Origin of the sequence: Danxiaibacter flavus (assembly GCF_041060425.1) — a bacterium.
Lineage (GTDB): Bacteria > Bacteroidota > Bacteroidia > Chitinophagales > Chitinophagaceae > Danxiaibacter > Danxiaibacter flavus.
In genome coordinates, this window is sequence record NZ_JAULBC010000001.1 from 509,814 (window position 1) to 567,484 (window position 57,671).

The window sequence follows — 57,671 nt, forward strand, 5'->3', positions numbered from 1 at the left end:
ACGGTAGACAAATTAATAAGCAACCAGAAATTATAATGCCGTTCATTTTTGTGAACGGCATTGATTTTTTATGAACCTCGTTGAGCCCTGCCTGTCACCCGCGTGGTTTTAGCTGCGGCTTTAGTATTACCTTTCCCTGATTTTGGCGCCGCTAATCCTGTTTTGTTTGCCTGCTGGCTTCCTTTCTTTTTATCCTTGTTTTTACTGGCATCAAAAAGTGACATACGCTTTAATTTAGTGTAGAAAGATAAGAAGATTTACGCTTTTTGTGTGCAGATTTTGATTAACGGAATAAGCGGGATGGTTGGACAAAAATGAAGGACCGGATCATCCGGTATTTATTTGCCATGCAATTTTATCTCATCATCAATTGCCCTTAAAAGAGAATTTTCGCCATCGGCATCCTGTAATAACTGCCAAAACATTACGCCGCCGGCTTTTTTCAGCGCCAGTTTTGTTTTTTCTCTGATAGTTTTCAGCCCGTTGTAATACAATATAGAACTGTCCCGCAAAACAAGTTCGTCTTCATTGATCTTTTCCGGAAACTGGCGTGCGATGTCTTGAAATGACATATAGCCGGCGCCCTTCGGGCCAAAACTGTAACCATAAAAAGGAAGGCCGAGATAAAGTTTTTTCCTGTTGAGTTTGCGTGTTTTGTTCCAATAAAAAAGATCGTCAACCGCCATTTGGTAGGAAGAATGTTGTCCGGGCCTGGCAGGATCCCACGGGCCGGTTTTGTCGTAAGACATGATGGTGATGTAATCCAGTTGCTTTAATGCTTTATCTGGCAGAACATCTTTGTAAGCAGTTGCAATGGCTGCAGTAATTATTTTGTTGCTGGTCTTAAGCGCATTTTTCAAATCGAAAATAAATGCTTCGTAATTGCTGTCAATCCGGGCTCCCTCCAGATCAACATCAATTCCTGCAACGTTATATTGCCCGGCAATCTGTGCCAGGGCCTGTACAAAAGCTTTTCTGTAAGGTGCCGACAAGAGTTTTGAGTAATACGCTGGTGCATTGCCACCGCCGATTGATAAAAGCAGTTTCAGGTTATGCTCCCTGCAAAATGTACTCAGCGAATCAATAAAGGGTTGATAGCTAAAATTGCCATTCGAATCCGGATTCACGAATGCATAGTGAATATGTGTGATCCGCTCCACGTCAATCCGTTTAAAAGCTTCAGATGTGCGGCCGGGAAAATAAGCAATCACCGGAAATCTTAAGTTGCGGTTCGTTGTACTGCTTTGTGTCTTTCCTGTATTTATCGCCAGAAAGAAGAAAATAAAAATAAGGAAGTTGGGTTTCATCCATCCAAGATAGACAAAGTTCATCTTTAGAAAACTGCAGAAAGAAAAACATCTCTTTCCAAAAAAGAGGTTGCGTTCTTTTTAGAATGCAACCTCTTCACCTGATACCTGATACCTGACACCTGATACCTTAAAACTATCCGCTGGTTGAAGCCGAAGCCAGGCCAATTACTTTTTCAATTACAGAAGGATCATTAGGAGGAAGACTGCCTGTGGCTTCTGATCCTATTTCAAAAAAGTACTTTTCCAAACCAGCAGGGGAGAGCATTGTTAGCAATCTGCCTTTTGTTTTGCCTACATTTCTGAAAGTATGCAATGTACCTTTCGGAATATGGATAAAATGACCAGCCCCGGCTTCAATTTGTTGTTTTCCGCGGACAAAAGAAAACTGCCCGTCTAAAACATAAAATGCCTCATCCTCCAAATGGTGGATGTGCCGGGGCGGTGCACTACCAGGCTGTATGCAACCCTCTGTTATCGTAAATGCTCCGCCCGTTTGGTCACCTGTAATATGAAAAGTATACAGGTCACCAAGTACCCGTAAGGATGTTGATTTTTCTGCAAAGAGCTTAAGCTTATTCAGTAAATGCATGGCTTCGTTTTTTTAAGAGGAAGAATTTAAATAGCTTATTTATAAGCAATCAATGCGCTCGAAGGACCGGTGAGATGCATAATGTCAACCTGTTTAAAGCCTGCTTCCTTTGCCCAGCCTGTAAAGTCTGCGGCTGTATAATCAAATCCGCCAAATGTTTCAAGCAGCATATTCAGTGACATAAGCAGACCAAATGCATTTTCTTTCCTTTCGTCGTCAATCACATTTTCAATAACCACAAATGCGCCTCCGTCAGGTAAAGCATCATAGGCCTTTTTGATCAGTATTTTCTTGTCTTCCAAACTCCAGTCATGCAGAATGTTGCCCATTGTTATAATGTCGGCTTGGGGAAATGGATCTGTAAAAAAGTTACCTGATACTACTTGTACACGGTCGGCCACTTCGTTGTTGTTGATATTGCGTTGAGCGATCGGAGCAACTTCCGGAAGGTCAAAAGTTGTTGAAATTATTTGCGGTTGATGAATGGCGATCTGAATGGAAAGATCACCACCGGCACCACCTATATCACAATGTGTATAGTATCCTGAAAAGTTGAACTGGTTGGCAAAAGCGATGAAATTACCAAGCTGAATGCCACCCATTGCATGAATAAATTCTTCAAGACGTTTTTCATCTGCATATAATGCTGCAAATACTCCGTCGCCGCCATTCTTTACTTCATTTTGGGGAAGACCCGTTTTTAAACCTTCGCCAAGATCTCCCCAAAAAGAATAGACACGATTGTTGGCCATGGCAAGAATACCACCCATGTAAGATGGCCGCTTTTTGTTGAGGAAAATATCCGTTTCCAACGAGTTGGCATATTTAGCTTGTGAGCCCTGGCCACTGCGGCAAAGGAACTTCATCGCAACGAGTGCATCGAGAAAATCTTCAATGCCCCTGCCGTGTAATTGCAATGACTCTTTGATTTCGGCTGAAGTTTTACTGTCATCAGAAAGCAATGTAAAAAGGTCAAAACCCACGGCGGTCAGTAATACTTTAGATGACCAGAAGGCGAAGCCGGTTTGCATAATTCGGGAAGGATTGATTACTACCTGGTTTGAGATTGTTTCAGTTAGCATAAGATTAGTTTTATGAATGAATAATTTGAGACCGTTTTATAGTGATGTGCTAAAAACGTAAGGCTAAATTATTCATCCACAAAGCGGTAATGGGCGCAATGGCAATCAATGGTGCGGTAGATGGAATGAACGGAAATAAATAGAGAATAAAAGATTAACTATGAGAGAGGGAGCGTTACACGAACTATTGTTTTCTTATTTAGTACACTATCAACTTCTATATTCCCACCATGCATTTTTACGAACTCTTTTGCAACAAGCAGTCCAAGGCCGGTACCTTTTTCGTTTTCCGTTCCGCTGGTATTCTTTTTTTCACCAGCCTCAAATAGGAAAGAAAGTTTTTCCGGCGCAATTCCTACTCCGTTATCTTCAATTTCAATAACAGCCTGATTATCCTCCAGGTTTGTTCTCAATTTAATTACACTTCCTCTGGATGAATATTTAATTGCGTTGCTTAAAAGATTTCTGAATACTGCAGTTAAAAGATCGTAATCTGCGACGACAGGTGTAACAAGAGTATATTCAGTGTGAATTGTAAGTTCTTTTTGAAGAAGCTGATCGTTATAAATTTCAGTAACATCATTCAGCAGATCTGAAAGGCTTGTGCGTTCCGGGTGATATTGTATTTCTTTCGTTTGCGCGAGCGCCCAATTCAACAGGTTGTTAAGTAGCGTATTGAGCTTATTAACTGACTGATCAATGCGCTGGGAAAGCAGATCAATTTTCTCGCGTTCATTTTGTTTGTTGTAGTGACCTACAAGTTTGGCTATGCTTTGAAAGGAAGTGATCGGGCCTCTCAAATCGTGACTGATGACGGAAAAAAGCCGGTCTTTTGTTTGATTGCTCTTGCGCAGTTCTTCTGTTCTTTTTGCAATAATATCCTCCATCGAATCGAACAGTACAGAGTTTTGAATAGAGACTGCAATAGCTTGAGAGAGTGTAATGAGAAAAGCTTCGTCTTCTTTGCTGAATACACTTAGGTTATAGCTTTCAGCCAGCAATACAGCCACAAGTTCGTTATTGGCGATAAGTGGAATGGCTATCTGGCTTTCGGGATTATCCAGTCCCGGAAGTGTTTGTGCGACCTGTTGCGGAAGACTATTGTTAACTGCCAGGTAATCTTTTTTTCTTCGGATGCCTGTAATATTAATAGGCAATCTTTTTACAGCAGCCAATCCCGCAATGCCGGTTCCGAATGGTATGGAAAAGCCCGTATGATCTTTTTCGTAACCATAGCTGCATTGTACAACCAGATTTTTCAACGCTTTATCCGGCAACAGAATAAGACTGTAATGAATATAAAACTGATCGTTTAATATTTTCAGAATGTTTTGCAGTTTATCGGGCAGACTCAAAACTTTGTTCAACTCGAATGTAACCGTTGCCATCAGGTGATTTTTTCGCCTGGCTTCATTCAGTTGTCGTGTGAGTAATTGAAGTTGATTATCATCTGTCATAACTACAATGGATAAAGACGGGTTACTTCTATAATTTCAAAAAGATCCGCTGCCAGTAAGTGAAATACATCAGTCATGCCTTGAACACCCGCTATTACTTCAAGCTGTAATTTCATTTGGTCATAAATAGAACCTTCCGCCCGGGATTCTTTAAACCTGAGTTGCATTTTGTACAACGCATATGTCACTGGTGAGGTAAGCACAACACAAACCATCGGGTTCTCAGTAATGTTCCTTACTGTTTTATTAAAGAATTGCCTGGACAATGCCACGTGTGTATCATCAACATAAAATACCTGCGATACATATGTAACATTTGGTATGCCATCCGCTGATGCAGTAGAAACGACTGCCGGAATTACGCCCTCAAAAGCGGGCATCATTTCTTCTAATATCTGCTCATTCATTTGTTGTCCTCCAGGTCTATAACCTGCCTCCCTGTGCCTTTGTGCGGTGTCTGTTCATAAATATAGCGTACGTTGAATGTCACTGCAAAAGATGGCCGGTGGAAATATGATTGAAAAAGCGGCTCCTTTAAAAATCCAAATGATGTTGTGATGTCTGTAAATGCATCGAAATATTTTCGTTGTAATGCTTCCTCTTCCTGTGTACAGGGGCGAATAGACTGGTAGGTGCCTTTATACTGATAACTTTCAAAACTTGGAACACAGGTGGCGGCAAGTGCAATGTTGGTGTTGAGCTGCAGATTGTGTATGAATTTTTTTCCAAAAACCTCACTGATAAAAAAGGTGATATTTCTAATGTCGTTTACTTCAGCAATGCCGGCGCAACGGACGATTTCCGGTGCGTTGTTATCGTCGCAATTGGAAGCCCAAAGCGCCGATGGCTCTGTTAAAAGTTGATAATATGGTGTATCGTTCATAAGTAGTTAAATCAGTTTAAGCTTGCTAAACAAAGCGTCTTTATATGTTTTTCCGATGGGAATTTCTTTGCCCGCTATTTTAAGAACACTGTCATCAAGGTTTACCTCTTCTATTGCTTCTGTTTTTACTGCGAATGATCTGTGTGTCTGAATAAAGCTATTGGCGGGAAGTTGGTCCAACAGGTTTTTCAAACGAATGTTAACTGCATAGCGGCGTTCTTTCGTATGTACATAACAGTACTTTTCTTCTACTTCAATAAACAATAGATCTGTTATAGGAATTTTCAAAAGACGGTTGTTGTATTTAACAAAGAAGGCGTTGTATGAAACATCTATTTTATAGGCCGTATCCTCATCTTTCTTTTCATTGGCCGGATGGTTATTAAAAAGCGCCAGTTCCATTGCCAGTTGAAGGTTTCTTTCATTGTAAGGCTTAATAATATAAGCAGAAGGATTGGTTTGCCTTGCTTTTGCAAAAGTTTCCGAATCAGAAAATGCCGTTACGTAAATAACAGGTGTTTGGCGAATGGCCGATGCAATTTCCACAAATTCAATTCCGTTCAGCGGACCGTTAATTTCTATATCCATCAGCAGGAGATCCGGCGGCTGTTGTTTAAACAATTTCAGCGCGTCTATCGCATTGTCAACAATTGAAAATTTGGAATAGCCCGATTCCGGCAACAACATTTGCAGGGTTTCGGCATGTATTGGGTCGTCTTCTACCGCAAGTATGTACAAGTCAGACATGACGTTTGTTTCCATGAATTGATCGACTTATGATTTTGCAAGCCAATTGATATCTTTTATAGCAGGGTGTGTTTTTTAGGTTTAGTCATCAATGCTGTTTATTCCTTTCATCCGGTCATTTATTCTGTCCACAGTTTATTTCATTGCAGTCGGCCCCATAGCTTCTTCTTCGGTTACTAGTTTAGCATTGTCTTCAACAATGATAATAAAAATTAGCACGCATAAAAACAGGTTTATGAAAAAAGTAAAGACTTTCTTTTTGTTGCTTGGTTCAACAGCAACTATTCTTATGTTTTGTTCGTGTACAAAAGAGCAACGTCCTGGCCCGGCTGGTAACGGAGACCAAAACAATCCCGGCAGCACCAGCCTTAATGTCAACGTTACAACCGTTGCAGGAAAACGCGGCGAACGGGGCAATGCGGAGGATGGCAACGGTGTATCTGCGCGTTTTTGGAACCCCGGGAAGATGGTCTTCGACAGCCGTAACAATATGCTGTATATCGCAGATGGAAGCGTGATTAGGAGCATGGACATGCAATACAACGTGAGTACCTATGTGCCGTTGCGCATGTTGGGAAGTTCATTTAATGATATATTGGATATAGCACTCGCTCCTGGTAACGGTGGAAGCCTTTACGTAACTACAAAAGAAAATGACCTCTGGAAAATTGAACCGGATGGAGATCAGGCAAGCGCTATTAATATTATCAACAGGGTGTATAGCGGCAATGCAATTGGGTCCATGAATTCCGGCGATCATTTTGATTTGGCCAGAGGATTGGCAACAGGCGCAAATGGGGAGATTTATTTCTTCAATCAATCCTGGGCCACTCTTCACCGGATCAGGCTTTCGTCCTTAACAGAAGGTGTAGTAGAAATATTTGCTGGCAAGGCAGAAAATAAAAGTGGTGGCGATGGTAATCCTTATCCGTTCCTGGACGGAAAAGGCGAGCTGGCAACTTTTGGCGCCAGGGTTTCGGATATAGCTTCCGATGCGAATGGAAATATTTATGTGGCTGACTTTGACAATAATCTGGTCCGTAAAATTACTCCTGATGCAACGGTTACTTCTTTGTTCCCTTTCAAAACTCATGTAGGAGTTGATGTTGATGGGCCGATAGCGAAAGCAGAATCCAACAATGTGTTACAAGTGGCAACCACAGATGATGGCAATTTCATTTTCTTTACCACTTACGGTTATGCCGGTAACAACCTCAATGCCCTCCGCATGGTAAGACCGGGAAAAGACGTCATCACACTCGCAGGCTATTCCGGTCATGCTTCCTACGGTGATGGTCCCGGAACGACTGCCGGCCTCGGCGAAACCGGCGGCATTGCGGCAACTCCGGATGGTAAAACAATCTTTGTTTCTGAACCCGGACAAAAGGTGATCCGCAAGGTGACGATTGAGTAGGTCAGGGAATTTTCCCGAAGCATTGGATGGAAATTGTGTCCAATTGACATAACAGGTGTAGAAAAATAAGCAAACGTTTGCGTATTTGCCGGTTAGGCTATTTTTATACCTTTCTCTGCAGTTTGATAGTAAAAGAGTTCGTACCGCCGATTCAATGAATCTTAAGATAAGGATATAATTACTTCTACATGAGAATTATTAACTGCAACTAAGAACAAAAAATTGCCTGCTTTGACTTTAACTGATAGTTGTGCCGATGAGCCTTTGATGCTGCAAATTTCTAAAGGCGATGAAAATGCGTTCCAGCAATTGTTTTATCAATACAAGGATAAGCTGTATGCTTTTGCTTTTCGTCTTACAGAATCTAATGAGACAGCTGAAGACATAGTGCACGATACTTTTCTAAAACTGTGGCTCAACAAAGAAAAACTGACAGAAGTAAAAAATGTAAATGCCTACATATACAAGGCTGCACATAATAACATCTACAATGCCTTCCGCCGCAAGGCCAAAGAAACACTGATATTGTCTGAGCTGAAAAAAGAACTAAGTATTGAGGTCGATGATACGGACAACAGGATTTTGCTAAATGAAGCCCAATTACTTATTGACAATGCCATAGATAAGCTCACACCGCAACAGCGTGAAGTTTTTAAAATGAGCAGAAAAGAAGGTTTAAAAACAGAAGAAATAGCGCAGCGGCTTAACATCTCACTCTTTACAGTGAAAAAACATTTGACTAATGCAATAAATTATTTGCGGAAAGAAGTGGCCAACTCTTACAGGCTTGAAGTAGTGCTTTTTGCCCTCTACATGTTAAGGCGCTGATTTTTTTAAAAAAAGTTTCTTTACAACTACTACCACTTTGCTTTTCATTTGTCTTACTTATATGTGGTTATTTTTTTGCCTGCATCATTGTCTAATTAAACGCATAACGTTGGGCTGAAACCAAAATGTATTATTAAAAGATCAGGTTAATTGTTGAATAAGAAGACTCGTTCAACAAAGCTTGTAATAAATGTTGTTGAATGTCGCCAAGATTAGCCTATCTGCTGGAGAAGTATTTGAACAAAACGCACACGGAACAAGAAATGCAGGAGCTTGCAGAAATTGTTCTCAATTCAGAACACGATGAAGCGGTTGCGGAGTTGTTAGAAAAACGCTGGAATGAATCGCAGGCCCCTGAAGTTTTGTCAGAGCCTGTGTCGCAATCAATTGTTCGGTCAATTCTCAGCGCCGAAATACCCGGATCCAACTCAAAAAACAATAAGATAATCAGCATGATCTCACTGAAACGGCTTTGGGTTGCTGCTTCGGTTGTTTTGATTGTCGGAGTTGGTCTCTACCAGTTATTTTCCAACAGTGGAAGTGATGCTGATAAAAAACACGTGCCTGCTGTAGCTCAGGATGTTAAAGCTCCCGTGGGTAACAAAGCTGTGATTGTAATGAATGATGGAAGCAAGATTTCGTTGGATAGCATATCCGGGGCATCGATCTCCATTCAGGGTAATGTGAGCGTAACCAAAACAGGCGATGGTCGCGTGGCGTATAGCGGAACTTCAGATGTCATAGTTAATAATACACTCATAAATCCGCGCGGCAGCAAGGTTGTAAATATCACCCTGCAGGATGGAACAGCCGTTTGGTTAAACAGTGAGAGTTCAATTAAATATCCTATTGCATTTACAGGCAAGGAACGGACTGTAGAGATAACGGGAGAAGCATACTTGGAAGTGGCAAAAGATCCCTCCAGGAAATTTATTGTAGTTACAAACGGTGCAAGAACAGAAGTGTTAGGAACGCACTTTAATGTAAATGCCTATGGTGATGCTGGACATACCAATATAACACTGCTTGAAGGAAGTATAAAAGTATTTAATAATGGTTCAGCGGCATTGCTTACGCCAAACCAGCAGGCGCAGTTGTACAGCGACAGTAAGATCAATGTGATTGATCATGTTGAAGCAAGCGAAGTTGTTGCATGGAAAAACGGATTGTTTAGTTTCAACAGTCTTCCGTTAAAAAATATCATGCAGCAGCTGGAACGGTGGTACAATGTAACTGTGGTTTATGAAAATGTAACCAATACCAAACACTTCAGCGGCATCTTCAGCCGCAGCGATAATGTATCGGAAGTTTTAAAGGTGATGCAGTTGGCTGGCTTAAAGTTCAAAGTAGAAGGTGATAAAATTACTGTAACAGAATAAACAAAAGCTAAGATTTCAATACTTGTATTTCTGCAAAAGAATTTGCGGATAACTCCGGTTTGCGTGTATCAGCTCACTTTTTTAGTATCAATTATTATGTAACCCAAAGGACAAACTATGGATTCAAAGACGTATTGTTTTCTTCGGTTAGGAAAAAAGAAAACAATCAGCAAAACGCTACTGACTATGAGATTCATGATTTTTTTCTTATTGGCTGTAAGCTTGCAGGTTAATGCAAAAGGCTACAGTCAGAAAGTTTCAATCAATGAGAAAAATGCTTCTCTGAAACAGATTTTTAAATCAATCAACGTACAGGCTGGCTATCATTTTTTTTATGAAGATGAACTCATCAGCAAAGCAGGTAAGATTGATATCAATGTAAAAGATATGCCTGTTGCAGAAGTGTTGAAGACATGTTTTAAAAACATGCCCTTTACTTTCACTATTTCGCAAAACACTATTGTTGTAGTGCCTGTTCCTCAAAAGAAAGAGCAACAAACAAGCGCCGTTCAAATGGTGCCTCAGGCTGCTTCGGTAATTGTTAAAGGAACAGTGAGAGATGAAAATGGCAAGCCTTTGGAAGGGGCTTCCATCAAGTTGAAGAGTGATGGCAGGGGAGTTGCGGCAGATGCAAACGGGGATTTTTCTCTTACAGTGCCGGATGCTTCCGCTGTGCTTGAGGTTTCTTATGTTGGATATGAAACTGCTGAAGTAAGCGTATCAGGAAGCACAACAGTGAACATTATTTTGAAGCAGGTTATTGCAAAAACTGAGGATGTGGTTATTGTTGCTTATGGCACACAAAAGAAAACGAATTTAACAGGAGCGGTTTCCACTGTGTCGGCAAAAGATTTGACTGACCGTCCTGTTACGAATGTTACAAATGCATTGCAGGGCAAGCTTTCCGGCGTAACTATTACAACCAATAATGGCCAGCCGGGAAGAGATGGTGGTACTATTAATATCAGGGGTGTCGGCACGGGCCTTGGTGGTTCTCCTGCCGCTGCCGGTCCGATGGTAGTGGTGGATGGTGTGGTTGCATCTTTGGGTGAAGTAAATCCAAACGATATTGAAAGTATTACAGTACTTAAAGATGCCTCTTCTGCTGCTATCTACGGAGCAAGAGCTTCCAATGGTGTAATTCTTGTGACAACTAAAAAAGGTAGGAAAGGAAGTTTACAGATTAGCTATGATGGATATGCAGGTGTACAATCAATTACAAGAAAACCCGATTTTTTACCATCATGGCAGCAGGCTCAATTGTACAATGAGGCACTGGTGAATGAAGGTGGTACTGCTAAATGGAGCGACCAGGATATTCAGTTGTTTAAAGATGGTACTGACCATACAGGTGCACATCCTAATACTGATTGGTTAGATCTGTTTTATTCAGAGCCAGGTTACCAGACAAGCAATAATATAAGCCTTAACGGAGGAGACGAGAAAACCAGGTACATGTTTTCCCTGGGATATTTTGATCAGAAAGGAAATGTGCCCAAGACAGAGTATGAGAAATACAATGTAAGATTCAATATCAATTCACAGGTAACCAAAAAGTTTGCAATTAATGCTAATCTTGCTTATTTGTATGCTCCTTTTAAAGAGCCGGTGAGTACTTATGCAACCAGCTTTTCTCAAATTATCAGGCAAATCAATCGTGTCTCCAATACCGTTCCTTATAAATGGGAGAATGGAGCTTATGGATATGTTTCTGACGGATCTCCTATGGCCTGGCTTGAGTCCGCTTCTTTTAATAAATGGCAGAATTATACGTTAACCGGCAATGTTGGATTAGATTATGCGCCGGTTAAAGGCCTGCATTTAAGACCTTCATTTGCCTACAGGCTGGCAACAGGGCAGCAACAACAATTTGTAAGTGATATCCAATATTATCGCGGTGGGCCGGCAGGAACGCCTTTAACATCTACAAAATACCAGGGCCCCAATAATTTAACCAACACAACGGACAGAACAACATACACCTTGTTGCAGATGCTTGCTGAATACGAAAAGAATCTTGGTTTGCATCACTTCAGATTGTTGGCTGGCGCATCGCAGGAGTATTCTGTTTATAATAATTTCTCAGCCTATCGCCAGGGTTTTTTAAATAACTCCATCACACAGATAAATGCGGCCCCGGCAGACGGACAGGTTGCAAAAGGATATGCAAACGATTGGGCATTGCAATCTGTTTTTGGCAGGTTTAACTATGACTTTGCTGATAAGTATTTGTTTGAAGCAAATGTCAGGTCGGATGGATCTTCACGCTTTGCTCAAGGTAAAAGATGGGGAACATTTCCTTCATTTTCTGCCGGATGGGTTATTTCGAAAGAGGTATTCTTTGATAACCTGAAAGATAAAATTAACCAGTTAAAGCTAAGGGCTTCATGGGGGCGCCTGGGTAATCAGCAGATCTCCAATTATCCAACTATCTCTACCGTTGCGCCAGGACAGGTTTATTCTTTCAACCAAAGCCTTGTGTCAGGCATCGCGCCCACAACCGGTGCTAACACCGACATTCAGTGGGAAACAACCGAGACTTACGGAGCTGGCATTGACGCATCTTTCCTTAGAAACAAACTGGCCGTATCATTCGATGTCTTTAATAAGAATACCGATAACATTTTAATGGTATTGCCGATTGGCGCGCCTTATGCGCTGAGTGCTCCTTTCCAGAATGCCGGTGCAATGACGAATAAAGGATTTGAACTTAATGTGGGTTGGACCGATAATATTGGCAAAGTGAATTATTCACTCAACGGTAATGTGACCTATACAAAGAATACTGTTACCGATCTTAAAGGTGCAGGACCATTCATTGATGGAGGCACATTTTATGATGTGGGTTATCCTTTCAAATCGTTATTTGGCTTACAGGCAGAAGGAATTTATCAGTCACAGGATGACGTTTCCAAATCCGCAGTGCTTAATTCAAAAGTAGCTCCTGGTGATTTAAAGTATAAAGATCAAAATAAGGACGGTGTTATAGATGCAAAAGACAGGGTGTACCTGGGTTCCTATTTTCCAAAATATACGTTCGGTTTAACCGCTACTGCAGAATATAAAGGCTTCCAGCTTAGCTTGTTTTTCCAGGGAGCTGCAGCGGTTAAAGCCGCCGGAGGCAATATGATTGGAATGGTTGGTCCCGATGTACAAAAGCCAACTTCTGTGTTCCTCGACAGGTGGACTCCTGATCATCCTTCTAACGCTTTTCCAAGAGTCTGGTATAAATACACACAAAACGATCCCAACACAAACCCATCTTCATTTTGGGTGAAGGATGCTTCATACATCCGTCTGAAAAATTTGATGCTGTCGTACAGTCTGCCAAAAAGCTGGATTGCTAAGGCACATTTAAGCAATGTGAAAATTTTCTATAGCGGACAAAACATTCTGACGTTTACAAAATTCTACAAATGGATAGATCCTGAAGTTGGTTCTTCAGCCAGCATCTACAGCTATCCGCAGGTAATGGTTAATTCAATTGGTTTAAATGTTGCATTCTAAAATTTGAACGATGAAAAAAACAATAATATTTCTTTTGGCATCAGCTGTTTTCATAGGCTGTAAAAAAGACTTTTTAAATACAGCGCCTTTAGATGCATATAGTAACACAACTTTATGGAAGTCGCAGAATGATGCCCTCGCCGCATTAAATGGCTGTTATAGCGGTTGGGAATATGGCGATAATGTTGTGTACGATGACTGTATTACAGATAACGCTTATGATCAGTTTCCCTGGGAAGGATATGAAACATTTGCTTCCGGATTATCTACACCAAGCAACCCGGGAATAAACAAATATGATTACACAACCATTCAAAGGTGTAATTGGTTCCTCGATAATATTGAGAACGTAACCGCAAATATTGATGCAACGATCAAAGAAAGAATGAAGGCAGAGGCAAGATTTTTGAGAGCCTATCGGTACTTTATTTTGAGCCAGAATTATGGTGATGTGCCTTTTGTGGAACATGCAATAAGCCCGGCTGAAGCCAACAGCATTAAGCAAACACCAAAAGCTACGATCACTGATTTTGTACTTGCAGAATTGCAGGCAATTGCACCTGCGTTGCCGGTAAGCTATACGGGTAGCGATATTGGCAGAATTACACGCGGTGCAGCATTGGCATTAAAAGCAAGGATAGAATTGTTCAATGGGAAATATGCTGAGTGTATTGCAACAACGCGACAGTTAATGACATCGCCTTTCTCCTACAGTCTCTATCCCAATTATGGCGAAATGTTCCGTCCGCAAAATGCAGACAACCGGGAAGTGATTCTCGATGCGCAGTACCTGGTGAATACCAACAGCGCATGGGTGTTGATTGTTCTGGCTCCAAATTCATTCGGAGGCTGGAGTTCGGTTGCTCCAACGCAATCATTAATTGATTCATATGAAACGATTAATGGAAAAACAATTCAACAGGATCCATCTTACAATCCGGCGCAGCCTTACAGCAATAGGGACCCAAGATTGGAAGCAAGTATTATAAGACCTGCAAGCTTTTATATGAACACTTATTTCGATCCGCTGAGTTCAGGTTCGCCTGATGCCCGTGGTAATAATAACGCTTCTCCAACAGGCTACAACTTTAAAAAATACATTCAGAATCTGGATGATTTTAACGGAACAAGTTATGGCTCCGGTGATATTAGCAACACCGGCCAGACATTCATTGTTATCCGTTACGCCGAAGTGCTGTTGACTTATGCTGAAGCCAAGATCGAAGCCAACCAAATTGATCAGAGCGTGTACAATGCCATCAATACCGTAAGAAACAGGGTGGGAATGCCATCCGTAACATCTGCAATGTATCCGGATCAAACATCGCTTCGCACGTTGGTAAGGAGAGAAAGAAGAGTAGAGTTAGCCGGAGAAGGTTTGCGTTGGTATGACGTTCAACGCTGGAAGATTGCGACAACAGCTATGTCCGGCAATGTATATGGCTGTCCTGATGGAACAGTGAATACTTCTACCGGAGCGCTTACAATAACACCCAATACGAATATCAATATAGGTAGCAGGGAATTTAAAGACAAGAATTACCTGTGGCCAATCCCTCAAAAAGAAATTGATATTAATAAAGATCTTATTCAGAATAAAGACTACTAATTTTAAAGAAACCGGCCGAAGTAGTTCATCTCTGGCCGGTTTCTTTATTTAGTCATTGCTGTAAAAATGTTCGTTTTAGAACGAATGCTTCAAATCCCAACCCTCAATAACTTTGTCAAAAAAAAGCATATCGAAAAGTATTTGCCGGAAATAAAAGGTTAAAAAAAACATTGCAGCCCTATCCCTTATTTATTGAATTTTACACAACTCCTGTATGTATAAACAACGTATACAAGTAATTGTAATTTTTCTTCTGTGTATTTCATCTCTAAAAACTGTTGCTCAGCAAAAGAGTTTGACTCGAAAATGGACACCCGACAACGGCGATGGTACTTACAAAAATCCTATCCTGTGGGGCGATTGGCCCGATCCGGATATTATTCGTGTAGGCGAAGATTTTTACTTTGTTTCAACCAGCATGCATTATGTACCGGGTTGCCCGATTTTACATTCCAAGGACCTTGTGAACTGGGAGATTTCGGGCTATGCCGTGGACAGATACAATGAAGATCCACGCTATGACCTGCATGGAGGAAATATGTATTTGCGTGGTTCATGGGCAGCGACGATCAGGCATCATAACGGTTTGTTTTATGTTGGATTTTGTACGCCGGCATGGGACAAAGAAAAAGGTAACTTCTCCATTTGTATCTCAAAAGATATCAAAGGTCCGTGGACAAGAACAATATTCCCCGAATACCTTTATGACCCGGGATTGTTTTTTGATGACGATGGAAAAGTATATGTGGTGCACGGCCAGGGAAAATTGTATGTAACGGAGCTTGCAGCCGACGTTCGTTCAACTGTTGGGCAGGCTAAGCTTATCTGGAGTGAGCGTATTGAAAAGCCTCAGGGTTCAACTGCTCCTTATAATGCTTATGGTATGGAAGGCTCGCATGTGTATAAGGTAAATGGCTATTACTATATTACTTGCCCGGCTGGAGGAACGGAAGGCTGGCAAGTGTGTTTGCGCAGTAAGAACATCTACGGGCCTTATGAAAAGAAAGTAATTGTTCAGGATGAAAGCTCATACCCGTATAATGGTTTGCATCAGGGCGGCATGGTTCAGTTGAAAGATAGTAGTTGGTGGTTCATGATCATGCAGGATAGGGGAGCAATAGGGAGAGTTGCGCACCTGGAGCCTGTTGTCTGGAAAGACAACTGGCCAATGATTGGCGAAAATGGAAATGGTAAAGGTGTATTGAATTACAAAAAGCCAATTGAAGGAAATAAAACTTCAATAAAAATTCCTGCAACTACTGATGAGTTTAATGTGTCTCAATTGGGACTTCAATGGCAATGGAATCACAATCCCGATAATTCCAAATGGTCTCTTACCGAAAGAAAAGGCTATATGCGCCTGCATGCCGGATTTGCGGCTGAGTTAACAACCGCGCGCAACACCCTTACACAAAGAGTGCAAGGGCCATATTCAGAAGCAACGGTAGAAATGGATGTGACAGGTTTGAAAGATGGTAATGTTGCCGGCTTTGGAATTTTTCAATCGCCATACGCATACATTGCTATCAAAAAACAAGGTAATTCAAATAGTCTTGTCGTGGTGAATAATGGAACTGTTGTAGATATCATTCCCGGGTTCAATCATAAAAAAATCTGGATAAAAGCAACCGCTACAGATAAAGGGTTTAAAGGAAATTTCTTCTACAGTATTGACGGAAAGAAATTCATTCCATTTGGCAATACGCTCAATATGGGACTGGGATATGATTGGACTGCCAACCGTTTTGCTTTGTTGAATTTTAGCACGACAGAAGATGGTGTGGATGGTTATGCAGATTTTAACTGGTTCAGATTTCACGGTGTTAATGAATAATATAGTAAATAGTGAGACACTACTTTCTTTTAAGCAGAATATTACTTATAGTGCTTTGCACACTCAACTTTGTTTCTTCTTTTGGACAAGTCAATAACAGCGAAAATAGATTTAGTCAAAATGAAAATTCAGCTGCAAGAAAAGTGTTAAACTTTAATGCTAACTGGGCTTTTTACAGAGGCGATCTGCAGCACGCCGAAGCCATTGATTTTAATGATAAAGACTGGTATGCCATATCTGTACCACATGTACTGAGGCTGGAAAAAAAGCACAATGGCGGTAATGAGGTGTACCAGGGAGTTGGCTGGTATCGCAAATATTTTGTTGTGCCTGCATCGTTCAAAAACAAACGTCTGACAATCTGTTTTGATGGGGTACAGATGAATTGCGATGTGTTTTTGAATGGCGAGAAAATATACACGCATTATGGTGGTTACATGGGCTTTGTTGTCGATGTAACCAATAAGATAAAATTTGATAGAGACAATGTTTTGGCGCTTCGTGTTACCAATGAGAATGATCCGCAAACACCACCCGGAAGAAATCAGGAGAAGCTTGATTTTAATTATTATGGTGGTATTTATCGCGACGTAAAACTGGTTGCAACAAACAAGCTGTACATATCAGATCCGCTTGAGGCTGGTAAGATTGCCGGCGGTGGTTTGTTCGTTACTTATCCTAAAGTGAGCAGGCAATATGCTGAGGTAAATGTAAAAACACATATAGTGAATGAGGTGAGAGAACAGAAGGAAGTTAAGCTTGTTACTGTAATAAAGGATAACACCAACCGGGAGGTGGCTCGTGCGGTTTCTGCGAATGTTTTTCAAGACGAAAAAGAATTCGTTCAAACCCTTGCTGTAAACAATCCTTCGCTCTGGCATCCGGATCATCCTTATTTGTACCATCTTGTTTCGCAGGTATATAGTGATAACAAGTTGGTGGATGAAAAAACAACTTCAATCGGGATACGTACGATCAGTTTTAAATCTCCTTCAGGAAAAGCAGATGGCTTTTATATCAATGGAGAGAAGCTCTATCTGCGCGGCGCAAACAGGCATCAATGCTATCAAACCATTGGCGATGCTGCATCCAATTCAATGCAATACCGCGATGCCTTGCAAATAAAAAAAGGAGGATTTAATTCCGTGAGAGCTGCGCACTACCCACAATCACCTGCATTTTTAAATGCTTGTGATGAATTGGGTTTATTGGTGATAGAATGTGAACCAGGCTGGCAGTTTTTTAATAAAGATTCAATTTTTATCTGCCGCACATTCCGCGATATAAGAGAGATGATCAGAAGAGACCGGAACAGGCCCTCAGTGTTTTTGTGGGAGACATCGTTGAATGAATCACCAACTCCTGCAGCATGGGCTAAGCAGGCGGTGGCCATTGCGCATGAAGAAATGCCCAATGATCAGATGTTTACATCAGATGATTTTTTTGCGAATGGTAAAAAGTTTTATGATGTATGTTATAAGGTAGTTAATGAAGATGGTTCTGATCCGATGCCGCAAATGCCTTCGATCACACGCGAATGGGGAGATACATGGATTGCCGATCCTGCAAAAGAAAATGGTCTGAGGGCTTCGAGAATGTACACTGAAAAAGGACTGATTAATCAATGTATACTCAGACAGAACGCGCTGAACGGAACTCCGCTGGAAAGCGAAGGTGGTTACTGGGATCATGCAAAGCTGGATGCCAATGAAAGAATAGCCGGTTATTTTTTATGGAGCTTTAATGATGTTACAAGAGGCTCAGATCCCATAACAGCATTTTGTGGAGTGGTTGATATTGACAGGTATGAAAAATTCGGGTATTACCAATTAAAGGCGATGCAAGACGCCCGTAATCCTGCTTATGGACCGATGGTTTTTATTGCCAGTTTCAATAACAGACCTGATATAGATTCTTCCGTAATTGTATTTTCAAATTGTGAGAAGGTAAAATTTTACAGGAATAATCACTTCATCAAAGAAATCACCCGCTCTGAAAATGCAGTTACTGCACCGTTCATCGCAGCCAAAGGGGGAAGTCCTTATTTTAAATTTGATTTGACAACATACGAGACCGGCGAACTAAAAGCTGAAGGTTATCTTGATGGAAAACTGGTTGCGGTACATACCATAGCTACACCAGGTAAGCCAGATCACCTGGAGATTGAGGTTGATGATCAATTAATAAAACCAGTAGGAGATGGGACTGATATGATACCGCTCCACGTTAAGATTTGTGATAAGAACGGTACGCTAATTTCAAATAAGAACGCTCTTGAATCTTACACTATTCATCTTAATGTGAGTGGTGCCGGGTCACTGATTGGTGCTGATATTGCAAGGGCGAACATTGCGGTGCAACATACGGAAGGTGGTATTGGTTATGGCATTATCCGTACAGGTAGCCACGCAGGTAAGATAACGGTAAGTGCAACAGCTGATGCTTTAAGGCCTGCTCAAAAAGTTGTTACAACCGTTAAAAGTGAAGATCAATTTGTACAGGATGGAAAACATTATGCCTGGCTCATTGAAAAAGAAAATACAGTCTTGAAAGAAGGAAATATGAGTGAAGCCCTGAATGAAAAAACGCAATTGATAAAACTCCTGCCTTCCATGCTAAAGGTGAATAGTGAAAAGCTTTTACCTGGAATAGAAAAACTAATAGACGAAGACTACTCTACTGTGTGGATAGACGAGGCTAACATTGTTCCTGCTGAACTGACAATTGATCTTGGCGGGCAATATAAGTTAAAGGGTTGTAAGATAGTGTGGGGAAAAGATAGTGACTGGTACACATATTCACTGCAGGTTTCTGAAGATGGAAAGAACTGGAAAACAGAAGTTGAAAATGTAAAAAGCTCCGGGCAAGAATATAAGCCTGTATTATTTACCACTACCAATGCAAGATATGTAAGGCTGAAGATTGCAGGCGTGCAGTCTGAGCAAAGCAAGATTGCGGTTAAAGAGTTTGAGTTAGTTGGTAGTGATGACAATTGACAATACAATGTCGTTTGGTTAAGCTGAAATAGTATGACAGTACTCTTGGCAATCACGCCGACTGCCTTCGATTCATTGCCGTCTGCTTCAGCTGACGGACAGTGGATTATCTTTAAAACCGGGCTTTAGCCCAAAAAATCGATCGCGTGGCTAAAGCCATATTCAATTAGTTTCATTTTTCCGTCAGCTGAAGCAGACGGCAATGAAAAAACAGCCTTAATCTGTAATTGGCACGATAGGAGAGGTCTCCCGAATATTGATCTGATCGTGATATTTTAGGAGCGCTTGATATTGACAGCCCCTAACTGAACGAAATTGAATTTGCAATAAGTCTGATGCTGTTGTTAGTTTTATATGATGCAAAAAAGCCTTCCGGTGGGAAGGCTTTTTCTATGAGATGAGATCTTACTTCTTATTCCGCTACCACTTTCATTACCCCCTTCATCACCAAATAATGTCCCGGATAACTACACAGGAACGGATAAGTTCCCGGTTTGTCCGGTGCTGTAAAATAGATGGTGTCAGACTCTTTAGGATGTAACAGTATAGTATGAAACAATACATTCGGCGTATTTGGTACAAAACTTAATCTTTCTCCGTTCAGTCCCATGTTCACGGCCATTTGCCCAACCTTATCGGAAGTACCTGGCTTTACAAACACCATGTTGTGCAACATATCATCGCTGTTTTTGAATGTGAGTTTTATTTTGCTGCCGGCTTTAACCGTAATATTGTCTGTATCGAACTTCAAACCGGGTTTTGTTCCGATAGTAATTGTTTTGTCGGGCTTGCCCCAATCAGCCGGTTGCTTTGTAAGGTGTTTCACAGTTACTGCTTTAGCTACAACAGCCCCGCTTGTACCACCTGAACCCATATTCATATGATCGTGATGTGACATGGCTGGCGTTACCTGGTTTTGCGCAGTGATCTTCAGGTTGTCACCATCAGGAATATTGTTCAATGTGTAATAGCCAGTATTATGCAACAACGCCACTTTCTCTGCAGAACGCACACCTTCAGTTTTGATTTCATGAATATAACCAAGCTTTAAGGAATCCAGCACCAGGCGAACTTTTAACTTGTCCGGAGAAACTTCAATCGCTTTTATTTTTCTGTCGCCCTGGTTAATTACCGGACTTCCATAAATATGATGATACTTGTAAGTAAAGCTGGTGATCTGGTAAGAGTTAACATCTTTGGCTGCTTTTTCGTCCACCGGCTGTGTAAACTCAATCTCAAAGCCATCAGGCCTGGCGCTTACGGTCTTCATTTCGAAAGGCGTTTTTTCGTTCCACACCAATCTTTGCAGGCCATATTCTTTGCCTCCTGTTGCTCCCCAGCCGCGAGCCGTCATACCAACAAACATGCTGCCGTCAGATCCCCAGCACATGCGGATAATGCCGGAAGAAAACCCTTCTCTGAAAGGAAATACAACACCCTGGTATACACCTTTTACTTTTTCAAGTGAAACGCGCATGATCTTACTTTGTCCCTGGTCACCAACAAAAAGTTGCCCTTCAAACGGACCCATTTTGGCAGCGCCTTCATAGCTAAGAATATCTGATGTAGAAATCCCTAAGATGGTATGAGGAAACCAAACTGCCGGTGTTTTTAATCCGGGGACACGTTTAGCTACTTCATACTTGGGTTCGCCGGTATCCGGAATATCCTGCTTTTTTAATCTAACCGGCGAGTTAGGTTCGCCGGACCAACGAAGACCACCGGGATTTCCAACAAAGTCACCTTCTGCTACATTGGTAATGCTCCCGGAGCCCACCCAGTCACCCTGGTTCTCTGCATAAAAGATATCTCCGCTGTTATTCAGCCCAAAGCCCGCAGGTGAGCGGAAGCCCGTTGCGAAAGGTTTGAATTTACCTTCAGGACTTATCTTAATCATCCAGCCGCGCCATTTGGTTAAGCTTTCGCCATATCCGATCCAGGAAAGGTTCAGCGTAAGGATCATGTTACCATCTTTATCTAGTTTTGGGCCATAAGAATACTCATGATAGTTACCCGATAAAGGCCAGGAATAAATGGTTTCATATTCATCAGCTCTTCCATCACCGTCAAGATCTCTCAGCCTGGTCAGCTCGGACCTTTGTGCCAAATACAGATCCCCTTTGATGTAGTTGAGCCCAAGCGTTTCGTGCATGCCCTCTGCAAACAGTGAATAGCGTGGCATGCCTCCATTTTTCATGTAAGGATTGCTTATTTTCCAAACCTCTCCATGTCGTGTTGAAACAGCCAATGCATCGTTCGGCAGTAAAGTCATTCCGCCTACTTCCAGCTTTACATTTTCGGGAATGGGCAGTGTTTGAATGGTATAATAATCTTCTTCTTTCTGAGTGATCGTGGTATCGCTGTTCTGAGCTTTTGCACCAAAGCACGCTGCAAATAACAGTCCGCCCAGCAAAGCTTTTTTATGTTTAAATGTATGTTGCGTTGTCATGATGGTAGATTACCAGGTGATGGAATAAGAAACGGTGTTGTTTTGTGCGTTAACAGGAACAAGCATTTCCTGTCCTTTTGCAGTTTGCCTTATTACCGGTGCATATTTTTCATCTATCTGCAGGTAATAAGATTTGTTGCTGACAGCATATAATCCTTTGCTGAGCTGCTGAATGTTATCAGCTGTTGCAATTTTGCAATATAACTGGGCAGGAGGATTGTCTACTTTTATTTCTCTCGTCAAGCCGGCACCGTTAGCAGAGAATATTTTATCCATCACATTAATGCCATTGTAGTTGTATTTGAACGTTGGATTTCTTTCTTTATCCAGGCTATAGCCTTTATTGTTGAAGTCATCGAACGCAACTGAATCCGGCCAGGCTGCAGTATTGCTGGTTAATACCGCTACAGGAGGCTGATTAGGAAAAGTGATTGCGCTGCCCAGCGGCTTTGCCAGTTGAGGTTCACCTCTTTCATGCCACATGTCAGTAACATCCAGGAACGGTCCTCTCCAAACCTGTAACAAAGCACCTTCTTTCAAATTGTAAGCAAAGTTTGTTTGATCCGGATAACCTGCTGATATAACGTGGGTCAGCTTTGTGTCGCCATATTGCCAGAAACTCCTGAGCAATACCGGTTCATTTGAAGAAGGAGTGTAGACAATCGGGTTGTCTATGGACCTTCTTTTTTTAGCAGGTGCCATTGCAGATTGTAGTGGCCTTATCTGTACGTTCTTAAATGCAACAGGACCGTGATCACCTTGTAACATTAAAGGGCCGAGTGCCTTTTCATCATTGAATGCTGAAGCTCTTGTCGGACCGGTTACGGCAGTTTCTTCCTGTACCAATGAGCCATTCAGATATACTTCTTCAAAAACGGCATTGCTTATTTTTTTGCCATCAGCACCAAACTTCGGCGCGCGGAACCTGATTTTCACATGTTGCCATAAACCCGGTGCACGGCTAACATTAACTAGAGGTGCTGTTCCTTCATAGCCCTTTTCGTCTCCGGATCTGCTCTCATCCCAACGTTGGTAAACACCGCCGCAGTCTGAAAATGTCGGATGAATTTTCTGCCAGCTATCAAACAGTTGCACTTCATAACGGCCCTGCAGATAAATGCCGGAGTTGCTGCCTTTTGCCATCATAAAATCCAGTTCAACTTCAGCATCGCCAAATTCTTTTTGTGTAATGAGATGTGAATTGTTTTTGCTATCCGGTTTATCTACCACGCATCCTTTGCCGGCAATAGCCTGGATGTCGTTAGGTTGATTGAAATTGCAAGCCGCATCGCCGGCTATTGTCCAGTTGGCCCCTGCATTTTTAAAATCACTCAGATCGTTAAAGACAATGTTGGCGGTTGCCGTACCGTCTTGTGCTAGCGCAGTTTGCCAGCAGATAAGGCCGGCAAACAGATAGCGCATTTTGTTCATCCGTTTCATGAAGTTGGTTGTTTTCCTGGTGGTAAAAAAAGTCAATGGTGAATGGTGAATAGTGAAACGTGCAGCAGAAAACTATTATCAAACATTCCTCATTCATTCACATTTTATTAATCAAAAAAATTGCTTTCATATCCATGCATTCGCATATTCGCACATTTACCCATTCGCACATTCATTGTCAATTTTCAATTTTCAATTATTCCGCTTCGAATTCATAAGTTTTTCCCGCTTCCGTCATTACATCATATTCATACACCTGTCTTAATTGCAATCCTTTCAAAGATGCTTTCGGTGAAACAACAGGTTCCTTTGTGTCTGCCGTTTTGTAAAAGATATTATTGTTGTTGCCTGTTGCTTTTGCTAGTTTAATTGATGGTGACGTTGCTTTTATCGGGTAATAAGTTCTGATCCTGAGGTTTCCGCCCAGGGTCGATTTTACAGACAAATGCGTAAGGCTGTTATTCGTCCATTTTATGTCTGTTTCGAAGCCGCCTCTTGCGCGGAGACCCTTTATCTCGCCGTCTTTCCATTGTGATGGTAACGCAGGAAGAACATGCAGCGCACCGTCATGAGATTGCAACAACATTTCTGCAATGCCTGAAGTGCATCCAAAATTGCCATCAATCTGGAATGGCGGATGTGCATCAAATAAGTTGGGATAAGTGCCACCGCCACCTTTATTTCCTCCAACTGGTGTAAGCTGATCTGTAATCAATTTCTCCGCATGATCTCCATCGAGAAGTCTTGCCCAGAGATTTACTTTCCAGCCCATCGACCATCCGGTTGAAACATCTCCGCGATAGATCAATGAATTTCTTGCAGCTTCAAACAATGCGGCGTTGCGATAAGGTGATATTTCATTTCCCGGAAATAAACCCCACAAATGCGAAACATGCCTATGTTTATCTTCCGGGTTATCCCAATCATAAAACCATTCCTGTAGCTGGCTATACTGGCCAATCTGCATTGGAGGCAGGTTAGGAATGCGTTTGCTGATTTCTTGTGTAGTGGCGTTATTGATGCCAAGAATTTTTGCGGCCTGAACCGTATTGTGGAATAAAGCAAAAACAATCTGGTTATCCATTGTGGTGCCGGCAGAAATGTTGATGCCGTTATGCGCATTTTCCGGTGAAGCAGATGGAGACACCAGCCACCATCCTTTTTGAGGATCTTTCGCCATCACATCCAGGAAAAATTCACTGGCAGATTGCATGGATGGATAAATATCTTTTAGAAATTTCTTATCGCCACTATAAACAAATTTCTCCCACATATGCTGACAGAGCCACGCACCGCCTGTTGGCCAAACGCCCCAGGGACCGTCAATAGGCGCAGTGAACCGCCATAAATCCGTGTTATGATGCAATACCCAGCCTCTTGCACCATACATACTTTTAGCAGTGGTTTGTCCTGTAACTGTGAGATCCTTTACCATTTTAACCAACGGTTCGTGTAATTCAGAGAGATTGGTTACTTCTGCAGGCCAGTAGTTCATTTCAAGGTTGATATTATCTGTATACTTGCTGTCCCATGGTGGCCTTGTCAATGGGTTCCATATGCCCTGCAGATTTGCCGGTTGAGTGCCGGGTTGGGAACTACAAATAAGCAGGTAACGGCCGAACTGGAAATATAAAGAAACCAATGCAGGATCAAACGTTGACGCAAACCTGCGTAGTCTTTCATCTGTAGGTAATGCTGCAGCATCAGTTGTTCCGAGATTGAATACTACCCTGTTGAAGTATTTACTATAGAAATTGGATTGGTCTTGTTTGGCCGACTCATATTTCTTTGATTCTGCGTTAGCCAGGTATTTTTTTGCCCTGCTTATTTCGTCGGCAGTAAGATCATTGTATTTGTTGAAGTTGGTGGCGGCAGATACATAAATGGTTGCCACATTAGCACCCTGTACAGTAATGGATGTATCATTGTTGTTGATTGACCCGCCTTCCGTTTTAATGGAAGTTATTGCACAGACTTTCACAGCGCCCTTTATTCCCTGGTGGTCAGGTGAAATTGCAGATAGCGTCAATTCATGTCCGTTGGCTTTAACCCCACCTTGTTGAGGTGTTTTCATGGATGCAGTAAAACTGATACTGTTTGCTTTATCCGCAGTTAATCTTATGACGATTGCCTGATCAATAAATGACGAGAATATTTCGCGGGTAAAGTGCACGCCATTTACTTCGTAGGCTGTGGTTGTAGTTGCTTTAGATACGTCCAAAGAACGACGGAATTTTGCCGGCTCATATTGTTCATGACCCGGAAAATGTAACAATACATCTCCTACAGGCTGATAAGGCATGCCGTGTATTTTTTCTGCTACAAACGTTTTTGAGGCAAGTGTTTCCGCTTCCTTGTATTTGCCTTCAAAAATGAGCTGCTGAACTGTTTGCAGCGCATCCTTTGCCTTGGGATTATCATTGTTAAACGGACCACCTGCCCAAAAGCTGTCTTCATTTAATTGAATCAGCTCGTCTGGGGGTCTGCCAAATACCATTGCACCCAATCTGCCGTTACCAATCGGTAAGGCTTCTTCCCATTTTGTTGCCGGTTTGTTGTACCACAATTCATACACAGAATTTTGCTGTGCGCGCGAAACGATTGTTGTCGAAAGTAACAGCAGCGCTAAGTAGCCGCGGACAAGTATTTTCATATGCTAATATTCGTTTTGGATCAGTTGCAATCTGTTAGTGTCGGTTGTTTTAACCGGGATGGGTAAATATAGTAAGTTTTTCCGTGATATTGCAATCGGTTGCATTTTTGAAAGGAATTTTTTGGCATTCGAAATTTTAAAACTGATAGCAGGTCATATTTGATGGCAAATAAACTCGTTCAAATGAGCTGAATATCTCCGTAATTCGAAATAATGTCATCGTCAGACATTTTTGTAACTAAACCAGTTTGTTCCATCTTTGCGGTTTAAATGTAAAACATGACTGAAGAATTTTTTACCATATCATTTGATCATGAAGGCGTTCACTACGATGGCCGCGTTAGTCCCGGAAAAAAAGATAAGGATGGAATAGTGCGCTCATACCACGTTGTTCTCAACAACGTATTCTTTGGTTATGTAAATAACGATGGCAAAAGCTGGTTCACTTCCGAACAGCGCCCTGAGTCATTGACTGAAAGAGTGGGGAAGGAGATAGAGGAGAAGTTGTAGGTTGAGTTGTAAGTTTTACGTGGTACGTTATACGTTTATCGCAGCATAGGTTAGTACGTTCAAAGTGCCTCTGTTTCTATTGCTGGTAAGGTGTCTAGAGAACCGCCTGTTTTGTATTCGTTGCGCCGCCGTTTCTCCGCGCCCGTCGCGTGAACCCCTTCGCTTAAATCTCCGCGGGCAGTTTTTGCCTTTTATTTTTTGTTTTTAGCTTTCCACCGCGCCGCCGCCTCTCCGCGCCCGCCGCGCGAAACCCTTCGCTTAAATCTCCGCGGGCTATCTTTTTACTTTTGAATTTTGAATTTTGACTTATCCCGCCGCGCCGCCGCCTCTCCGCGCCCGCCGCGCGAAACCCATCGCTTAAATCTCCGCGGGCTATCTTTTTACTTTTGAATTTTGACCTATCCCGCCGCGCCGCCACCTCTCCGCGCCCGCCGCGCGAAACCCTTCGCTTAAATCTCTGCGGGCTATCTTTTACTTTTTACTTTTGAATTTTGACTTATCCCGCCGCGCCGCCGCCTCTCCGCGCCCTCCGCGCGAAACCCTTCGCTTAAATCTCTGCGGGCTATCTTTTACTTTTTACTTTTCCTGCCCGACAGGTCAGGCGGGGAATTTTGTATTTAAAACAGCCTCAGCTGCACTCCCTTCGCCTTTGGCCTTTTAGCATCACCGAAAACCGTCTTTCCGCCATATTTCCACGACTCATTTCTTTCCTTTTCAATTAGTGCATCAAACTGCTCATTGGGTATAAAATTCTTTTCAGCTTTAGCCGCTAATGTGTGCAGGCTTTTAATTGCTTCCTGCTTATCTGTCTCTCCCAGTTTCGCCTTGTACACCGCATTCTGCAATGTGCTGATCGTCTCATCATACACTTTTATCGGAACAGGAAATGGATGTCCATCCTTACCTCCATGCGCAAATGCAAAACGGGCAGGGTCTTTAAAGCGGGATGGCGTACCATGAATCACCTCGCTTACCAGTGTTAAAGATTGAATCGTTCTCGGGCCAACACCCTGCAAGAGTAACAGTTCTTCAAAACTTTGCAGCTGCTGCTCACTGGCGAGCCAGAGCACAGTACCCAAACGTTTAAGGTCAACATCCTCACTTCTTACATCATGATGCGAAGGCATGATCAATTGCTGAATCTCCTGCATCATCAACTCCGGTTTTTCTTTTGTCAGTGCTAAAATGCTGGCGCGGGTATTATCTGCTGCAGTCGCAGTAAGGTTAAGGATCTCTCCCTGGTTAACACCACAAACGGCAGTATGGGGTTCTTCAATAAAAGAATGTAAATCTTTCGAGTGCCAGTGATAACGGCGGGCCATCTTGCTTCCAGCAGACATGCCCTGCTGGATCACCGACCAATCGCCTTTACTGCTGACAATAAAATTATGGGTGTACAATTGAAAGCCATCCTGCACGGCAGTATTATCGACCTTTGCGCTAAGCTTGCTAAATTTTACAAGCTCATTTCCATCAAGTCCTGTCTGTTCCGCAACGCGCAATAATTCCTGCGGAGCTTCTTTTGAAAATTTTCCTTTTCCTCCGCAGATATAAATTCCCAGTTCTTTTGCATGAGGATTTATCGCTCTTTTCAATGCGCCCATTACAGAAGTAGTAATTCCTGAAGAGTGCCAGTCCATTCCCATCACAGCGCCCAGACTTTGAAACCAAAACGGGTCGCTCATCCGGCGCAGAAATTCCTGTTGACCGTATTCCATCAAAATAGATTCGGTAACAGCCAGTCCAAGCTTTGCCATTCGCTCGGCAAGCCATTTAGGAACATAACCATAATGCAAGGGGAGATCTGCAGATCCGGAACGCTTCATGCTAACAAAGTTAGCATTTTGGGTTTTAAATTATACGTGGTACGTTATACGTTTTTCAATCTGGTCAGAAAAATTTGTAAAGTTTAAACAGCATCTGTAATTAGAAAGCCTTTATGTTGCCGAACTATTACAACATAAAGGCTTCAACGTATAACGTACCACGTACAACTTAAAACTTATGGGGCTTAAACGTATAACGTACCGCGTATAACTTACAACTTATTGTCGTGGTTTATCATAATTAAACATCCAGTGAATGCCGAATTTATCCGTCAGCATACCAAAATAGGCGCCCCAGAATGTATCGCCTGCAGGCATGGTTACTTTACCATCTTTAGAAAGATTATTGAAGAAAGTGTCCACTTCTTCTTTGCTGGCACAGTTAACAGAAAGGGAAACAGAACTTCCGTTGGTAACCGGCTGTCCGGGCATTGAATCCGATGCCATGATCGTCAATTCTCCTTTTGTGAGACGTGAGTGCATTACATTGTTTTTTGCCTCCGGAGGAGTGTCCATTGGAGCTGAAGCAAAATCCATGATTTCCAGTTCCCCGCCAATACAATCTTTGTAAAAAGTCATCGCTTCGCGACAATTACCGTTAAAAGCCAGATAAGGATAAACTGCGGTTTGATTTGGATTCATTGTTTGATTTTTTGTGTTAGAAAATTATATGCGTTGTTCAAGTGAATAAATGCACAGTAAGTGTTTGCAGCAAGCAATAAAAAACCGTAAAACAGATCAACAATCGTCCTGACAAGTTATAAAAAACTTTACAGGAAAAAGTGTTTTTCTATTTTACGGTTATATTAAAACCGGTGAAGTGCCGGATCGTTTATACGTTAAATCTGAAGTGCATTATATCGCCATCTTCAACTAAATAATCTTTACCCTGAACGGCAAGTTTACCATTGTCGCGGCATGCAGCTTCTGAGCCGAATTTTACAAAGTCCAGGTATTTGATCACTTCCGCACGGATAAATCCTTTTTCAAAATCAGTATGAATTACACCAGCAGCCTGCGGAGCAAGCATCCCTTTGTGAATGGTCCATGCACGCACTTCCTGAACACCTGCCGTAAAATAAGTAGCAAGATTCAACAAATGATAAGTTGCTTTGATCAAACGGGCAACACCACTTTCATGGAGTCCCATATCTTCCAGGAACATCTGCCTGTCTTCAAAGTTGTCCATTACAGCGATCTCACTTTCAATCTCGGCGCTGATGAAAATTATTTCAGCCTTCTCATCTTTTACCGCTTCCTTAATCGCATCGGTATGTTTGTTACCTTTTACAACACTCTTGTCATCCACATTGCACACGTAAACTACCGGCTTAATGGTGAGCAGGAACATGTCATCAACATGCTTTTCTCTGTCTTCCACGCTTACCTCAAATGCTCTTGCATTTTTACCTTGTTCCAGGTGTGCCTTTATTGCCTGCAGAATTTCGAGGCCGCGCAGTGCTTCTTTATCGCCGCCGGTTCTTGCCTGCTTTTCAGTTTTAGCGATCTTTTTTTCTACACTGTCCAGATCTTTCAACTGCAATTCTGTATCGATGATCTCCTTGTCGCGAACCGGGTTTACGCTACCGTCAACGTGGATCACGTTATCATCGTCAAAACAACGTAACACGTGAATAATGGCATCAGTACTCCTGATATTCCCAAGGAACTGGTTGCCCAATCCTTCGCCTTTGCTGGCGCCTTTCACCAGGCCGGCGATATCCACTATTTCAACAGTTGTAGGAACCACGCGTTGTGGTTGAACCAGTTTTTCCAACTGGATCAGGCGTTCATCCGGAACGGTAATAACGCCTACGTTAGGTTCAATGGTACAGAACGGAAAGTTGGCCGCCTGCGCTTTCGCATTACTTAATGCGTTGAACAAAGTTGATTTACCCACATTTGGTAATCCCACAATACCTGCTTGTAAAGCCATAAAATTGTTATGTTTTATCTTTTTGCTTTCAGCTATCAGCTATGAGCTTTCAGCCATTGGTTGAGCTTTCAGCTTTAGGCTTTATGCTTAACCGGCCGCAAATGTAGCGCTGTCCTTGCTAACTAGGAAACTTTTCCGCTTTGGAAATTGTTTTTCACTACTTTCGGATGTATTAATTAATTCTTATTCATGGCGCTGAACATTGTCTGGATCGCTTTTTTCATCATAGCATTTCTTATAGCCTGCGTTAAACTGATCGTGTTTCATGATACGGAAATTTTTAAAGTGTTGGTGGAAGGCATGTTCGATTCAGCGAAAAGTTCTGTGGTTGATGTGGGATTTTCCCTGGCAGGAACAATGATCTTTTTCCTTGGAATCATGAATATTGCAGAAAAAGCAGGTGCGATTAACCTGATCGCCCGATGGCTGAATCCATTTATGAAAAGGTTGTTCCCTGAAGTTCCTGACAAGCACCCGGCCATGGGAGAGATGGTAATGAACTTCAGTGCCAACATGTTAGGATTGGATAATGCGGCTACCCCATTTGGTTTGAAGGCCATGCAAAGCCTGCAATCGCTGAATCCGAACAAAGAGACTGCCACCAATGCGCAGATCATGTTTCTTGTGCTCCATACAAGCGGGCTTACATTAATTCCATTATCCATTATAACTTATCGGTTGGCTGCCGGGTCCACACAGCCTGCCAGCATTTTTATACCCTGTGTTTTGGGGACAATTTCAGCCACGCTTGCTTCCATTATAATTGTTGGCATACGACAACGAATCAAATGGGATTTTGTATTGATTGCGTCACTGCTGGGAATGACGGCATTTGTAGTTGGCTTGCTCGTTTTGGTTGGACGAATGGAAAATGCCCAGCGTGAAGCTTTTAGCAAGATCTCCGGTAATCTGATCCTGTTCGCAATAGTCGTTACGATCATTATCGGCGGTGTTTGGAAGAAAGTGTCGGTATTCGACGCTTTTATTGAAGGCGCGAAGAATGGATTTGACGTTGTGTTAAAGATCCTTCCGTACCTGGTGGGCATGTTGGTTGCGATCCGTGTTTTTCGTGATAGTGGCGCGCTCACATACGTTACCAATGGTCTGACCTATGTGATTGGGCTTACCGGACTGAATACTGATTTTACTCCGGCGCTTCCCATTGCTATCATGCGTCCTTTCAGCGGCAGTGGAGCAAGAGGATTGATGATTGATACATTAAAAACACACGGGCCGGACAGTTTTGTCGGGCAACTAGGTTCTACATTATTCGGCTCTACAGACACAACCTTTTATATTCTTGCGCTATACTTCGGCAGTGTGGGCATTAAAAAAGTGCGTTATGCAGTCTGGGCGGGCATTATGGCGGACATAATTGGCGTTATCGCGGCGATAATCATTTCTTACCAGTTTTTCAGATAAGCGAGTCAATTTAAAGTCTTTTTAATCATTTTTTAATGTGTCATAACGACATAATGAAGGTTCTTCTTTTTATTATTGCAACTACTTATTAATAGTCACATAAGAAAAGACAACAAATCAAAATCTTTTCTGTTTTCAATAAACCGTACAAAATATTACAAGGGGTATAAAAGAATGCGATGATGTCTTTGTGAATAAGTGAAATCTTATATTCCTTGAAGGCCTAAAAAAAATAGAGGGTAATTGAAATTACCCTCGCAACCAAAACTGCCTGCTATCAGGCTTAAATATTTGAATGTTATTGTGTTAGAATATTTCCGCGAAGATAAAAATCATTTTATTTTTGTGCGTTTATTTAACACGAATATAACGTATTAAAATAAACTTAGGGCGTCCTGCCTCTTATTAAGGAAATTATAAACAGCACCAGGAAAATAAAGAACAAAACTCTGGCAATTTGGGTGGCGCCCGCGGCTATTCCTGTAAAGCCAAATATCGCAGCTACAATCGCGATGATCAGAAAGATTACGGTCCATCTAAGCATACAATAAGATTTAAGATTAGGAATATCCTTCCTACTTCCATAAGTGTACCAGTTTCTCTATACTATAGGTAACACATTTTAGAAATGAATTGTTGCTTTTGTGTAGCTTTTTTTGCCCATCGGTGCGTCATCTCCTGCGTTTATAAACCTTAATGCGTTTTGTTTTATTGGCATGGATTTTTTGATAAATAAGTGACAAGTATTTTTAAAGACAAAAACCGGCATTATGAAAAACATACTTATCACGGCAATTGCTACAGGTGCGTTTCTGCTGGGCTCATGTGGCAATCACAACGGAAAGAATAATGAAACGGACACTACAGACAAGTCCATAACCATTCCTCCGCCAGATAACAGCTCTGCTACAAATCCTTCACTAGGTGACACAACAACTCAAAAGGTGAGACCTGATACAGTAAATCCGAAGGATACTGTTAGGCGTAAATAAGCAGAACCATTCCTCGGTTTTTATTATTGCTTTACTGTAGCATTGCTGGTGACTTGCCGCTGTTTGCGGGTATGCAATGATCTTAACCAGAAATAGCCGGCGATCATAGAAGCAACAGAGCCGGCAAGTACAGCTACTTTGGCGATGTCCTGGTAAGCCGGATCACTGAATGCAAGTGTGGAAATAAAAATACTCATGGTAAAACCAATGCCTGCCAGCACTCCTGCACCAACCAGGTGCGCCTGGGTAATGTCAGATGATAATGCTGCCCACTTCTTCTTTATTACAATATAGCTGGCAGTATAAATACCAAGGGGTTTGCCGATAAACAGGCCGGCTATTATACCGAGTGAGAGCGTACTTGTTAATGCTGTTACCGGATTGTCAGGAAATATTATTGCAGTGTTGGCCAATGCAAACAGAGGCATTATAGCAAAATTGACAAGGTGATGCAACTTGTTGCAGTATGTTGTAAGAAGGTTGCCGGGCACCAATAATGCAAACAAAACACCTGCTATGGTTGCATGAACACCCGAGTTAAAGACACAATACCAGAGCAGGACGCCAAGCGCTATTTGCAGCCAGCCGAACCGCATCTTTTTATTGATAAAATAGATGAATGCAATTATGCATAAGCTGGCGGCCAGCCACACAAGTTTTATTGATGAGCCGTAAAAAAGTGCAATGATCACAATGGCGCCAAGATCGTCAATGATCGCAAGGGCAGTCAGAAAGATCTTGAGTGAATCAGGAACGCGCTTTCCCAGTAATGATGCAACTCCCAGTGAGAACGCAATATCTGTAGCTGTAGGAATTCCCCATCCGGGTTGAAAAACGGTGGCCTTGTTGAATAGGGAGAAAATAATGGCCGGAGCTATCATTCCACCAATTGCTGCGGCAACGGGTAATGCTGCGCGTTGAGGGCTCGCCAGTTCTCCTTCAAGCATTTCATGCTTTATTTCCATGCCCGCAAGAAAGAAGAAGAGCGCCATCAGACCATCGTTAATAAAGTGAAGTAATGAGTGCGGGAGATATAAATTATGTGCAAGATGAAACTCCGCATTCCAGAAAGCAAGATATTTTTCTCCAAAAGACAGATTAGCTATCACAAGGGAAATGGCAGTACACACCAATAGCAAAATTCCGATAGATCTGCTATCGTGAATAAACTCTTTTATTGGATCAATAAATGTTTGCTTTAAAAAAGACATGTAGGATTTTAGATTTGAAATTGAATATGCGGAGCCGCAACTACTTATTTAGCCAGATAATATTCCAGATTCGCACTGATGCTGCCTGTCAATTCAAAGCCTCTCCGAAAATTTGAATTTGAAATTTCAAATCTCAAATTTCAAATCTTCTTACTTTCCAAACAAATCATACTTAGACTTTGGCCTTTTGTCTTCAATCCATTTAAAACCGCGCAGGCGCATGTCGGAGTGATTAACCTGTCGCATCGGATAAGTTGTGCCTTTTAGGTTAACACGCATCACCACACGCTCAGGTTTACGCTGCTCAAAGTACAAATCGATCATATCGGCCGTGGCCCTGTTCACGCCAACAAATTTGTTATTGTCGTCCTGGCCATAGTAAATAGCTTCCGAATTACCCTTTGCTCTCAAAAAATCGATATTGCCTTCCTTGAAATATCCGTTAATGGTTCTGCCTTTTACCTGGTTATAATAGTCATCCCCAACTTTGCTTATAGTAAGTGCATTCTCAAAAACATATAAACGCTTTGGTTTCTTTTGTTGCGTATACATGTAAATGGTGTCACCCGAGATTTGATTCTCTTTGTTCCATACAATAGGATCGCGGAACAGCCTGAATACAGAATCTTTCGCAGAGTAGAACAAGCTATCTCCAACAGCCTGCATGGAATCAGAATAGATACGTACATTGAAGTAAGCTTCAAAGAATCTGTCGGTACTATCCGCGGGCTTATTTATAATGCCGGCCACTTTTGCTTTTAAAGAAGTGTCTTTCGCTATATCGCTTTCTTTTCCTGTAATATCGGGGACGGGACGGCTTTTTATTAAGTCAGAAAGTCTTGCAGAGTACAATGTGTCTGCAGCTATAAACAATGAGTCCGTATCCTGCTTGATCACCATTACAGGTTGAATAGTTGCAAGAAATGAATTTTCGTTCCGGCTCGTTTTCAGGTTCCCGGAAAATATGCTTATGCCCTGGGCTGTGTCACGATAGATCACATTACCTCTGGCTTCGCTGTAACCGGTAGAATCGTTGCTCGCAACATCGTCCGCATCAAGAAAAGTGCTACCGTCCTGTATACTTGGCCTGCTTCCAAATACCACATATTTCTTTTGAGAATCGTAAAAACCACTGCTTGTTTTTACCTGCCGGTTTTTTTCCTTGCCAGTAATAATTGTTGGTACCACAAAATTTGCAATACCAGTGTAAGTATTATAAGGCAGCGTATCTGTTTCGATAGTATAATCCGGTGTAACGAGTTTTACTTTCTTCTTAAAAAGTGCATCCCTGGTTTCGCCATAGTAATAGCCATCTTCACTTGTTAAAACGGAATTACCGTTTACAAGTTTACCCCCATTGGTATAAATACCAATTTTGGACTGAACGTTGTATTCGAGATTTTTTGTTGTTAAAATGCCTTTGCCGTCAGTAAGCTTTACATTGTTTTTCAGATAAGCTTTTTTCTCATTACCCAGATATTTCAGGTAATCAGAGTATGTATGAACGCTGTCTGCATCATTGATGTGAACATGGCCGAAAGCTTCCAGTACATTCAGATTGCGGTTAATGATGGCACTATCGCAGTAGAAAAGCGTCTTTTCCTGCCTGACAATAACATCACCCACAAGTGACTGAAATTCTACTGTGTCTTTTCTCTCATAGTCCAGCCTTTTCGACTGAATAATGTTGATGAATTTTTTGTTCGCAACAGTATCCTGTGCGCCGGGTTGCTGGCCCATGACTGTAAATGACGAGCCAATAATCAGCGCTAATAAAATATATGTAGCCTTAAGCCTTTTTATCATTTTGTACTGGATGTGGTAACGGTATCACTAAGCGGCTGTGTAAGGTAGTTGCCTTTATCTTTTTTGCCGAACACGGAAATATTTACATAGCGCTTAGGATGAACACGAAGATCGTCCATTAAAGTATTCAGGCTGCGAACAGTATTGTTAAGATTGGTATACAATGCTTTATCATTGATCAACGATCCGAGCGAACCATCTGTAGAGTTCACTTTCTCCATTGTGTTGTTCAGTTTTTCTACAGAAGCTTTAAGATTGTTTACAACACCGTCGATGTCAGCTTTTGAAAGATTTTCTGTTGTTTTCTCAATATTACTTACTGTATTGTTCAGCTTTTCTTTATTGGAAGCAAGTGTTTCAGAAAAGCTGCTCATATTATCAAGCGTATTGGCCAAAGCGCCGGTCTGCGTATTCAGCATTGTTTGTAATGAGGCCGAAGACTTTACCAGGCTTGCTGTTGCATTGTTCAAATTGGCAATAACACTTTGCAGGTTGCCTTTTGTATGAGGATCCAATACACTGTTTGCATTTCTTAATAAAGAATCAAGAGAGCCCAGCGTAACCGCCAGTTGATCAGCCACGGGGCCCAGCTTTGCGCTTACTGCATCCAACAGTCCGCCGGCTTTTGACGTCCGCAAGGTATCGTCCGAGTGCAGGTAAGAAGTGCTTGTTCCTAATTTTATGTCCAGGCTCGGAGTGCCCAAAGGATTGTCCTTTATCGAAGCTTCTGAATTCGCAGGGATATTATAAGACCGGCTTAGTTTTATGGTAACAAGAATTTCTTTTACATTTTTGTCCGCCGCTTCAATTTCATAAACGGATCCTACCTGGTAACCATTTACAAAAACAGGGTGGGAGGGCAGTAAGCCTTTTGTGTTGTCATATTTTGCATAAAGGAAAAAACCAGATCTGAAAAGGCTTTTTCCTTTTAAAAAATTAAATCCAAGTATTAATAATGCTATTGCTACAGCAGTTAGCGCGCCGATCTTAGTTTCATTAGAAATTTTCATCCGTGTGTTTTTATTATTGATTTGCCCGGATATTTTGTTGTATGTCGAGTCAAAACTTAAAAACAAAGTGAATCGACAAGATACCCACACAAATACTGGTCCGTAATAAACGCCGGCAGCAAAAATAAGAGTTATTGCCGAGGCGCCAAATGCAGCGGAAAGCCGGCATCCGTTATATCTTCATCAAACATAGTACGTCATACACCTAACACCGTACATCGTACATCATACATCGTCTCATTCTCCAAACTGCCGTAGATGATGGTCCACATGCTTATAAATGAGCTTTCCCCATTTTTTTCTGTTCATTCGCCCAAATACCGGGTGCGGCTTGAAATAGTGATCGTCGGGTGTACTGGTAAGCCTTTCAATCTGTTCGATCAACGATTGTTTTTCGTATTCAAAATCGTCTGTAACCACCAGTTTCTTGGTCGCATCCAATTCTTCCGCTGTAGGTACTCCTCCTTTGGGAAAAGGAAGCAGGTCGATGAACATCCATCTTGCAAAAGCTGCCATCGGCTCAGACATTGTCTTTACCGGTGCTTCTTCTGCAAATGCCATTTTAATGGCAGCGGTGCAATGCGCAAGCATTTGCATTACATTCATCTTTCCCCATTTTCGCTGACTGCCGGGAGTAAGACGGTTAACCCGTTCAATAAGATCCTTTGCTGTATGTTGTGTTAAATAAGGCATAGTTTATTTTAGAAAGAAAAGTTTTGCAGTTCATTTTGTTTCAAAGCAAATTGTTCGCTCTTCTTAAGATCTTTAATGACACAGGTTCCTTCTTCCAGTTCTTTGCTGCCAATAATTACAATAAAAGGAATTGCTTTTTTCTCAGCATACTTAAATTGCTTATCAAACTTAGCCAGCTCATGGTACAATTCACATCTAACACCTTTGCCTCGTAATTGTTGAGCAAGCTCAAATGCTTTCCTGCTTTCTGCATCGCCAAGGTTAAAGAATAAAACCTGCGTACCGGTTTGTACTGCTTCGGGAAAAAGTTTTAATTCTTCCATTACATCATAAATGCGGTCAACGCCAAATGAAATTCCCACGCCAGGTAAATTCGGAACGCCAAATAAGCCCGTAAGGTCATCATAGCGGCCGCCGCCACCAATGCTACCCATCTGAACGTTTTTAGCTTTTACTTCAAAGATGGTTCCGGTGTAATAATTAAGGCCGCGCGCAAGGGTGAAGTCCGTTACCAATTTACTGTTGCCAGCGATGGCAGCATAGTTCAGTACGTATGTGATCTCTTCAATGCCTTTTTTAGCTGTTTCATTATCGCCCATCAGTTCAGTCAACTGTTGAAGTTTTTCTTCATTGCTTCCTTCAATGGACAGGTATTGCTCAATACGTGCAACCTGGTTTTCTTGTAAGCCTCTTGTTGCCAGTTCTTCTTTAACCTTTTCCAATCCTATTTTGTCCAGCTTGTCAATCGCAATAGTTATATCCATCATTTTGTCGGCGCCTCCGCATAATTCAGCAAGGCCTGCAAGTATTTTCCTGTTGTTTATGCGGATCTCCACATCAATTTTCAACTGACTAAATACCTCTGCATAAATATTAGCCAGTTCCACTTCGTTGAGGAGCGAATAGCTACCCACCACATCCGCATCACATTGATAGAATTCGCGGTAACGGCCCTTTTGGGGTCTGTCCGCGCGCCAAACAGGTTGTATCTGATAACGCTTAAAAGGAAAAGTAAGTTGCGCATGGTTCATGGCCACATATCGTGCAAACGGAATGGTAAGATCATACCTTAATGCGCGCTCCGTTAGGTTTTTATCATTTTTTCCATTCAGTACATTTTCAAATGCAGCTTTAGATTTCTCCAGGTTTTTAGGGTCTCCCAAGCCGTTATTCAGCACCTTAAAAATTAATTTGTCACCTTCCTCCCCATACTTCCCCATTAAGGTTTCAATGTTTTCCATCGTTGGGGTTTCCAATGGCTGAAACCCGTATAATTCAAAAACCGAGCGTACAGTTGAAAAAATATAGTTACGTTTTCTAACAATATCTGTAGAAAAATCTCTCGTTCCCTGCGGTATCCCTACCTGTATTTTAGCCATTTTATGGTATTATCTGTTTTGTTAATCAGCTTCATCTAAAATCGTACACCTTTCATCGTACATCCTACATCGCAGGAATCTGTCCTACATTTTCAAAATGTAGGACAGATTCCTGCGATGTACATGCTACTCCCGGTATTTTGCAATAATCTGTTCACAAGCTTGGTCCAGCATGTCAAACACTTTGTGAAAGCCATCTTCTCCTCCATACCACGGATCCGGCACGCTTCTGTTTTCTCCGGGATATAGTTCATTCAATATAAGATCTACTTTTTTTTCGTTCCAAAAATCTTTGCTTATCCTTTTCACGTCTGTATAATTCTCACTATCCATCACATAGATCTTATCAAAATTCTTTATGTCTTCTTTTTTAAACTGTCTTCCACATTGGCCGCTTATGTCTATGTTATTTAGCACGGCTACTTTTTGCGATAAATGATGCGGAGGCTCTCCAATGTGATAATTACTTGTTCCCGCACTGTCTACCAGCCACTTCAAATGATATTTTTCCACTTTATCCTGCAAAATGCCTTCGGCTAATGGGCTTCTGCAAATATTGCCGAGACATACCATTAAAATTTTCATGGCTGCAAAGATAATGTTCGCAGGATATTCAGGCTTTGAAACACGATCATATCCTGCTTGTAATCAGTATTTATGGAAATTTTTCTTTTTGCACTCTATATAGTCAGGCGATGTTAACCATTCCTCATAATAACAAATGTTAATTATTTTGTAAGCATATTTTATTATTTCATCATTGGGCTCGAGGTAAAAAAACACTCAGATTACAGAATTTTATAAAAAATAAAAACTAAAATTTTATATCTTGCCCGAGCCGTATTTTAATTATTGTGTTAAATGGAGAATAATTTCAGAACAAGGCAAAAGAAAAGTTTGACCTTAATGCGCACTATTTATGGAGTTGCTATATCTCTGTTAATACTGTCAGTGGGGCTTGTTGTATTTTTTGGATCTCAGTGGAATCTTCCGTTTTCAGCGGCTCTTACAGAGCTTGATCCCTTAATGAGATATTTGTTTGGCGGGCTTTGTCTTTTGTACGGGGCTTTCAGAATGTATAGAAGTGTTAAGAAAGAATATTAAAGTATGGCAGAGAAAATAATGTGTAAATTGGCAGTCGCTTTTTTTCTGGGAGTTATTTTTACTGCATGTGGTAACGGAACCAGAAGCAACAGGGATAACGATACCTACAAAAAAGGCGTAATCAATATAAGTGTTGATGAAAGCTTTAAGCCGGTTATAGAAGAGCAGATTAAAGTGTATGAATCTTCTTTTCCGGAAGCGAAAATTATCCCGACGTATAAGTCTGAAGCTGATTGCTTGCGGGATCTTCAAAATGACAGTGTGAGAATGATTGTAATTGCCAGGGGACTAACTGTGGACGAAGATAAATATTACACCACAAAGCTTAAGTATCATCCGAATTATGATGTGCTTGCCTATGATGCTGTAAGTGTTATCATTAACATTAATGGAAAAGACAGTGTCTTTACCATGGCTAAGATCAGGGATTTTCTCAGTGGAAAAGATTCCTCGAAGACTATAGTTGTCGATGGAAAAAATGCTACCAGTACCGTAAGATTTTTGAAAGATTCTGTTTTAAAAGGAGAAAATTTTGGTAGCAACGTTACAGCCGCAAATAACAGTAGGGAAGTGGTTGATTACGTTTCTAGAAACCAAAATGCCATAGGTTTCGTAGGTTCAAGCTGGGTAGGCAACGAACAGGATCCGGAGCAGAAGGCCTATATGAAGACAATTCGCTTTGCATTACTGCAATGCACCTCTTGCAAGGATGACAGCATATTTGCAAAACCTTCGCAGTCAACTATTAGTTACGCGCAATATCCTTTGGTACGGCCTTTGTACTATATCGTGAAGGAGAACTATTCCGGTTTAGGGACCGGATTTCTTAATTTTATGAGTGTAGAAAGAGGCCAGCTTATTTTTAGAAGATCATATCTTGTACCCGCCAAGATGTATTTCGGCATCCGTACAAGCAATATAAAAGAAAGTACCGATTAATCACTAGTATAAAAAACAGAAAATGAAGAAAACAGCTTTAACATTTTTATCTATTGGGTTTGCTACTGTTACAGCTTTTTCTCAAAAAGTAGAGGATGGAATAAAATATCTCTACTACGAGAAAACAAAAAGTGCCTTGGAAACATTGCAAAAAGTGGTAAATGATAAGCCTAAAGACGCTTATTCTATCTATTGGTTAGGTCAGGCAATGATAGCCAATGAGGATGTAGCCGGTGCAAAAGCTTTGTACCAGCAAAAATTAAATGAAGGTGTTAACGATCCCTGGTTGTGGGTTGGTATGGGAAACGCTGAACTGTTAAGCGGCGGCGACGTGAATGCGGCTAAACAAAAATTTGAGCAGGCAATTACAAGCACAACCGGTACTAAAGGAAAAACGAAAGGTGTTCCTAACGCCGATATTTTGAATGCTATTGGTAAAGCAAATGCCGACGGTAGTAGCAAACAAGGTGATCCGCAGTACGCTGTTGATAAGTTAAAACAGGCTATGGAAATTGATAAAACAAATCCTGAAATACCTGTAAATCTTGGCATTAACTATCTTAAATTGGGTAGCGACAAAGGTGGTGAGGCTGTTGAAGCTTTCCGTGAAGCATTAAACAGAAACCCTAATTATGCCAAAGCTGATTTCAGAATCGGTCGTATCTACCAAAGCCAGAACAACCTGGACGCCATGAATGAATGGTATGGTAAAGCTATCGCTGCAGACCCGGCTTATGCTCCTGTTTATCTTAATTACTTCAGATATTACCAGGAAAAGGATATCAATGCAGCAAAAGAATACATAGAAAAATATGTAGCTAATGCTGACAAAGATTGTAAAACCGATTTCTTCCAGGCCGACTATCTGTTCCGCGCCGGTAAATACCAGGAGTCTTTAGATAAAGCAAAACAAATGGAAGCTGGAGCTTGTAAAGACTATGCTCCTATAAATCTTTTATATGCTTACAACTACGACAGGTTACATCAGCCGGATCAGGCCAGGACAGCTATTACTAATTTCTTTGCACAACAAACGCTGACAGCAGTTCCAATAGATGCTTATAAGATTGCTGCTGAAATTTATAAAAAGGCTCCTGGTTTCGAAGATTCTGCAATCTCGTATCTGACTAAAGCAATGGACATCGATACAGTACAGGCAAATAAAATGAGCTATGCTGATACGATCGCGTCAATCTACAAAAAAACAAACAGGCCTGCAGAAAGATATGACTGGTTGAAGAAAAGCTTTGCTTTGAATACAAAACCATCAAATGCTGATATCTATAATTTGGGTGATGCGGCGCTGGGTGCAAAAGATTACCCTGTTGCTGATAGCATGGCTGCGATCTACAAAACAAAATATCCTGACCAGCCTTATGGTTACACAATGCTTGTAAAAAGCGCTCAGGCACAAGACAGCACCGGTACTAAAGCTGTTGGTCCGATCAACGATTATATCGGCTTCTTAATGAAGGATACAACTAAAAATGCACAGGCAATTGCTTATTACCACGCTATCCAGGGCGGTTACTATGCAAATACAGCTAAAAACATTGACAGCTCAATCGCTGAATTTGAAGAAGCTGTAAGATTTGATCCGGCTAACGTTCAGTACAAACAATTCCTGGATCAGTTAACAAGGGTGAAAAATAAATCCAATCAAAAAAGCAGTCCCGCAAACAAACCCAAACAAAGCTCAGGTAAATAGTTAATTCTGATTTACATATATAATATAAAGGCTCCCTAAAAGGGAGCTTTTATATTTGTAACAGGTGCCCCTCCCGTACAAACGGCATGTTCGGGCAGCATCTGACATCATACACTTATACCTTAGATCGTACACCTTACACCGTACATCTTACATTTACATGACATTTTTTACGTCATTGATTTTTTTTACCCGTCTTTGCCCTTATTTTTGCGGCATTAAAGAATTTACCATGAGTGCATTGACGATTTTACTGGATGCAAACGTGAACTCCTCTGCTAATTATTTTCAAATAGGTATTCAATTGCTGGTGGCCATCGGCATCGTTATAGTTATGATGGTGGCATCTCATTTATTGGGACCTAAAAGAAGTACTTCTGAAAAGCTGGAGAACTTTGCAAGCGGTATCGAAAGCCATGGTAACGCCCGCGCTCCAATGGCTATTAAATATTTTCTTGTAGCCATTCTTTTCGTTTTATTTGATGTAGAAGTAATCTTTTTCTATCCATATGCGGTAAACTTTAAAGAGCTCGGCTGGACCGGCTTCTGGGAAGTATTACTGTTCGTTGCATTCTTTCTTGTTGGCTTTATTTACATCATCAAGAAGAAAGCACTTCAATGGGAGGACTAACAAGAAGTTAAAAAATACAAAAGAGCAGGTCTTGCAAAGCCTGCTCTTTTCATTTTGACTTTAAGAAGGCAAATTAAACGTCAAATGTTTTAGCTCAATTGCCAAGTGTAACCTATTTTTGCCGATAGAAATTGATCTTGTAATAATTGTGTTTGTAACATTATTGCCACCAATGCAATAAGTGTTATATTAAAATAAATACTATGTCACGTCCCGTTCAATTCAATATTCATCCAAAGCAGGCAGATATTTACGACAATATTGCGCTGGCTGAGATGCCGGAGGGGCTTCAAGGACAGGGATATTTTGCGACCTCACTGGAAAAGACCATTGCTCTGGCACGTAAAAACTCCATTTGGCCTTTACCTTTCGCAACTTCCTGCTGCGGTATCGAATTCATGGCCACAATGGGTTCTCATTATGATCTTTCGCGTTTTGGTTCTGAGAGACTGGGTTTTACTCCGCGTCAGTGTGATCTGTTAATGGTGATGGGAACTATCGCAAAGAAAATGGCTCCGGTGTTAAGACAGGTTTATCTGCAAATGGCTGAGCCCCGTTGGGTATTGGCGGTGGGAGCCTGTGCTTCTTCAGGAGGAATTTTTGATACTTATTCTGTGTTGCAGGGCATTGACCAGGTTATTCCGGTTGATGTATATGTTCCAGGGTGCCCTCCAAGACCAGAAGCTATCCTCGATGGCTTTATGCGCATCCAGGAATTGGTGGGTAACGAAAGCTTAAGAAGAAGAAATAGTGACCATTATAAAGCTTTGTTAGGCAGTTACGGTATACAATAAATAGTGTGGTGCATCAGGTTAGAGGCGGTTATCCAGGTTTCATACAAATTTTCAACACCCGATGGAATTGACAAACGAATATATCAAGCAGAGATTAGCAGATCAATTTGGCGATAAGGTAGTAAACTTCGAAGAACCTTATGGCATGTTCACGTTTGAAGCTCCTAAAGAAGATAATCTTAAAGTTTTACAATTTCTATTTGACGATGAGGAATTGCAGTTCCGTTTTTTGACGGATCTGTGTGCGGTTCACTACCCCGATCAGGAAGGCAGGGAACTGGCTATTGTCTACCATCTGCATAACCTGGTAAAGAACGTGAGAATCCGTTTTAAGGTATTCACCAACATCCAGGAGCCGGATATTTTTACTGCAACCAACATCTTTTCAACCGCAAACTGGATGGAAAGAGAAACATATGATTTCTTTGGGGTTAATTTTATCGGTCATCCCAACCTGAAACGCATCCTGAACGTTGATGAAATGGATTATTTCCCTATGCGTAAGGAGTTCCCGCTGGAAGATCAGACAAGAATTGACAAGGATGACGAGATGTTCGGTAGAGGTGGAAGTATTATCTGATTTGAAATTTCAAATTTCAAATTTCAAATTAAAATGAATTATGTCAGAGCAAATAAAACATATAAAACTACCTGAAGGTTCCATTGAAAAGCAGACAACTACTTTAAACCTGGGACCAACGCACCCTGCCACTCACGGGGTAATGCAGAATATATTGGAGATGGATGGCGAAAGAGTGGTATCTGCAGAACAAACGATTGGCTATATTCACCGCGCTTTTGAAAAGCTTGCAGAACGCAGGCCCTTATATCAGATAACTCCGCTTACAGACAGGTTGAACTATTGCTCAAGCCCATTGAACAACATGGGTTGGCACATGACCTGCGAAAAGCTTTTAAAAATACAAACGCCCAAACGTGTTGATTACCTGCGTGTGATCATTATGGAACTGGCGCGTATCGCAGACCACCTTATTTGTAATTCTATTGTTGGTGTGGATTCCGGTGCATTAAGCGTATTTCTTTACGTAATGCAGTACAGGGAACTGATCTATGAGATCTACGAAGAAATTTGCGGATCACGTTTAACGACCAACATTGGCCGTATCGGTGGTTTTGAAAGAAACTTTAATAATACTGCATGGACGAAACTGGAAAAATTCCTTGCTGAATATCCCGCAGTATTACGCGAATTTGAAAAGCTGTTACAACGTAACAGGATCTTCATGGAACGTACCATGGGCGTTGGTGCAATTAGTGCTGAACGTGCATTAAATTATGGCTTCACAGGTCCCAACCTTCGTGCAGCTGGTGTTGATTATGATGTACGCGTGCATTCTCCTTATAGCAGTTACGAAGATTTCAGTTTTGAAGTACCTGTAGGATCTACCGGCGATTGCTACGACAGATTCCTTGTTCGCAACCAGGAAATGTGGCAGAGCATGGAGATCATTAAACAGGCTTACCAGAAAATACAGGAATTTAAAGGTGCTGATGCGGAAGTGTATCACGCTGATGTTCCCGAATACTATCTTCCTGAAAAGAAAGATGTCTATACAAAAATGGAGGCACTGATCTGGCACTTCAAGATTGTGATGGGAGAAACGGACATTCCAAAAGGTGAAGTTTACCACAGCGTTGAAGCTGCTAATGGTGAACTTGGGTTCTATTTGATTAGTGATGGGGGACGTACTCCGTATCGTCTTCACTTCCGCAGACCTTGCTTTATTTATTACCAGGCTTATTCCGAAATAACAGCTGGCAGCATGCTGAGTGATGCCATCATTACATTGAGTAGCCTGAACCTGATTGCGGGAGAACTGGACGCGTAAAATTGAGTTGTGAATATTCAAAAGCAATGCAATGTTTTTGAATGTTTGCTTTTGAATGTTGACTTTTGAATTTGAAATATGACAAAATTTTCAGACGAAAAACTGGCTAAAGTACAAGAGATTATCGCACGCTATCCTGATGGAAAGCAGAAGAGCGCTTTGTTGCCTGTACTTCACCTGGCGCAGGAAGAATTTGGCTGGTTGAGTTCGGATACCATGGATTATGTAGCTTCATTGCTGAGCATTGAACCGATTGAAGTGTATGAGGTTGCTACTTTCTATAGCATGTATAACTTGCAGCCTGTTGGCAGATACACATTTGAAGTATGCCAAACCGGTCCTTGTATGATTAAGGGAAGTGACGACATTATTTCTTATATCGAACAGAAATTAAATATAAAACCCGGGCAGACAACTGAAGATGGTATGTTTACCTTGAAAACAGTTGAATGTCTTGGTGCTTGTGGATATGCGCCAATGATGCAGATGGGAAAGTTCTATAAGGAACACCTTACAAAAGAGAAAGTAGATGCCATCATTGACGAGTGCAGAAAAACTGCGGCAGCAAACAACTAACCGGTTCTGTCGTAGGGATGTAAGTTGCATTATCCGCTGGTGCGGACCAAATTTCCTTGATTATTGCCTAAAACAACGCATATGAAAAGTATCATTTTTGCCTTTCTGCTGTCATTAATTTGTGTGACAGGTTTTTCACAAACAGACGAAAGCAAAGTGCTTCAAAAGGTAAAGGATTTAAATGATGCTGTTTTCGTTAGGAAAGATGGCAATGCAATACAAGGACTAGTATCAGATAAGGCAACTTATGGTCACTCTGACGCCAAGATTGAAGACAAAGCAACCATGGTACAAAATGCGGTGACAAATAAGATCACTTACAGAAACGTAGAAATGTTGTCGCCAAGCGTGGTCATTGAAAGTAATACAGCAGTTGTCAGATATGTTCTCAACGGCGTTCAGACTGATAGTACCGGAAAAGAAGGTCCGCTTACGCTCGCAGTATTACAGGTTTGGATGAAAGAGAAAAAAGAGTGGAAACTGTTAGCAAGACAAGCTGTTAAGATTCCGCAGAAGAACTAAGCACGCTGTAGGATCTAAAAAAATAAATGTGTGAAGGAAGTGTAGGGAGAGAAATTATCACAAAGGAAAAATGCTGAAGGCTGATAGCTGAAAGCTGATAGCTAAACATATGGCAGTTAAATTATTACTAGAGAAAGCACATGTAGAAGGTATCCGCACTTACGATGTTTACCGTCGCGAAGGTGGTTACCGCGCAGTAGAAAAAGCGCTAAAATCAATGAGCCCCGAGGCCATTGTTGAGGAAGTTAAGAAGAGTGGGCTTAGAGGACGCGGTGGTGCAGGCTTCCCTACTGGAATGAAATGGAGTTTTATTGCCAAACCCGAAGGTGTTCCCCGCCACCTGGTGTGCAACGCCGATGAGAGCGAACCTGGTACTTTTAAGGACAGGTACCTCATGGAATTTATCCCTCACCTGTTGATCGAAGGTCTGATTATTTCATCTTTTGCTTTAGGTAGCAACGCAACATATATCTATATCCGTGGCGAATATGCCTGGATCCCTGACATTCTTGAACAGGCTATTGCCGAGGCAAAAGCAAACGGATGGTTAGGAAAAAATATCCTGGGTACAGGCTTCGATTGCGAAATATATGTACAACGCGGCGCTGGCGCTTATATCTGTGGTGAAGAAACTGCGTTGATCGAAAGTCTTGAAGGCAAAAGAGGTAATCCGCGTATTAAACCGCCATTCCCGGCGGTTAAAGGTGTGTGGGACAGACCAACTGTGGTGAACAACGTAGAAACACTTGCTGCAGTTGTTCCCATTATAAACCTTACCGGCGAAGAGTACGCCAAAATAGGTGTAGGCAGATCTACCGGAACGAAACTGATCTCCGCTTGCGGCAATATCAACAAGCCGGGCGTTTACGAGATCGACATGACCATCTCCGTTGAGGAATTTATTTATAGTGATGAATATTGCGGTGGTATAGCCAACGGCAAACGCCTGAAAGCTTGTATACCCGGTGGATCTTCAGTGCCCATTCTTCCCGCAAATCTTTTGTTTAAAACTGCAAAAGGCGAAACCCGTTACATGAACTATGAAAGTTTGAGTGACGGAGGTTTTGCAACCGGCAGTATGATGGGAAGTGGTGGTTTTATTGTATTGGATGAAGATCAGTGCGTAGTTAAACATACTTATACATTAGCAAGGTTCTACCGTCATGAAAGCTGCGGACAATGTTCGCCTTGTCGTGAAGGTACCGGCTGGATGGAAAAAATATTAAAGAATATCGACACCGGAAAAGGTAAGATGAGCGATATCGATCTGCTTTGGGATATCCAGCGCAAGATCGAGGGCAATACAATTTGCCCGCTCGGCGACGCAGCTGCATGGCCCGTAGCAGCCGCCATCCGCCACTTCCGCGACGAGTTCGAATGGCACGTGCTAAATCCGGAAGAAAGCCAGGTGCGCAATTTCGGTCTGGCGCACTATGCTGATGCCCGCGAAGTTGTCGCGTAGACATTTCTCGCTGCGGACGCAGAGAAGCAGTGGCGCAGCGTGGAGTAAGGCAGCTATGCCAAAACCCTTAATAAACCCGATATGATGGAAAATGAAATTGCGACACTTGCATTAGATGTTGCATTCAAAATTCATAAACAATATGGTCCGGGGCTTTATGAAAGTGTGTATGAGAAACTGTTTTGTTATGAATGGGATAAGTTGAATATGTGGTATTTGCGTCAACATCCGGTTCCATTGGTACATGAAAACATTCGGCTTGAAATTGGGTTTCGAGCCGATCTGATCTTGAATGATTTAGTGCTCATTGAATTAAAGAGTGTTGAAAAACTGGATAACGTTCACTTTAAGCAAGTGCTTACTTATCTAAAGCTTTCAAAACTCAGACTTGGATTACTGATCAATTTCAATTCTGTTTACCTCAAGAACGGTATACACCGGATTGTAAACGGATTATGAGTTGATATTTCGTTATAAATCGCTGCGTCTCCGCTCCTTAGCGCCCGCAGCGAGGAAAAATAAAACATCGTTGCGCCGCCGCTCCGTAGCGCTCGCTGCGAGAAACAAAAACAAAAAAATCTTCGTGTCCTGTTGAATAGGTCGCTGAGAGAAAAAATAAGAATCGTTGCGCCGCCGCTTCGTCGCGTCCGCTGCGAGAAACAAAAACAAAAAAATCTTCGTGTCCTGTTGAATAGGTCGCTGAGAGAAAAAATAAGAATCGTTGCATCGCCGCTTCGTCGCGTCCGCTGCGAGAAACAAAAAAACTTCGCACTCGGCCCCCGGGCCCTGCGTGAAAATTATAGCTATGTCAGAATTATTTAAAGTAACAATTGACAACATTACAATCGAAGTGCCGGCGGGAACTACCATTCTGCAGGCGGCGCGCAAGATTGGTGGTGAAGTGGCCCCTCCCGCAATGTGCTATTACAGCAAATTGAAAGGTAGTGGTGGTAAATGCCGTACATGCCTGGTAGAAGTGAGCAAGGGCTCTGAAAAAGACCCGCGACCGATGCCCAAACTCGTGGCGTCCTGCCGTACTACCGTGATGGACGGAATGGAAGTAAAGAATATCACCAGCGAGAAAGTAATTGACGCCAGAGCCGGTGTTGTCGAGTTCCTATTACTGAACCATCCATTGGATTGCCCGATTTGCGATCAGGCCGGTGAATGCCATTTGCAGGATCTGAGCTACGAGCACGGCAAAGAGGGTACACGTTTCGAGTTCCAGAAAAGAACTTTCCATAAGCACGATCTTGGTCCCTACATACAATTGCACATGACGCGTTGCATTCTTTGCTACCGTTGCGTGTTCACTGCGGATCAGTTAACCAATAAAAGGGTGCACGGCGTTTTAAGCCGCGGCGATCATGCTGAAATTGCAACATATATTGAGAAAAGCCTGGATAATGACTTCATTGGCAACGTAATAGATGTTTGTCCGGTTGGAGCATTAACAGATAAAACTTTCCGCTTCAAAAACCGCGTGTGGTTCACCAAACCGGTTGATGCACACAGGGATTGTGATAAATGCTGCGGAGAAGTGCAGTTGTGGATGCGGGGAGACGAGGTTTTCCGCGTTACAGCCCGCAAAGACGAATGGGGTGAAATTAAAGATAGTTCCAAAGGTTCAACAGGCTGGATTTGCAACGAATGCCGTTTCGAAAAGAAATTTGCCAGCGACTGGACCATTGAAGGGCCTACCCAGGTAAACCGTCATTCTGTGATTTCCCAGGGACATTATGTAGGTCTGAAGAAACCAAATGAGACTTTCGAGAAGGTGATGAACGGGCGAGAGCCGCGACTCTTTATGGATATTCATAGCGTAAGCGAAGTCAACAAGCCCGAGATACAGTTAAGCCTTATCCACGGTCCGGCGCATTCAGATGATTTTAAAGAAAATAACAAAGACTAATAATCGCAACAATGACACTATTAGCATTCGATTGGATTTTTTTAATAGAGAAGCTGGTATTGATCGTTATCATCATATCTGTTTCCCTGGTGATAGCGATGTATGAAACTTACGCTGAACGTAAAGTTGCTGCGTGGATCCAGGATCGTGTAGGTCCGGATAGAGCTGGCCCCTGGGGCATTTTGCAACCACTGGCTGATGGTGGTAAACTGTTCTTTAAGGAAGAGATCATTCCTAATTCTTCAAATAAGTTCTTATTCGTTCTTGGGCCTTGTCTTGCGATGCTCACAGCAATGATGACCTGCGCTGTAGTGCCCTGGAGCAGCAAATTGGAATTATTCGGCAGATCAATAGATATGCAGATTGCTGATATTAATATCGGAATCCTGTATGTTTTTGGTGTTGTAAGTATGGGTGTATACGGAATCATGATCGGTGGCTGGGCAAGTAACAATAAATTCTCATTGATGGCTGCGCTTCGTGGCGCATCCCAGGTGATCAGTTATGAACTGGCTATGGGCTTATCACTGATAGCCTTATTAATGCTTACCGGTTCTTTAAGCCTGAAAACCATTGTGGAGCAACAACAAGCCGGCCTTTGGAATATTGCATATCAGCCGTTAGGCTTTTTGCTGTTTTTTGTTTGTGCGCTGGCAGAATGTAACCGCGCTCCATTCGATCTTCCTGAAGCTGAGAGTGAATTGAACATGGGATATCACCAGGAATATTCTTCTATGAAGCTCGGGTTCTACCTGTTCTCAGAATACATCAACATGTTCATCAGCAGCGCTATTATGGCAACTTTATTCTTCGGAGGGTATGATGTACCGTTCCTCGATGAAAGTAAGCTGGCGGTAAATGTTGCTGCAATAGTTGGCCTGGTAGCATTAATGCTAAAAATATTCTTCTTCATCTTCCTTTTCATGTGGGTGAGGTGGACATTGCCTCGCTTCCGTTACGACCAGTTGATGAGAGTTGGCTGGAAGAATATGATACCTCTTGCTTTGGCGAATATGATTATTACCGCCGCTGTGGTGTTGTTGATCAAGAAATAAAGAAGAGGTAAGGGGCTTTGAGGTATAAGGAGTGAAGAAAGAATTGTTCAGTGAAGAGATGTGGTTGAAGTGAGTAATTTGCCTGTCGAAGCAGCAGATAGGAAACAAGGATACTGATAGGAGCAATGCCGCCCGGGCCAGAAAATAATCCCTGGCAGAACAACCGGGAAGATAAAGTTGGGATTAATAAGTTATAAAAATATTTTTGCAAACCTTAATTCCGCATAATGCGGATGAAAGCAGAAGAATGATGCAATCATTAACAAATCGCGCAAAACCGGTAGACAGAAGGCCCATGAATTTCGTGGATCGCCTGTACCTGCCTGCTGTGTTGAAGGGAATGTCCATTACTTTCGGACATATTTTTAAAAAGCCGCCTACCATAAAATATCCTGAACAAACAAGAGAGTTCAGTCCTGTATTTCGTGGACTGCATGTGCTGAACAGGGACGAAGAGGGACGTGAACGTTGCACCGCATGTGGATTGTGTGCCGTTGCTTGCCCAGCAGAAGCCATTACCATGGAAGCTGCTGAACGTGAACCAGGTGAAGAGAATCTGTACAGGGAAGAAAAATATGCTGCTCGTTACGAGATAAATATGCTGCGCTGTATTTTCTGCGGGTTGTGTGAAGAGGCTTGTCCTAAAGATGCAATTTATCTTAGCGAGACTTTTGCTCCATCAAACTTTGCCAGGAAAGGATTTATCTACGGTAAAAAGGACTTGTTGATTCCAAATCCTGTTACGCAGCCGGAAGAATACGCTAAGGCAAAAGGTAAACGATAACTTGAACGATAAATATATTAGTTGAAACAGAACGGTTGGTCGCGAGATCTGCCGGTTTATTTCACAACCCCAAATTGAAGAATTATAATGGGTACAGCTCAAATCTTATTCTGGTCACTAACAGCGCTTGCATTAATAAGCGCCATAATGGTGTTGGTAAGTAAAAATCCTGTGTATAGTGTTCTGTGGCTGATTGTTGTATTTTTTGCCATCTCCGGTCATTACATCTTACTTAATGCCCAATTCCTTGCAATTGTAAACCTGATTGTATATGCAGGGGCCATCATGGTATTGTTCCTGTTTGTGATCATGCTAATGAACCTGAATACGGAAACGGAACCTCAAAAGAGTATCTGGATGAAGTTCTTTGGCGTTGTCGCAGGTGGCTTGCTGTTATCTTTCTTTATTTCTTTCGTGATATCATCAGCTGATTTGAAAGGTAAAAGCGCCCAGTTAAAAGAAGGTGAGATCGGATTGATCAAAACACTCGGTAAAGCCTTGTTCAATGATTACGTGATTCCTTTTGAAATAGCCAGCATTTTATTCTTAAGTGCAATGGTAGGAGCGGTGGTAATAGGTAAAAAGGATTAAGCCTGAACAGAAAGTAGTTAGTAGATTATAAATATTCTGAAATTTTCAAACTCAAAAAATGCCAATTCAATATTATATAGCTTTTGCGGCAACCCTGTTTTGTATAGGTGTTGTGGGTGTATTAACCCGCAGGAATGCCATTATCGTATTTATGTGTATTGAATTAATGTTGAATGCGGTGAACCTTTTATTGGTTGCTTTTTCAAAAATGCACCATGCAGCTGCGCTTGCCGGCGGCGGAAAGAATGTTACCACCGGCGTAGAAGGGCAGTTATTTGTATTCTTTATTATGGTGGTTGCAGCGGCGGAAGTAAGCGTGGGTTTGGCCATTATTGTAATGATGTACAGAAACGTGCATTCTGTGGATGTGAATTTCTTAAACAGATTGAAGAATTAAGCTCCTTAGCATAAAACAGATAAGGAATATTATAAAAATTAAAACCCCGGAAGGGGATAGGGCATGAGCAAATTAGTTTATTTAGTACCACTGTTTCCGTTGCTTGGTTTTTTGATCAATGGACTTTTCAGGAAATCCCTTTCCAAGGGACTAATTGGTGTAATAGGCAGCGGCGCAATCCTCGCTTCTTTTATAGTAAGCCTGGTATTGTTCTTTGATGTAAAATCGGCTGGAGCAGCGTTGCCTGTAGAGCCTTTGTTTACATTCATTAATACCGCTTCTTTTAAAATAGACTTTGCTTTCCAGGTAGATCAGCTTTCTTCTTTGTTCCTGCTGATCATTACCGGTGTTGGTTTTCTGATCCACTTATACTCAACCGCTTACATGCATGAAGAAACAGAAGCGCATTTCGGAAGATATTTTGCCTATCTGAATCTCTTCGTATTCTCAATGTTATTGCTTGTATTAGGCGCTAACTATGTGATTATGTTCATTGGTTGGGAAGGTGTTGGTCTTTGCTCTTACCTGTTAATTGGTTATTGGTTTAAGAACAGTGAATATAATTATGCTGCAACAAAAGCTTTTGTGATGAACCGTATTGGTGACCTTGGCTTTTTGCTGGCAATTTTCTGGTTGTTGTCAAAATTGGGAGCTGTTTCTTTTGTTGAAGTATTCACCCACTTAGATAAACTTACTCCCGGAGATATCACCGCTATTACGGTGCTGCTGTTTGTAGGTGCCATGGGTAAAAGCGCCCAGATTCCTTTGTATACATGGTTGCCTGATGCGATGGCGGGTCCTACGCCTGTTTCTGCATTGATCCACGCGGCAACGATGGTAACTGCCGGTATCTATATGGTTGCAAGAAGTAATGCGCTCTATTCTTTAAGTGAGGTGGCACAGCATCTTGTAACAATTATCGGTTTAGCAACCGCTTTGTTCTCTGCAACAATTGCATTGAGACAAAATGATATTAAAAAAGTACTGGCTTATTCTACCGTAAGTCAGTTAGGTTATATGTTCATCGGTTTGGGCGTTGGTGCATATACCGGTGCCGTGTTCCACGTAATGACACATGCTTTCTTTAAAGCATTGTTGTTCCTTGGTGCAGGCTCTGTTATACATGCAATGCATCATGAGCAAGACATCCGTAAGATGGGTGGACTTCGCAAATATTTGCCTACAACACACTGGACATTTTTAGCTGGTTGCATAGCAATTGCAGGTATCCCTCCGTTGAGTGGTTTCTTTTCTAAAGATGAAATTCTTGCTGCGGCTTACGCTAAAAACCCTGTTTATTGGGGATTGGGTGTTGCAGGTGCCGCTCTTACAGCATTTTATATGTTCCGTTTATACGCAACAACTTTCCTCGGAAATTTCCGCGGAACACACGAGCAGGAACATCATTTACATGAGAGCCCTGCTGCAATGACATGGCCATTAATCATCCTTGCGGTGTTAAGTATCATTGCTGGTTTTGTGGGTGTTCCTGAAGTGTTGGGTGGCGGTCATATGCTGCGCTCATTCCTGGCGCCGGTTCTGGTTACAGAGCACCATCCGGAAATAGAGCACAGCACTGAATATATGTTAATGGGTGTTTCTGTAGCCCTGGCTGCAATAGCAATCATCATTGCTATAAATAAATTCAGCAAGAAGCCACAGTTGGAAGAACCTGCAGGCTTTGGAAAAGTACTGGCCGACAAATGGTATGTGGATGAATTGTACGATGCTATCATTGTAAAACCACTTAATGCTTTTGCCGGGTTCCTGAAAAATGTAGTAGAAAAATCTGGCATCGACGGTATTGTAAACGGTGTTGGAAGATTTGTGCAATACTCAGCAAGACAATTAAGGCTGTTGCAGAGCGGACAGGTGGGCAGCTACATTTTGTTTATGGTGTTGTCAATGGTTGTATTCTTCCTGGTGTACTGGAACCAGGCTATGATCACGCATTTTTTTCAAAAGATATTTTAAATAGCAATTAGGAAGCGCACCTGGAATGTGATAGAAAGATTTGCTTCCCGCAACAGAATAATAAATTTTCGATAGAAATAACAAGGCATGATACCTCTTTTACTTATAGTAGTTCCTTTAGTAACAGGCTTAATTTCCTTTTTTATCAAGGATGATAAAACTGTAAAGGGCTGGGCTCTGATATCATCTGTTGTAACTTTTGCAATAGCATTGGCCGGGGCGGCGAGCCATGATAAATTGTTATTTGATACCACCTGGTTGCCCTTGTTAGGTAGCAGATTCTCTTTGCAACTGGACGGAATGGCTAAAATGCTTACGCTGTTAACAGGTGTTTCTTTCCCGTTGGTATTTGCTTCTATTAGTAGCAACAATTACCCCAGATCGTTTAACTTTTATGCTTTAATGCTTTTGATGCAAGCTGGTTTAATGGGCGTTTTTCTGTCTGCTGACGTATTGTTGTTTTACTTCTTCTGGGAACTGGCACTTATTCCAGCTTATTTCCTTTGCTCTCAATGGGGCGGTGAGAAACGTATACAGGTTACTTTCAAATTCTTTATTTATACATTTATCGGATCTCTGTTAATGTTGGTCGGCATTTTATATCTCTATTATAAAACACCGGAGCATTCTTTTGCAATCAAAGATTTCTATGCTTTGAAGTTGACCGCAAAAGAGCAGGGATTTGCATTCTGGTTGTTCTTTATCGCATTTGCTATAAAGATGCCGATATTCCCTTTCCATACATGGCAGCCAGATACATACGAACAATCTTCTACTGCTGTTACAATGATCTTAAGTGGTGTGATGGTTAAAATGGGCTTGTATGCTGTAATTCGTTGGATACTGCCAATTTTTCCAACTGCAGTTGAAAAATTCAGTCATCTCATAATCTTACTTTCTGTTATAGGAATGCTGTACGCTTCGCTGATCGCAATCAGACAGAACGATATCAAGAGAATGATTGCTTACTCATCCATTGCGCACATTGGATTAATGTCTGCAGCAATTTTTGCCAACCAGCAGGTTGGCCTGCAGGGTGTAATGGTGCAAATGTTTAATCACGGCGTGAACGTGATTGGACTGTGGATAGTTACTGATGCTATCGAACAGCAGCTCGGTACAAGGAAGTTCAGCGAATTGGGTGGATTGGCTCAAAAAGCACAAGGATTGGCTATCCTCTTCGTCGTAATGGCTTTGGCAAATGTCGCTTTGCCTTTAACCAATGCATTTATCGGTGAGTTTTTAATGTTCAATGGTTTATTCAGATACAATATTTGGATGGCTGTGATTGCATTGATCAGTATTATCCTGGCTGCGGTTTACACCCTGAATGCAGTTCAGAAGATCTTTTACGGCGAAACCAATGAACTTACCGAAAGGGCTTATGACAGTGGCAGCAATGTGAAATTGTCGCTTGTTGTAATAACTATCGTAGTGATAATATTAGGTGTGTATCCTGAACCAATTTTAAGATTGACCAACGATACCGTAAATGCTGTATTGGCAACAATTAAATAATTAAAGTAGAGCACTAGCAAGATCAAGATATGAATGCAATAATTACTTCAGCGGTTTGTGGTGTAATAATGATGTTCAGCAGTGTGTTTGTAGAAAACAAAAAAACTTACAGGCACATAGCGGCTGTTTTATTACTCTTATTATTGGCTGTAAATGTTGCCGATACTTATGGTATAAGGCTGTTTCACATAGACACCAAAGGCATGCTGCTTTTCGACAGGTTTGGTTATTTCTTTAATTCTATAGCCATTGCTTCTACATTGATCTATGTGGTGCTTACAGGGCGCGATATTGAAAAGGTAGGTACTTATACAGCTGAGTATTTTGTACTGATATTCTTTGTGCTTTGTGGTGTAACCATTCTCAGCAGTTACAACACATTGTTGATGCTGTTCCTGGGGATTGAAATATTATCCATTCCTCTGTACATTCTTACAGGAGCTGATAAAAGAAACCTGAAAAGCAATGAAGCTGCTTTAAAGTACTTTTTGATGGGATCTTTCTCCACCGGTATAATGTTGATGGGAATTACCCTGATTTATGGTGCAACCGGCACTTTTGATATTTATGTAACTCCGAAAGAAACGATAACCGGTCAGCCTGCAATTGTTTATTCTTTGCTGGAATCTGCCGGTCTGATCCTGATGATGATTTCAATCGGCTTTAAAGTATCAGCCGCTCCTTTTCATTTTTGGACACCGGATGTGTATGATGGTTCTCCCGGAGTTTTTACTTCATTCATGGCAACCATTGTTAAAGCTGCCGGATTTATCGCTTTCATTAAATTATTTGATGCCCGTGCAGATGCATCAGGCGTTGAAGCGAATGCATTTACGGGTGTTGACTGGAAAATGTTATTTGCGATCCTGATCGTATCAACATTATTAATAGG

The 57,671-nt window shown here is 41.7% G+C and carries 51 protein-coding genes (2 of these 51 cut by a window edge); 29 read left to right on the forward strand and 22 right to left on the reverse strand.

The annotated features are described in order from the left end of the window. On the forward strand, positions 1-7 hold the final stretch of the coding sequence (locus tag QTN47_RS01950) for a UpxY family transcription antiterminator (RefSeq protein WP_369327625.1). 506 nt of this gene lie to the left of the window's left edge; only the last 7 of its 513 coding nucleotides appear in the window; the start codon falls outside the window, past its left edge; its stop codon occupies positions 5-7. 61 nt (positions 8-68) lie between these two features. Here the strand turns inward: QTN47_RS01950 and QTN47_RS01955 are convergent, their stop codons facing one another. From QTN47_RS01955 to QTN47_RS01990, 8 genes are all read right to left on the reverse strand, one after another. Beyond that, a complete protein-coding gene (locus QTN47_RS01955; RefSeq protein ID WP_369327626.1) occupies positions 69-224 on the reverse strand; it encodes a hypothetical protein in 156 nt (51 codons plus the stop codon). A 114-nt stretch (positions 225-338) separates the two neighbouring features. Further along, entirely contained in the window at positions 339-1,331 is a 993-nt protein-coding gene (locus tag QTN47_RS01960) for a glycosyl hydrolase family 18 protein (protein WP_369327627.1), read from the reverse strand. Positions 1,332-1,443: 112 nt separating this feature from the next. After that, a complete protein-coding gene (locus QTN47_RS01965; protein ID WP_369327628.1) occupies positions 1,444-1,899 on the reverse strand; it encodes a cupin domain-containing protein in 456 nt (151 codons plus the stop codon). A gap of 35 nt (positions 1,900-1,934) precedes the next feature. Then, complete coding sequence (locus QTN47_RS01970; RefSeq protein ID WP_369327629.1) at positions 1,935-2,981, reverse strand: methyltransferase; 1,047 nt, start codon at positions 2,979-2,981, stop codon at positions 1,935-1,937. A 158-nt stretch (positions 2,982-3,139) separates the two neighbouring features. Continuing rightward, positions 3,140-4,438 carry a GAF domain-containing sensor histidine kinase gene (locus QTN47_RS01975; RefSeq protein WP_369327630.1) on the reverse strand — a complete coding sequence of 433 codons (1,299 nt, stop codon included), beginning with the start codon at positions 4,436-4,438 and terminating at the stop codon, positions 3,140-3,142. A gap of 2 nt (positions 4,439-4,440) precedes the next feature. Next, positions 4,441-4,845 carry a pyridoxamine 5'-phosphate oxidase family protein gene (locus QTN47_RS01980; RefSeq protein ID WP_369327631.1) on the reverse strand — a complete coding sequence of 135 codons (405 nt, stop codon included), beginning with the start codon at positions 4,843-4,845 and terminating at the stop codon, positions 4,441-4,443. Continuing rightward, positions 4,842-5,321, reverse strand: coding sequence for a hypothetical protein (locus QTN47_RS01985; protein WP_369327632.1), 480 nt, complete (start codon positions 5,319-5,321; stop codon positions 4,842-4,844). The genes QTN47_RS01980 and QTN47_RS01985 overlap by 4 nt, the downstream gene beginning before the upstream one ends. Positions 5,322-5,327: 6 nt before the next feature. Further along, on the reverse strand, positions 5,328-6,068 hold the full coding sequence (locus QTN47_RS01990) for a LytR/AlgR family response regulator transcription factor (protein ID WP_369327633.1): 741 nt from the start codon (positions 6,066-6,068) through the stop codon (positions 5,328-5,330). A 235-nt stretch (positions 6,069-6,303) separates the two neighbouring features. Here QTN47_RS01990 and QTN47_RS01995 point away from each other — a divergent pair, with 235 nt between their 5' ends. The 7 genes from QTN47_RS01995 to QTN47_RS02025 all read left to right on the forward strand — a co-directional run bounded on the left by QTN47_RS01995 (position 6,304) and on the right by QTN47_RS02025 (position 19,635). After that, the gene (locus QTN47_RS01995) at positions 6,304-7,482 is read left to right on the forward strand and encodes an NHL repeat-containing protein (RefSeq protein WP_369327634.1); all 1,179 of its coding nucleotides are present in this window, start codon (positions 6,304-6,306) and stop codon (positions 7,480-7,482) included. Between the two features lie 231 nt (positions 7,483-7,713). Continuing rightward, positions 7,714-8,310: an RNA polymerase sigma factor gene (locus tag QTN47_RS02000; RefSeq protein WP_369327635.1), complete on the forward strand. Its 597-nt coding sequence runs from the start codon at positions 7,714-7,716 to the stop codon at positions 8,308-8,310. A gap of 200 nt (positions 8,311-8,510) precedes the next feature. Further along, a complete protein-coding gene (locus QTN47_RS02005; RefSeq protein ID WP_369327636.1) occupies positions 8,511-9,689 on the forward strand; it encodes a FecR family protein in 1,179 nt (392 codons plus the stop codon). A 186-nt stretch (positions 9,690-9,875) separates the two neighbouring features. Then, a complete protein-coding gene (locus QTN47_RS02010; RefSeq protein WP_369327637.1) occupies positions 9,876-13,196 on the forward strand; it encodes a TonB-dependent receptor in 3,321 nt (1,106 codons plus the stop codon). Positions 13,197-13,206: 10 nt separating this feature from the next. Beyond that, positions 13,207-14,805 (forward strand): RagB/SusD family nutrient uptake outer membrane protein, encoded by a 1,599-nt coding sequence (locus QTN47_RS02015; RefSeq protein ID WP_369327638.1) that lies wholly within the window; start codon positions 13,207-13,209, stop codon positions 14,803-14,805. Between the two features lie 214 nt (positions 14,806-15,019). Beyond that, the gene (locus QTN47_RS02020; protein ID WP_369327639.1) at positions 15,020-16,639 is read left to right on the forward strand and encodes a glycoside hydrolase family 43 protein; all 1,620 of its coding nucleotides are present in this window, start codon (positions 15,020-15,022) and stop codon (positions 16,637-16,639) included. A gap of 11 nt (positions 16,640-16,650) precedes the next feature. Continuing rightward, positions 16,651-19,635 carry a glycoside hydrolase family 2 TIM barrel-domain containing protein gene (locus QTN47_RS02025; protein WP_369327640.1) on the forward strand — a complete coding sequence of 995 codons (2,985 nt, stop codon included), beginning with the start codon at positions 16,651-16,653 and terminating at the stop codon, positions 19,633-19,635. Between the two features lie 412 nt (positions 19,636-20,047). Here the strand turns inward: QTN47_RS02025 and QTN47_RS02030 are convergent, their stop codons facing one another. The 3 genes from QTN47_RS02030 to QTN47_RS02040 all read right to left on the reverse strand — a co-directional run bounded on the left by QTN47_RS02030 (position 20,048) and on the right by QTN47_RS02040 (position 26,177). Next, positions 20,048-22,084 (reverse strand): plastocyanin/azurin family copper-binding protein, encoded by a 2,037-nt coding sequence (locus QTN47_RS02030; RefSeq protein ID WP_369327641.1) that lies wholly within the window; start codon positions 22,082-22,084, stop codon positions 20,048-20,050. A gap of 9 nt (positions 22,085-22,093) precedes the next feature. After that, a complete protein-coding gene (locus QTN47_RS02035; RefSeq protein WP_369327642.1) occupies positions 22,094-23,524 on the reverse strand; it encodes a 3-keto-disaccharide hydrolase in 1,431 nt (476 codons plus the stop codon). 196 nt (positions 23,525-23,720) lie between these two features. After that, positions 23,721-26,177, reverse strand: coding sequence for a glycosyl hydrolase family 95 catalytic domain-containing protein (locus QTN47_RS02040; protein ID WP_369327644.1), 2,457 nt, complete (start codon positions 26,175-26,177; stop codon positions 23,721-23,723). Between the two features lie 279 nt (positions 26,178-26,456). Here QTN47_RS02040 and QTN47_RS02045 point away from each other — a divergent pair, with 279 nt between their 5' ends. Then, a complete protein-coding gene (locus tag QTN47_RS02045) occupies positions 26,457-26,687 on the forward strand; it encodes a hypothetical protein (protein WP_369327645.1) in 231 nt (76 codons plus the stop codon). Between the two features lie 617 nt (positions 26,688-27,304). On the opposite strand, the gene QTN47_RS02050 is transcribed toward QTN47_RS02045, so the two are convergent. The 3 genes from QTN47_RS02050 to ychF all read right to left on the reverse strand — a co-directional run bounded on the left by QTN47_RS02050 (position 27,305) and on the right by ychF (position 30,449). After that, entirely contained in the window at positions 27,305-28,513 is a 1,209-nt protein-coding gene (locus QTN47_RS02050; RefSeq protein WP_369327646.1) for a DUF763 domain-containing protein, read from the reverse strand. Positions 28,514-28,732: 219 nt separating this feature from the next. Further along, positions 28,733-29,155: a VOC family protein gene (locus QTN47_RS02055; RefSeq protein WP_369327647.1), complete on the reverse strand. Its 423-nt coding sequence runs from the start codon at positions 29,153-29,155 to the stop codon at positions 28,733-28,735. A 190-nt stretch (positions 29,156-29,345) separates the two neighbouring features. After that, positions 29,346-30,449 (reverse strand): redox-regulated ATPase YchF, encoded by a 1,104-nt coding sequence (gene ychF / locus QTN47_RS02060; protein ID WP_369327648.1) that lies wholly within the window; start codon positions 30,447-30,449, stop codon positions 29,346-29,348. Positions 30,450-30,638: 189 nt separating this feature from the next. On the opposite strand from ychF, the gene QTN47_RS02065 reads away from it, so the two are divergent. Further along, positions 30,639-31,871 carry a nucleoside recognition domain-containing protein gene (locus tag QTN47_RS02065; protein WP_369327649.1) on the forward strand — a complete coding sequence of 411 codons (1,233 nt, stop codon included), beginning with the start codon at positions 30,639-30,641 and terminating at the stop codon, positions 31,869-31,871. A gap of 385 nt (positions 31,872-32,256) precedes the next feature. Here QTN47_RS02065 and QTN47_RS02070 read toward each other — a convergent pair whose 3' ends face one another. Continuing rightward, positions 32,257-32,415, reverse strand: a complete 159-nt coding sequence (locus QTN47_RS02070) for a DUF1328 domain-containing protein (RefSeq protein ID WP_369327650.1) — start codon at positions 32,413-32,415, stop codon at positions 32,257-32,259. A 226-nt stretch (positions 32,416-32,641) separates the two neighbouring features. On the opposite strand from QTN47_RS02070, the gene QTN47_RS02075 reads away from it, so the two are divergent. After that, positions 32,642-32,863, forward strand: coding sequence for a hypothetical protein (locus tag QTN47_RS02075; protein WP_369327651.1), 222 nt, complete (start codon positions 32,642-32,644; stop codon positions 32,861-32,863). Between the two features lie 23 nt (positions 32,864-32,886). Here QTN47_RS02075 and nhaA read toward each other — a convergent pair whose 3' ends face one another. The 6 genes from nhaA to QTN47_RS02105 all read right to left on the reverse strand — a co-directional run bounded on the left by nhaA (position 32,887) and on the right by QTN47_RS02105 (position 39,547). Then, positions 32,887-34,074 carry a Na+/H+ antiporter NhaA gene (gene nhaA, locus QTN47_RS02080; protein ID WP_369327652.1) on the reverse strand — a complete coding sequence of 396 codons (1,188 nt, stop codon included), beginning with the start codon at positions 34,072-34,074 and terminating at the stop codon, positions 32,887-32,889. Between the two features lie 150 nt (positions 34,075-34,224). Further along, a complete protein-coding gene (locus QTN47_RS02085; protein WP_369327653.1) occupies positions 34,225-35,880 on the reverse strand; it encodes an OstA-like protein in 1,656 nt (551 codons plus the stop codon). Next, entirely contained in the window at positions 35,877-36,890 is a 1,014-nt protein-coding gene (locus tag QTN47_RS02090; protein ID WP_369327654.1) for an MlaD family protein, read from the reverse strand. Before QTN47_RS02090 ends, QTN47_RS02085 begins: the two co-directional genes overlap by 4 nt. 237 nt (positions 36,891-37,127) lie before the next feature. Beyond that, a complete protein-coding gene (locus QTN47_RS02095) occupies positions 37,128-37,583 on the reverse strand; it encodes a DUF1569 domain-containing protein (protein WP_369327655.1) in 456 nt (151 codons plus the stop codon). 8 nt (positions 37,584-37,591) lie between these two features. Next, a complete protein-coding gene (gene hisS, locus QTN47_RS02100) occupies positions 37,592-38,962 on the reverse strand; it encodes a histidine--tRNA ligase (RefSeq protein WP_369327656.1) in 1,371 nt (456 codons plus the stop codon). 126 nt (positions 38,963-39,088) lie between these two features. Continuing rightward, positions 39,089-39,547, reverse strand: a complete 459-nt coding sequence (locus tag QTN47_RS02105; protein ID WP_369327657.1) for a low molecular weight protein-tyrosine-phosphatase — start codon at positions 39,545-39,547, stop codon at positions 39,089-39,091. Between the two features lie 522 nt (positions 39,548-40,069). Here QTN47_RS02105 and QTN47_RS02110 point away from each other — a divergent pair. From QTN47_RS02110 to QTN47_RS02155, 10 genes are all read left to right on the forward strand, one after another. Further along, positions 40,070-41,005, forward strand: a complete 936-nt coding sequence (locus QTN47_RS02110; RefSeq protein ID WP_369327658.1) for a PstS family phosphate ABC transporter substrate-binding protein — start codon at positions 40,070-40,072, stop codon at positions 41,003-41,005. A gap of 22 nt (positions 41,006-41,027) precedes the next feature. Further along, a complete protein-coding gene (locus QTN47_RS02115) occupies positions 41,028-42,713 on the forward strand; it encodes a tetratricopeptide repeat protein (protein ID WP_369327659.1) in 1,686 nt (561 codons plus the stop codon). A gap of 232 nt (positions 42,714-42,945) precedes the next feature. Further along, positions 42,946-43,344 carry an NADH-quinone oxidoreductase subunit A gene (locus QTN47_RS02120; RefSeq protein WP_369327660.1) on the forward strand — a complete coding sequence of 133 codons (399 nt, stop codon included), beginning with the start codon at positions 42,946-42,948 and terminating at the stop codon, positions 43,342-43,344. 203 nt (positions 43,345-43,547) lie between these two features. Then, positions 43,548-44,138 carry an NADH-quinone oxidoreductase subunit B gene (locus QTN47_RS02125; RefSeq protein ID WP_369327661.1) on the forward strand — a complete coding sequence of 197 codons (591 nt, stop codon included), beginning with the start codon at positions 43,548-43,550 and terminating at the stop codon, positions 44,136-44,138. A 61-nt stretch (positions 44,139-44,199) separates the two neighbouring features. Next, the gene (locus QTN47_RS02130) at positions 44,200-44,718 is read left to right on the forward strand and encodes an NADH-quinone oxidoreductase subunit C (protein ID WP_369327662.1); all 519 of its coding nucleotides are present in this window, start codon (positions 44,200-44,202) and stop codon (positions 44,716-44,718) included. A 40-nt stretch (positions 44,719-44,758) separates the two neighbouring features. After that, entirely contained in the window at positions 44,759-45,988 is a 1,230-nt protein-coding gene (locus QTN47_RS02135; RefSeq protein ID WP_369327664.1) for an NADH-quinone oxidoreductase subunit D, read from the forward strand. 78 nt (positions 45,989-46,066) lie between these two features. Then, positions 46,067-46,564, forward strand: a complete 498-nt coding sequence (gene nuoE, locus QTN47_RS02140) for an NADH-quinone oxidoreductase subunit NuoE (protein ID WP_369327665.1) — start codon at positions 46,067-46,069, stop codon at positions 46,562-46,564. An 81-nt stretch (positions 46,565-46,645) separates the two neighbouring features. Next, complete coding sequence (locus QTN47_RS02145; RefSeq protein ID WP_369327666.1) at positions 46,646-47,086, forward strand: nuclear transport factor 2 family protein; 441 nt, start codon at positions 46,646-46,648, stop codon at positions 47,084-47,086. Between the two features lie 109 nt (positions 47,087-47,195). Then, on the forward strand, positions 47,196-48,548 hold the full coding sequence (gene nuoF / locus QTN47_RS02150; protein WP_369327667.1) for an NADH-quinone oxidoreductase subunit NuoF: 1,353 nt from the start codon (positions 47,196-47,198) through the stop codon (positions 48,546-48,548). 81 nt (positions 48,549-48,629) lie between these two features. Beyond that, positions 48,630-49,007, forward strand: a complete 378-nt coding sequence (locus tag QTN47_RS02155; protein ID WP_369327668.1) for a GxxExxY protein — start codon at positions 48,630-48,632, stop codon at positions 49,005-49,007. A 37-nt stretch (positions 49,008-49,044) separates the two neighbouring features. Here QTN47_RS02155 and QTN47_RS02160 read toward each other — a convergent pair whose 3' ends face one another. Continuing rightward, positions 49,045-49,275, reverse strand: a complete 231-nt coding sequence (locus QTN47_RS02160; RefSeq protein WP_369327669.1) for a hypothetical protein — start codon at positions 49,273-49,275, stop codon at positions 49,045-49,047. 78 nt (positions 49,276-49,353) lie between these two features. Here QTN47_RS02160 and QTN47_RS02165 point away from each other — a divergent pair, with 78 nt between their 5' ends. The 8 genes from QTN47_RS02165 to QTN47_RS02200 form a co-directional block, all read left to right on the forward strand. Next, complete coding sequence (locus QTN47_RS02165) at positions 49,354-50,460, forward strand: NADH-quinone oxidoreductase subunit G (protein ID WP_369327670.1); 1,107 nt, start codon at positions 49,354-49,356, stop codon at positions 50,458-50,460. Positions 50,461-50,471: 11 nt separating this feature from the next. Then, the gene (gene nuoH, locus QTN47_RS02170; RefSeq protein ID WP_369327671.1) at positions 50,472-51,515 is read left to right on the forward strand and encodes an NADH-quinone oxidoreductase subunit NuoH; all 1,044 of its coding nucleotides are present in this window, start codon (positions 50,472-50,474) and stop codon (positions 51,513-51,515) included. A gap of 205 nt (positions 51,516-51,720) precedes the next feature. Next, positions 51,721-52,299: a NuoI/complex I 23 kDa subunit family protein gene (locus QTN47_RS02175; RefSeq protein ID WP_369327672.1), complete on the forward strand. Its 579-nt coding sequence runs from the start codon at positions 51,721-51,723 to the stop codon at positions 52,297-52,299. Positions 52,300-52,386: 87 nt separating this feature from the next. Then, positions 52,387-52,890, forward strand: a complete 504-nt coding sequence (locus QTN47_RS02180) for an NADH-quinone oxidoreductase subunit J family protein (protein ID WP_369327673.1) — start codon at positions 52,387-52,389, stop codon at positions 52,888-52,890. Between the two features lie 58 nt (positions 52,891-52,948). Further along, positions 52,949-53,287, forward strand: a complete 339-nt coding sequence (gene nuoK / locus QTN47_RS02185) for an NADH-quinone oxidoreductase subunit NuoK (RefSeq protein ID WP_369327674.1) — start codon at positions 52,949-52,951, stop codon at positions 53,285-53,287. A 63-nt stretch (positions 53,288-53,350) separates the two neighbouring features. Beyond that, positions 53,351-55,261: an NADH-quinone oxidoreductase subunit L gene (gene nuoL / locus QTN47_RS02190; protein ID WP_369327675.1), complete on the forward strand. Its 1,911-nt coding sequence runs from the start codon at positions 53,351-53,353 to the stop codon at positions 55,259-55,261. Positions 55,262-55,348: 87 nt separating this feature from the next. Beyond that, on the forward strand, positions 55,349-56,779 hold the full coding sequence (locus QTN47_RS02195; RefSeq protein ID WP_369327676.1) for a complex I subunit 4 family protein: 1,431 nt from the start codon (positions 55,349-55,351) through the stop codon (positions 56,777-56,779). 29 nt (positions 56,780-56,808) lie between these two features. Continuing rightward, positions 56,809-57,671, forward strand: partial view of an NADH-quinone oxidoreductase subunit N gene (locus QTN47_RS02200; RefSeq protein WP_369327677.1) — the 5' portion only. It continues 556 nt past the right edge of the window; only the first 863 of its 1,419 coding nucleotides appear in the window; the start codon lies at positions 56,809-56,811; its stop codon lies off the right edge, out of view.

Bases quoted from the DNA above. Each gene is read 5' to 3' on its own strand.
- QTN47_RS01955 (WP_369327626.1), bottom strand. From the start codon at position 224: ATGTCACTTTTTGATGCCAGTAAAAACAAGGATAAAAAGAAAGGAAGC.
- QTN47_RS01960 (WP_369327627.1), bottom strand. From the start codon at position 1,331: ATGAACTTTGTCTATCTTGGATGGATGAAACCCAACTTCCTTATTTTT.
- QTN47_RS01965 (WP_369327628.1), bottom strand. From the start codon at position 1,899: ATGCATTTACTGAATAAGCTTAAGCTCTTTGCAGAAAAATCAACATCC.
- QTN47_RS01970 (WP_369327629.1), bottom strand. From the start codon at position 2,981: ATGCTAACTGAAACAATCTCAAACCAGGTAGTAATCAATCCTTCCCGA.
- QTN47_RS01975 (WP_369327630.1), bottom strand. From the start codon at position 4,438: ATGACAGATGATAATCAACTTCAATTACTCACACGACAACTGAATGAA.
- QTN47_RS01980 (WP_369327631.1), bottom strand. From the start codon at position 4,845: ATGAATGAGCAGATATTAGAAGAAATGATGCCCGCTTTTGAGGGCGTA.
- QTN47_RS01985 (WP_369327632.1), bottom strand. From the start codon at position 5,321: ATGAACGATACACCATATTATCAACTTTTAACAGAGCCATCGGCGCTT.
- QTN47_RS01990 (WP_369327633.1), bottom strand. From the start codon at position 6,068: ATGTCTGACTTGTACATACTTGCGGTAGAAGACGACCCAATACATGCC.
- QTN47_RS01995 (WP_369327634.1), top strand. From the start codon at position 6,304: ATGAAAAAAGTAAAGACTTTCTTTTTGTTGCTTGGTTCAACAGCAACT.
- QTN47_RS02005 (WP_369327636.1), top strand. From the start codon at position 8,511: ATGTCGCCAAGATTAGCCTATCTGCTGGAGAAGTATTTGAACAAAACG.
- QTN47_RS02010 (WP_369327637.1), top strand. From the start codon at position 9,876: ATGAGATTCATGATTTTTTTCTTATTGGCTGTAAGCTTGCAGGTTAAT.
- QTN47_RS02015 (WP_369327638.1), top strand. From the start codon at position 13,207: ATGAAAAAAACAATAATATTTCTTTTGGCATCAGCTGTTTTCATAGGC.
- QTN47_RS02020 (WP_369327639.1), top strand. From the start codon at position 15,020: ATGTATAAACAACGTATACAAGTAATTGTAATTTTTCTTCTGTGTATT.
- QTN47_RS02030 (WP_369327641.1), bottom strand. From the start codon at position 22,084: ATGACAACGCAACATACATTTAAACATAAAAAAGCTTTGCTGGGCGGA.
- QTN47_RS02035 (WP_369327642.1), bottom strand. From the start codon at position 23,524: ATGAAACGGATGAACAAAATGCGCTATCTGTTTGCCGGCCTTATCTGC.
- QTN47_RS02040 (WP_369327644.1), bottom strand. From the start codon at position 26,177: ATGAAAATACTTGTCCGCGGCTACTTAGCGCTGCTGTTACTTTCGACA.
- QTN47_RS02045 (WP_369327645.1), top strand. From the start codon at position 26,457: ATGACTGAAGAATTTTTTACCATATCATTTGATCATGAAGGCGTTCAC.
- QTN47_RS02050 (WP_369327646.1), bottom strand. From the start codon at position 28,513: ATGAAGCGTTCCGGATCTGCAGATCTCCCCTTGCATTATGGTTATGTT.
- QTN47_RS02055 (WP_369327647.1), bottom strand. From the start codon at position 29,155: ATGAATCCAAATCAAACCGCAGTTTATCCTTATCTGGCTTTTAACGGT.
- ychF (WP_369327648.1), bottom strand. From the start codon at position 30,449: ATGGCTTTACAAGCAGGTATTGTGGGATTACCAAATGTGGGTAAATCA.
- QTN47_RS02065 (WP_369327649.1), top strand. From the start codon at position 30,639: ATGGCGCTGAACATTGTCTGGATCGCTTTTTTCATCATAGCATTTCTT.
- QTN47_RS02070 (WP_369327650.1), bottom strand. From the start codon at position 32,415: ATGCTTAGATGGACCGTAATCTTTCTGATCATCGCGATTGTAGCTGCG.
- QTN47_RS02075 (WP_369327651.1), top strand. From the start codon at position 32,642: ATGAAAAACATACTTATCACGGCAATTGCTACAGGTGCGTTTCTGCTG.
- nhaA (WP_369327652.1), bottom strand. From the start codon at position 34,074: ATGTCTTTTTTAAAGCAAACATTTATTGATCCAATAAAAGAGTTTATT.
- QTN47_RS02085 (WP_369327653.1), bottom strand. From the start codon at position 35,880: ATGATAAAAAGGCTTAAGGCTACATATATTTTATTAGCGCTGATTATT.
- QTN47_RS02090 (WP_369327654.1), bottom strand. From the start codon at position 36,890: ATGAAAATTTCTAATGAAACTAAGATCGGCGCGCTAACTGCTGTAGCA.
- QTN47_RS02095 (WP_369327655.1), bottom strand. From the start codon at position 37,583: ATGCCTTATTTAACACAACATACAGCAAAGGATCTTATTGAACGGGTT.
- hisS (WP_369327656.1), bottom strand. From the start codon at position 38,962: ATGGCTAAAATACAGGTAGGGATACCGCAGGGAACGAGAGATTTTTCT.
- QTN47_RS02105 (WP_369327657.1), bottom strand. From the start codon at position 39,547: ATGAAAATTTTAATGGTATGTCTCGGCAATATTTGCAGAAGCCCATTA.
- QTN47_RS02110 (WP_369327658.1), top strand. From the start codon at position 40,070: ATGGCAGAGAAAATAATGTGTAAATTGGCAGTCGCTTTTTTTCTGGGA.
- QTN47_RS02115 (WP_369327659.1), top strand. From the start codon at position 41,028: ATGAAGAAAACAGCTTTAACATTTTTATCTATTGGGTTTGCTACTGTT.
- QTN47_RS02120 (WP_369327660.1), top strand. From the start codon at position 42,946: ATGAGTGCATTGACGATTTTACTGGATGCAAACGTGAACTCCTCTGCT.
- QTN47_RS02125 (WP_369327661.1), top strand. From the start codon at position 43,548: ATGTCACGTCCCGTTCAATTCAATATTCATCCAAAGCAGGCAGATATT.
- QTN47_RS02130 (WP_369327662.1), top strand. From the start codon at position 44,200: ATGGAATTGACAAACGAATATATCAAGCAGAGATTAGCAGATCAATTT.
- QTN47_RS02135 (WP_369327664.1), top strand. From the start codon at position 44,759: ATGTCAGAGCAAATAAAACATATAAAACTACCTGAAGGTTCCATTGAA.
- nuoE (WP_369327665.1), top strand. From the start codon at position 46,067: ATGACAAAATTTTCAGACGAAAAACTGGCTAAAGTACAAGAGATTATC.
- QTN47_RS02145 (WP_369327666.1), top strand. From the start codon at position 46,646: ATGAAAAGTATCATTTTTGCCTTTCTGCTGTCATTAATTTGTGTGACA.
- nuoF (WP_369327667.1), top strand. From the start codon at position 47,196: ATGGCAGTTAAATTATTACTAGAGAAAGCACATGTAGAAGGTATCCGC.
- QTN47_RS02155 (WP_369327668.1), top strand. From the start codon at position 48,630: ATGATGGAAAATGAAATTGCGACACTTGCATTAGATGTTGCATTCAAA.
- QTN47_RS02160 (WP_369327669.1), bottom strand. From the start codon at position 49,275: ATGCAACGATTCTTATTTTTTCTCTCAGCGACCTATTCAACAGGACAC.
- QTN47_RS02165 (WP_369327670.1), top strand. From the start codon at position 49,354: ATGTCAGAATTATTTAAAGTAACAATTGACAACATTACAATCGAAGTG.
- nuoH (WP_369327671.1), top strand. From the start codon at position 50,472: ATGACACTATTAGCATTCGATTGGATTTTTTTAATAGAGAAGCTGGTA.
- QTN47_RS02180 (WP_369327673.1), top strand. From the start codon at position 52,387: ATGGGTACAGCTCAAATCTTATTCTGGTCACTAACAGCGCTTGCATTA.
- nuoK (WP_369327674.1), top strand. From the start codon at position 52,949: ATGCCAATTCAATATTATATAGCTTTTGCGGCAACCCTGTTTTGTATA.
- nuoL (WP_369327675.1), top strand. From the start codon at position 53,351: ATGAGCAAATTAGTTTATTTAGTACCACTGTTTCCGTTGCTTGGTTTT.
- QTN47_RS02195 (WP_369327676.1), top strand. From the start codon at position 55,349: ATGATACCTCTTTTACTTATAGTAGTTCCTTTAGTAACAGGCTTAATT.